Below are 56525 nucleotides of genomic sequence, written 5' to 3'. Positions count from 1 at the left end.
CGAGCGGATACGCATGAAGTTCCTCAGAAGGCTGGTAGGGCGGGGCGCGACCATAACGCCCGGATGGGGCGCCGCAACGGAATAACGATCCTCCGGCTGAAGCGCGGATGAACGGATCAGCCTTTCAGCGTCCGGGCAAAGAGCGCAAGCGTACGCGTCCAGGCCAGCTTCGCCGCTTCCGGGTGGAAGCGCGGCGTGGTGTTGTTGTTGAACCCATGCTCCGTTCCCGCATAGGTGAACGCCTGATATTTGACCTTTGCGGTTTTGAGCGCCGTTTCATAGGGTGGCCAGGTCGCGTTGACGCGCTCGTCATTGGCGGCGAAGTGGATCAGCAGTTCGGCCTTGATGTCCTTGACCAACGCCAAATCGGGGGCGGGGCCGTAGAAGGGCACGGCGGCGCGCAGTTCGGGAACGCGGGTTGCCAGCATGTTGACGATACCCCCGCCGAAGCAGAATCCCACCGCGCCCAGACGTCCGCTTCCGCCAGTAAGACCCAAGGCATAGCGGGAAGCGGCGATGAAATCGTTGCGCACCTTGGGCTGGTCCAGCTTGGCGAACATCTCGCGCGCCTTGTCCTCGTCCCCCGGATAGCCGCCCAATGAGGTAAGCGCATCGGGCGCGACGGCTATGAAATTGTCCACGGCCATCCGGCGCGCGATATCCTCGATATGCGGATTAAGGCCGCGATTTTCATGGGCGACGATGACGACCGGCAGCTTGCCCTTGGCGGCGACAGGGCGGGCAATAAGCGCCTGGATCGTTCCATTGCCTTGGGGTGAGGGGATGTCGACCATCTGCGTCGCGATCCGTGTATCGCGGGGCGAGACCATCTGCGCATTGGCGAAGTCCGGCGTGAGCGCCGCAAGAAAACCGGCGCCGGTCAGCCCGGCCGTCGCATAGGCGGCGCTGCGCTCGACAAAGGCGCGGCGGTCGATGTCGCCATGGACAAACTGATCGAACAACTCGAGCACCTCCCGCGGGAAGTCGGCGGCGCTCTTGTCGGGATAGGTGGCGGTCATGGCAATCTCCGTCGTCGTCCCCCATCCAGGAATGTCGCGTGACGGTGTCGCGAAGTCAACGGCTCTTCGGCGACAGCGCGAAGATCAGGGGCGCATCGCGTCGGCGGCGTTGGAGGCGAGGACATCCGCACGTTCGTTTTCCGGGTGGCCGTTATGGCCGCGCACCCACCGCCACTCGACGGTGTGGCGGGCAGTTGCGGCGACGAGCGCCTGCCAGAGTTCGCCGTTCTTCACCGGCTTCTTGTCGGCGGTGCGCCAGCCGTTCTTCTGCCAGCCGAAGACCCATTTGGTGATGCCGTCCATCACATATTTGCTGTCGGTGAAGAGGGTGACGTCGCAGGGGCGCTTGAGGGCATTCAACGCCTCGATTGCCGCCATCATCTCCATGCGGTTGTTGGTGGTCTGGGGTTCGCCGCCGGAAATTTCCTTTTCGTGCGCGCCGGAACGGATGACCGCGCCCCAGCCGCCGGGGCCGGGATTTCCCTTGCATGCGCCATCGGTGAAGATCTCGACCTTCGTGCGGTCGGTCATGCGCCGAGCAGTTCGGCGGGATGGGCCTGCGCGTAGAAGTCGAGCCGTCGGCGGTAGGCCAGGGGATCCTTGCGCGTCACCATCGCATCGGGTGGCGTGTTGATCCAGTCATAGGCGCGGGTCAGCAGAAAGCGCAGTGCCGCGCCCCGACACAGCGCGGGGAAGGCTGCACGTTCGGCGTCCGAAAGGCCGTGGGTCTGGACATAACCGCCGACAAGCGCCGCACCGCGATCGGCGTAGTAATGGCTGCCATCATGGGCGAAGCACCACGCGCCATGCGTGATCGCCAGGTCATAGGCCCGGATATCGGTGCAGCTGAAATAGAAGTCGATGAGGCCCGTCACCTCGTCGCCATGCATCAGCACATTGTCGGGGAAGAGATCGGCATGGATGACGCTGCGGTCGAGATCGCGCGGCCAATGCACGTCGAGCCAGGCAAGTTCCTGCTCTACCCGGGCGCCCAGGCCCGGCGCAATGCTGTCCAGCCCGTCGCCGCATCGCCCCGCGAGATCGTGCCAGCCGGCAAGGTCCAGCGTGTTGCGACGCTCGGCCGGAAAGCCTTGCGCGGCGATGTGCAGTTCGCCTAGCGCGCGCCCGGCGGCGGCGCTCTGCGCAGGAGTCGGTTCGGTAACGGAAATGCCGCTGAGAAACTCGATCAGGCAGGCGGGGCGACCGCCCAGTTGCTGGAGCTTCACCCCGTCGCGATCGGCGATGAAGCGGGGCACCCTGCACCCGCGCGCGCCCAGATGATCGAGCAGGTCCATGAAGAAGGGGAGGTCCGCCTCATCCACGCGCTTTTCGTAGAGGGTAAGGATGAATCGGTCGGTGCCGGAGGTCAGGCTTTCGGTCTCGACCAGATAGTTGCTGTTTTCCACCCCTTCCGCGATGCCCTTGGCGGAAATGAGCGGACCGGTGGCGTAGCGGGTAAGGAACTGCGCCATGTCTTCGGCGGGTACATGGGTATAAACCGCCATCGTCAGGCGGTCTCCAGCCCGGTGTCGAGTCCTCTGGGCAGCTTGAACGCGATGTTCTCGCGCGCTGATTCCACTTCCTGTTCGGTAACGTTGTAGCGGCTGCGCAGGGCGTCGACCACTTCGCGCACCAGCACTTCCGGCGCGGAGGCTCCGGCCGTTATGCCGAGGGTGCGGGCGCCCGCCAGCCAATCGAAATCGATCTCCGTCGCGCGCTGGATCAGGCGGGCCGGGGTGCCTTCCCGTTCCGCGCATTCCACCAGGCGCAGAGAGTTCGAACTGTTGGGCGCGCCGATGACGAGCACAGCGTCGCAGCTACGGGCAATGGCCTTGACCGCGGCCTGCCGGTTCGACGTCGCGTAGCAGATGTCTTCGCCCTTGGGTCCCACGATCGACGGAAAACGGCGTTGCAGGATCGCGATGATCGCGGCGGTATCGTCCACGGAAAGGGTAGTCTGCGTCAGAAAAGCAAGATTGCCGGGATCGGCGGGAGTAAAGGCTTCCGCATCGGCCTCCGATTCGATCAGGCTGATTGTGCCGTCGGGTATCTGGCCAAAAGTGCCGATGACTTCGGGGTGGCCGCGATGGCCGATGAACACGATGTGCCGCCCGGCCTCCACCTGCCGCTCGGCTTGGCGGTGGACCTTGGACACCAAAGGGCAGGTCGCGTCGAGATAAGAGAGGCCTCGCTCCTCGGCCTTCGCAGGCACCGCCTTGGGCACGCCATGCGCGGAAAAGACGACCGGCACGCCGTCCGGTACATCATCGAGTTCCTCGACGAAAATCGCGCCTTTGGCCTTCAGGCTGTCGACCACGAACTTGTTATGGACGATCTCGTGCCGGACATAGACCGGGGCGCCATATTTCTCGATCGCACGCTCGACGATGATGATAGCGCGGTCGACCCCCGCGCAAAATCCACGGGGCGCTGCGATGAGCAGGTTAAGGGAGGGTAGTCCCTGCGGCGCGGATACGGGTTCAGGCTGGGTCATGTCATCGGCCTTTACGAAGCTTTCGCCATGCTGGCTAGGTGTGACGCACCACACACGTTCTGTTTCGGTTGCGCGGACGGGGAGGGGCGGATAAGAAGCCGGATCACACGATCAAGGGAACATGCGTGACAACTCTCCGATCCTCGTTGCTGAAGCTGTCGGTTGCCGGACTGGCTCTGTGTGCACTCGCCGCCTGCTCGCGGAAGGGCGAAATTGATGAGACAGGCGGCATCCTGGCCGTGCGCTCGGCGTGTCCGACCGCCGCGATTCCGGCGATGACGGGCGACATCACGCTGTTCAACCCGGCCAGCAGCCGCGATGCTGCCGCCATCGACGTGGTCGCCGCGGTCGCCAATCTGCGTTCCACATGTTCGGAAACGGGCGATCAGTTCTACACGGAAGCGACGTTCGACGTGCAGGCACGGCGCAGCGACGCAAGCGGCCCGCGCGAAGTTGTGCTGCCTTATTTTTCGACCGTCGTACGCGGCGGCAACGCCGTCATCGCAAAGCGGGTGGGCGAAGTGCGCCTGACCTTCGCGCCGGGCGAGTATCGCGCGACCGCATCGGCGAAGGCGTCGTCCTATGTGGACCGCGCGTCGGCCACGTTGCCCGCGGAAATCCAGAGCCGCATCACCAACAAGCGCAAGGCGGGCGATGCGGACGCTGCGCTCGACCCGATGGCCGCGCCCGACGTGCGTGCGGCCCTGCAGCGAACAAGCTTCGAACTGCTGGTCGGTTTCAACCTGACGCAGGACCAGTTGCGATACAACGCTACCCGTTGAGGGTGGCCGCGGTTTAATTCTCCCTTATCCCTGGCGCATTGCCCTCGACTGGCTGGCCAGCGGGGCAATGACAGGATGGCAGAGTGACACTTTACCTGCGTTTCGCCGACCATATGGCGGCGCTGCTCGATCAACTGGAACAGGCGGGCGATCTTCCGCAAGGGCTGGACCGCAAGGCGGTGACCGTCGAGCCGCCGCGCGACCCCGCGCATGGCGACCTTGCTACCAATGCGGCGATGGTGCTGGCAAAACCGGCGGGCACCAACCCGCGCGCGCTGGCCGAGAAGATCGCCGCGAGGCTGCAGGCGTTGGACGAGGTGGCGTCGGTCGATATTGCCGGGCCGGGGTTCATCAACATGCGCCTGACGCCCGAGACATGGGCCGGGGAATTGCAGGCAATAGCGCGGCTGGCGGACGATTTCGGACGGTCCGATATTGGCAAGGGTATTCGCGTCAACGTCGAATATGTGTCGGCCAACCCGACCGGGCCGATGCATATGGGGCATTGCCGGGGCGCAGTGGTGGGCGATGCGCTGGCGACGCTATTGGAGTTTGTCGGTCACGCTGTAACGCGCGAATATTATATCAACGATGCGGGCGGGCAGGTGGATGTGCTCGCCCGGTCGGCGCATCTGCGCTACCGCGAAGCGCTGGGCGAGGACGTTGGCGAGATCCCCGAGGGGCTGTATCCCGGCGATTATTTGGTGCCGGTCGGGCAGGCGCTGGCGGCCGAGTTCGGCGACCGCTATGTTGGGGCAGACGAGGGAGAATGGCTTGCGCTGTTTCGCACCCGCGCCGTTGCGGCGATGATGGAGATGATCCGCGCGGATCTGGCGCTGCTGGGCATCCACCACGATATTTTCTCGTCTGAGGCCGAGTTGCAGGCGGCGGGCAAGCCCGATGCGGCCGAGGCAGAACTGCGGGCAAGAGGGCTCATTTATGACGGCGTGCTCGAAGCGCCCAAGGGCGAAACGCCCGAGGACTGGGAGCCGGTGGAGCTCCCCTTGTTCCGCTCGACGCAGTTCGGTGACGATCAGGACCGGCCGATCAAGAAATCCAACGGCAGCTGGACTTACTTCGGCGCTGACATGGCCTATCACTACCAAAAGGCGCAAAGTGCGGACCAGTTGATCGACATCTGGGGCGCGGATCATGCCGGGACGGTCAAGCGCATCCAGGCGGCGGTTGCCGCGTTGACCGTCAACAACCCAGGCGGCAAAACGCGATTCGACGTGAAGCTCGTCCAGATGGTGCGCCTGCTGCGTAATGGCGAACCGGTGAAGATGTCCAAGCGCGCCGGAAACTTCGTTACCCTCGCCGATGTCGTAGGCGAGGTCGGTGCGGATGTGGTGCGTTTCACGATGCTGACGCGCAAAGCCGATGCGCAGATGGACTTCGACTTCGCAAAGGTGGTCGAGGCTTCGAAGGACAACCCGGTTTTCTACGTGCAATATGCCCATGCGCGTATTGCGTCGCTGGGGCGGCGGGCGGAGGAGGCGGGGATTGCCCTTTCGGAACCGGACCTGTCCCGCCTTGGCACAGCAGAACAGGATCTTGTCAAGCTGACGGCGCAGTTTCCGCGCATTGTCGAGGGGGCTGCACAGGCTCGGGAGCCCCATAGAATTGCATTTTATCTCAATGATTTGGCTGCCGCTTTCCATGCATGGTGGAACATGGGGAACGATGATCCGTCCAAGCGGATAATCGTGGTTAACGACCCTGACACCACGTCCGTCAGGCTTTTCTTGAGTCGCCAAATAGGGCAAGTTATCCGGAACGGGTTGACGCTGATGGGCGTGCAAGCTCTTTCGGAGATGCAATGATGAGCGATTATTCCCGCGGCGGCCTGAATTTCGAGGAAGAAGACCGGCTGCCGTGGCTGGAGCCTGCGCAGGACGACGATGTCGAGGAAGGCGTCGCGCCGATGCGGCTGGCCGGGTTTATCCTGGGTGGGCTGCTGTTGCTGGGCCTGATCGTGGGCGGCGTGTATTTCCTGCGCTCGCTCAATTCGAACGACGGATCCGGCGAGTTGATTGCTGCGCCGCGCGAAAACTACAAGATCCCGGCAAGCGAAGCGGACGCGAAGAAATTCCAGGGCGTCGGCGACTCCAGCTTCTCGACCAGCGAAGGCGTGGAGCGGGACGGCAAGATCGATCCCTCGCGCTTGCCCGAAGCGCCGCTCGCGACCGCTCCGGCCGCGACCGGCAAGGGCTCGAACAATGCCGACGCTGTCATGGCGAAGAACGCGGCGGCGCCCAAGCCCGCTGCTAAGGTCAGCGCCCAGGTAGCCGATGGCACCAAGGCCGATAAGAAAGCCGCCGCCCCGGTCGCGAAGGCGAACGGCGGTAGCGCGCAGATCCAGCTCGGCGCGTATGGCAGCGCGGCCATGGCCAAGGATGCATGGGGCAAATTGTCCAAGCGGTTTGATTATCTCGCCGCACTGGGATCGTCCGTTGAACCGGTCGAGGTAGGCAACACGACGCTCTACCGCTTGCGCGCAGGCGTCGGTAGCGCCTCCAACGCGAATGCGCTGTGCGGCAAGCTGAAGGTCGCGGGCGAAAGCTGCATGGTCGTCAACTGACCTGTCGGCCTGTTTCCGCCTCGTGCAGAGCACCGCATAACACGATTATGTTTAAGGCGTAGTCACGCGGGCGTGGCCGTTTTGAGTTTCGATCTACTGCTGCTTTTTTAGACTTAAGCCTAACACAATATCAGCGCCGGATTTGCGCCGCCTTGCCGGGTCTCGGGCGCTGCGGTCCTCAATATTGACGACTTTAGGCTATTTCCTCAAGATAAGTTTCACCGTCATGCATAAAGCAGGCTTTCGTGAATAGGCCGAAGTCGAGAGGATTGGGCAAGCGAATATCCGTCATTCCGGGGATGCTTCTAGGTGTCGTTTCGAAGGCCCGATCAATTTGTGACAGCAGCACAATGATTGAGCTTGTCGTACTCGCAAACATCCTCAACGCCTTTATCTGGACCTCAAGTTCCGGATTATGGCGTCGCTGGTCGAGCAGCTGAAGATAGTCGACGATCGCTACGGCCCGTGAGATCCGATGACCGATCCGGTCGATTATGTGGTCGGCGCAGATGTCGTCGGACGTATCGATGAGCAGCTTTCCCTCGACCGCTTTCCTGTCAGTGCCAAGCATTTGAAGTCGGTCGAACACGACGCCTTCGTGGTCTTCCAGGGTGAAGAAGAAGGCCGGTCGATCTGTCCGGACGGCTTCGATAGCCAGCTCTAGACCCATGAGAGTTTTGCCATGGCCGGGACGCGCGCCTAACAGCACCAGATCACCCGGAGCGAGTTGTGCCAGAATTTCATGTGTCGGCCTACGGTTGGATGCGAATGCTGCGAGATGACTCCAAGCATAAAAGCCCTCATTTCGGGCGGTCTGATCAAGGGCCGCATGCAGCGGAATGTTGGCATCGCGAGCGAGCAACTTCGCTTGGCGCTTAAGTTTGAAGATTGGAGCAGATAGCCGCATTGAGAACCTCCTCTTTCGAGCGATGTTCGCAATCCCACCTTATGCAAATGCTCGAACGGGATGGTTCGACAAACACAACGCCCTGCACATCTAATGCTTCCCCAATGGTGGGGGGAGGCATGGGCCATACCTCATCAGATTTATATAAAATCGATTCGGTAGCGTCAAGCTGCTGATATACTCACTTCCGGTGCTCCTCTCATAGAAACGGAGCAGAGAAATAAGAAATGCGGCGGACAACCGACACCCCGGACACTAAACTCCGCATAATCATGCGCTAGGCGCACTCCGCACCACCGTCACGATATAGTTGATCGCCTCGTTCGCGCTGAGGACAAGACCGAAGCGCGGGTCGAAGCCGATGCCCGTGCGGTCGGTGATCTGCAATCCCGCATCATCCAGCAAGGCTTCAAGCTCGTCGGGGTTCAGAAACTTGTTCCAGTCATGCGTGCCTTTGGGAATACGCCCAAGCCCTTCCGCCAGCGTGATCATCGCGATTTTCGATGCAACCGTGCGGTTGGGGGTGGAGAGGATCATCAGGCCGCCGGGCGCGAGCGCATCCGCCAGGCCCCGGATGAACTGCGCGGGGTCGGTGACATGCTCAATCACCTCCATGGAGGTAACAAGATCGAACGTGCCCGCCAGCTCGCCACTTTCCATCAACGATTCGATACCCGTCGCGCGATAGTCGATCACGAGGCCCTGTCCCTCCGCGTGCGCGGTGGCGACAGCGATATTCTCGTGCGCGGCGTCGATACCGGTCACCGCTGCGCCCAGTCGGGCCAGCGGTTCGCACAGCAGCCCCGCACCGCAGCCCACATCCAGAGCCCGCCGCCCGTCGAGCGGCCGCAGCGCGCGCGTGTCGCCGTGCCAGTGCGCGTCCACCGCGCGGCGGATATAGGCAAGGCGCACGGGGTTCAGCTTGTGCAGCATCGCGCTCGAGCCGGCCGGATTCCACCAGTCGGCGGCAAGCGTGCCGAAGTGCGCGGCTTCCGCCGGATCGATCGTGCCGGTGCTTTGGGGGGCGGCGTTGCTTGCCATGACGGTCCTTGCTTACTATAGGGGCGCGGTTTTCGTGCCGGGCGGCCGTCCGGCATTCCACTCTTATCGACACTTGGGTCTGGCAGCAAATATGGCGCGCATCGTAATGAAGTTCGGCGGAACCTCCATGGCGGGGATGGAGCGCATTCGCAACGTTGCCGCACGCGTCAAACATGTGGTCGATCAGGGGAATGAGGTTGCCGTCGTCGTGTCCGCCATGGCGGGCGAAACGGATCGGCTGGTCGGCTTCTGCAAGGAAGCCAGCCCGCTGTACGATCCGGCGGAATATGATGTCGTCGTCGCATCGGGCGAACAGGTGACGAGCGGGCTGCTCGCCATGACATTGAAGGCGATGGGCGTGAACGCGCGCAGCTGGCTTGGCTGGCAGATGCCGATCCGCACCGTCGAAACGCACGCCAAGGCGCGGGTCGAGAGCATCGATACCGGCGCACTGGTCGCCGCGATGCAGTCCGGTCAGGTTGCCGTCATCCCCGGTTTTCAGGGCATGATGGACGACGGTCGCGTCTCGACGCTGGGCCGGGGCGGCTCCGATACCTCGGCGGTCGCCGTGGCGGCGGCCGTGAAGGCGGATCGCTGTGATATCTACACCGACGTCGACGGCGTCTACACCACCGACCCGCGTATCGTCGCCCGTGCGCGCAAGCTCGACATGGTGACGTATGAGGAGATGCTGGAACTGGCTTCGGTCGGGTCCAAGGTGCTCCAGACCCGCTCGGTCGCGCTGGCCATGAAGGAGAAGGTGCGCGTGCAGGTGCTCTCCTCCTTCGATGACCCGACCCAGGATGAATTGCCCGGCACGTTGATCGTCGGCGAAGAGGAAATAGAGGACAGCAGCATGGAACGTCAGCTCATCACCGGCATCGCCGTCGACAAGAACGAAGCGAAGGTCATCGTCACCCGCGTGCCCGATAAGCCGGGCGCGGTGGCAAGCATCTTCAGTCCGCTCGCCGAAGCCAGCATCAATGTCGACATGATCATCCAGAACGACAGCAAGGACAACGCCGAGACCGATGTGACGTTCACCGTTCCGCGCGCGGACCTGGCGCGCAGCGTCGACATCTTGGAGGGACGCAAGGGCGAGATCGGCTTCAACCGCCTTATCACCGATGCGGAAGTGTCCAAGGTCAGCGTCGTGGGCGTCGGCATGCGCAGCCATGCGGGCGTCGCTGCGATGATGTTCAAGGCGCTGGCCGATCGTGGCATCAATATCGAGGCGATTTCGACCAGCGAGATCAAGGTCTCTGTGCTGATCGACGAAGACGAGACCGAGCTTGCCGTACGCGTCCTCCACACGGCCTATGGCCTCGACGCGGACGTCGCGGCTTGACCGACGCGGGACGGCAGCGCCTCGACGCGCTGATGGCGCGGGGCAGTGCGCTGCTCGGCAGCGAGGTCGCGATCCTGTGCGGCGCGATGAGCTGGGTGAGCGAGCGCAACCTGGTGTCGGCGGTGAGCAATGCGGGCGGCTTTGGCCTCATTGCGTGCGGCGCGATGACGCCGGAACTGCTGGACGCGGAGATTGCGGGCACGAAGGCGCTGACGACTAGGCCGTTCGGCGTCAACCTTATCACCATGCATCCGCAGCTGTTCGACCTGATCGCGGTGTGCGCCAAGCATGCGGTGACGCACATCGTGCTGGCTGGAGGCCTGCCGCCCAAGGGCAGCATCGAGGCGATCAAGGACGCGGGCGCGAAGGTCATCTGCTTTGCACCGGCGCTCAGTCTGGCGAAGAAGCTGCACCGTTCCGGCGTCAATGCGCTGGTGATCGAGGGTATGGAAGCGGGCGGCCATATCGGCCCGGTCGCGACGTCCGTATTGGCTCAGGAGATCCTGCCCGAGCTGGCCAGCGAATTGCCGATTTTCGTGGCGGGCGGCATCGGGAGGGGTGAGACGATTGCGGCCTATCTGGAAATGGGCGCGGCGGGTGTGCAACTCGGCACCCGTTTTGTCTGCGCGACCGAGAGCATTGCCCATCCCGCGTTCAAGAAGGCGTTTCTGCGCGCCAATGCCCGTGATGCCATTGCCAGCGTGCAGATCGATCCGCGCCTGCCGGTCATCCCCGTGCGCGCGCTCAAGAACGCCGGGACCGAGGCGTTTACCGCCAAGCAGCGTGAAGTGGCCCAGATGCTGGACGAGGGCAAGGTCGATATGGGGCAGGCACAGCTCGAGATCGAGCATTACTGGGCGGGCGCCCTGCGCCGCGCGGTGATCGACGGCGATGTGGAGAATGGCTCGCTGATGGCCGGACAGTCCGTGGGCATGGTCACGAGCGAGGAACCGGTCGCCGACATCATCGCGACGCTGGTGCGCGAAGCCGCCGGGGCGCTGGCTAGTCGCCGCGAGCTCGCTTGATTCGGTCAGACGACTCTAGTCCGTTCGCCCTGAGTAGGGACTGAGTTTATCGAAGTCCCGTATCGAAGGGTGCTTCGATACGCCATTCGACTTCGCTCAAGGACTACTCAGCACGAACGGGTGTGGCAAAAAGATCGGCCTTCGATTCACCTTAACTGCTCCTCAACCGCGTTCCGCTATAGCGCCGCTCACATATGGAGAGGCGAAGAGCATGTCGAACGAGGCAATGGTCAAGGAAATCGTGGGCGCGATCGGCGCGCATGGCGCGTGGAAGCTGAAGTTGCGTGTCGCGATCACGCGCGGGGAAAGCGACGTCCTTCCCGAAAAGGTGAAGTGCGACGACCGCTGCCCGTTCGGACGCTGGATCCATGGTCCAACGATCGACGCCGAGACCAAGGCCGGTATGCCCTATCAGGTCGTGCGGCGGCTGCACCGGGAATTCCACGAGACAGCGGCCAGCGTTCTGGATCTGGCGATCCGCTCACGCAAGGAGCAGGCCGATGCCCTGTTCGCCGGAGAATTCACGCAGCGGTCCGAGAAGCTCGTCCGTGCGCTGAGCAAGTGGAAGGGCGAGCTCTCCTGATCTCTGTCATCCCTGCTTAGCCAGGATCCCGAATGCCCGGTGCTGCGCTGGATCCGGACTCCCGCTTTCGCAGGAATGGCAGCCCGCCATAGCTCCGTTGCCGCCTCCACTCCGGATATATCCCGCTTGGATTCGTCCCCCGCTTTCTGTTAGCGAGGGTCATGCCCAGTTCACCCGCCGCCGCCGCCCGTCAGATCCTCATCCGCTTGCACGAGGTGATGGCGGCGCGCACCAGCGCACAGGCGAAGCTGAACAAGGTGGTGGACATCATCGGCCAGGCGCTCTCTAGCGAGGTCTGCTCGATCTACCTGCTGCGCGAAGGCGTGCTGGAGCTGTTCGCGACGCGCGGACTGAAGCAGGAAGCGGTCCACGTCACCAAGCTGGCCGAGGGCGAGGGGCTCGTGGGCACCATCGCCCGCAATGTTGAAACGCTTAATCTCGACGAGGCTGCGGCGCATCCTGACTTCGCCTATCGCCCGGAAACCGGCGAGGAATTGTTTCACAGCTTTGCCGGGGTGCCGATCGTGCGGCGGGAACAGGCGGTGGGCGTGCTGTGCGTCCAGCATGTCGATCCGCGCCGCTACGATGAAGTCGAGATTGAGGCGTTGCAGACCGTGGCCATGGTGCTGTCCGAACTGATCGCGAATGCGGAGCTGGTCGACGAGCGACCGGGTGATGTGCGTGTCACCGGCACAGGCACGCAGATTACGACCGGCCTGCAACTCGTCATGGGAATGGCCAAGGGACACGCAGTGTTCCACCAGCCGCGCATCACCATCGAACATACCGTCGCGGAGGATGTCGAGGCGGAGCGCCAGCGTGTCTATTCCGCATTCGCCAAGATGCGCGAGCAGATCGACCGGATGACCGGCACGGCTGAATTCGGCGTCGACGGCGAGCATCAGGAGGTCATCGAGACCTACAAAATGTTTGCCTATGACGAGGGCTGGTCACGCCGGATCAATGAGGCGATCGACAGCGGCCTGACCGCCGAGGCGGCGATCGAGCGCGTGCAGCAGCGCACGCGCATGCGGATGCGTCAGATCGACGACCCGCTGCTGGCCGACCGGATGCATGATCTGGAGGATCTGGCGAACCGCTTGCTGCGCATTGTGTCCGGCCAATTGGGGACGGCGGCGCAATTGGGGTTACGGCAGGATTCGATCCTGATCGCGCGCAATCTGGGTCCGGCCGAGCTGCTGGAATATGACCGGCGGCGCCTGAAGGGCGTGATCCTGGAGGAAGGATCGTTGACGGCGCACGTCACGATCGTCGCGCGCGCCATGGGCGTCCCGGTGCTGGGGCGCGTGCGCGACATCCGGCATATCGTGAGCGAAGGCGACCTGGTGCTCGTTGATGTGAACGAGAATCGCCTGTTCATCCGGCCGTCGGCCGACATGGAAGAGGCGTTCGACAGCAAGCTGCACCTGACGCAGAAGCGCCGCGCGGAATTCGCCGCGATGCGCGACCTGCCGAGCGAGACAAAGGACGGCGCGCGGGTCGAGCTGATGGTCAATGCGGGTTTGCGCGATGATGTCGCGGCGCTCGATGTGACTGGCGCGGACGGTATTGGCCTGTTTCGTACCGAGTTCCAGTTCCTTGTCTCTGCCACCATGCCGCAGCGCGAGCGGCAGCAGCGCCTCTACAAGGATGTCCTTGATACGGCGGGGGACCGGCCGGTCATTTTCCGCACGGTCGACATCGGCGGCGACAAGGCCTTGCCCTACATGCGGCAGGACGAAGACAATACCGAAGAAAACCCGGCAATGGGCTGGCGCGCCTTGCGCCTGTCGCTGGAGCGCGGCGGCTTGATGAAGGCGCAGGCGCGTGCGCTGCTGGAGGCGGCCGCGGGGCGGACGCTGTATGTCATGTTCCCGCTGATCTCCGAACCCTGGGAGTTTGACGAGGCGCAGGCATTGTTCGAGAAGCAGCGAGAGTGGCTGGCCGACCAGCGCAAGAAGCTGCCCAATGCGATCCGCTATGGAGCGATGCTCGAAGTGCCCGCGCTGGCCGAAGTGCTCGACATCCTGCTACCTAAGCTCGATTTCCTGTCGATCGGCACCAACGATCTGACGCAGTTTCTGTTCGCGGCGGACCGGGCGCACCCCAAGCTCGCCGAACGCTATGACTGGCTCAGCATCGCCATCTTGCGCTTCATTGCGCGCGTGGTTCGGGAGTGCAACGCCCATGACGTGCCCGTTGGCGTGTGCGGCGAAATGGGTGGGCGCACTCTGGAAGCCATGGCGCTGCTTGGGCTAGGATTGCGCCGACTGTCGATCACGCCCGCGTCGGTCGGGCCGGTGAAGGCGATGATCCGCTCCCTGAATGTCGAGGAGTTGCAGGTCTTCATGACCGGGTTGTTGAAGGACGGCACGGTCAATGTGCGCGACGCGATGACCCAATGGGCGAAAGACCACGCCATCGAAGTGAGCTGATCGCCTTCGCCCCGCGTCGCCGGGTAACGAACCGCGCCGAAGCGTTTCCGTGCGACGACAAGCACAGATTGACACGCCCCGCCCGCATGTGGAACATCGCGCAAGGTCGCAACGGCGGCCCCGGGACAGGGGCATAGATTTGGATACTCACCTTTCTGACGATCCGGCTCCTTCGTCGGTCGAGCGCCCCGGCCATGTGCTGCGCACGGCGCGGGAAGGTTTGGGCTTGACGCTGGAGGCGGTTGCTGAGGCTACCCGTGTGCCGACGCGGCAGTTGCAAGCGATCGAACGCAACGAGTTTTCCGCTCTTCCCGGTACCCCCTACGCCGTTGGCTTTGCGCGCGCTTATGCCCGTGCGGTCGGGGTGGACGATGTGGAGATCGCCCGAAGCGTGCGCGAGGAACTGGGATCGGGTTTGCAGGGAGACCGCTATGAGGCGTTCGAACCCGTCGATCCCGCCCGCGTCCCACCGCGTGCGCTGGCGTGGACCGCCGCGATTATCGCTGTGCTGCTGGCGGTGGGTTATGGCGTGTGGCGCGCGCAGTTTTTCGCCGCGCCGACCGATGCCGAGATTTCGGGCCGGACCGAGGCTGCATCTCCTGCCGCAACGCCCCGCCGGAACCCGGCAACGACCCCTGCGCCTGCTGCCGGTCCGGTCGTCCTGACTGCTATCAATGACGTGTGGCTGCGCATTTACGATCAGACGGGCACGCGGCTGCTGGAAAGGCAGATGACGAAGGGCGAAACGTTTACCGTGCCATCCGATGCCAACAATCCGATGATCCTGACGGGTCGTCCCGATGCGCTGGCGGTCACGGTCGGCGGCAGGCCGGTTGCGCCGCTGGGATCGCCACAGAAGACGATTTCCGATGTCCCGATCAGCGCGGCGGCGTTGCTCGCGCGGCCCGCACCTGCTCCCGCCGCCGTGCCGCCGCCGGCCGTTTCACCCGCACCTGCGCGTCCCGTGTCGACACCCATCTCTGCTGCCCCGGCCCCCGCTGCGAATGCGGCTATCGCGCCCAATCCCTGACGGAGAAATCCGGCCGCTCTCTTTACCTTTGCGCCAGCCGGATTATGGTTGACCGACATTTTACAAGGGCAGCAACATGCGTCAGGCGTTCAGAATAAGTGTAGCGGTCATCAGTATGGCGGCGGGGACCGTGCCCGCGATCGCCCAGACGGTGCCGGTCGAAACGCGCGTCGATCGCTTGGAAAAGGAAATGAAGGCGGTCCAGCGCAAGGTGTTTCCCGGTGGTACTCCCGTTGAACCGGCGATCACCGCCGCTCCGCCAGTCACCACAACGACCCCCTCCTCGACACCGGTGTCGGACCTGATCGCACGGGTGGACACGCTGGAAGCGCAACTCGCGACCATGACCGGCCAGATCGAGCAGAATAACTTCAAGATCAAGCAGCTGGAAGACAGTTTTGCCCGCTACAAGGCTGAGGTGGACGGGAAATTCGCCGCTGCAGCACCGGCGCCCGCGGCACCTGTTGCCGTCGCCGCGCCGACCGTGACACCCAAGCCCGCGCCGAAGCCCGCCGCATCGACGCCGCCCGCCGCGAAGCCGACCGTTAAGCCAGCGGCTACCACCCCGGCGATCGAAGCGCGCAAGGAGGCGGTCGGGGCGATCGAGGTGCCGGACACGGGCGTCGGGCCGGAGGATGCGTATGTGTATGGTTATCGGCTGTGGGCCGCCAAGTTCTACCCTGAAGCGCAGGCGCAGCTCAAATATACGCTGGATAAATATGGCACGTCCAATGTCGCGAGCAAGGCGCAGAACCTGCTGGGTCGTGCCTATCTGGACGATGGCAAGCCTGCGCTCGCGTCGGTTGCCTTTTACGAAAATTACCAAAAACGCCCGCGTGGCGAACGCGCCGCCGACAGCCTCGCCTGGCTGGGTGAGGCGCTGATCCAGCTCAAGAAACCGGCCGACGCGTGCAAGGTCTATACGGAGCTGGAACAGGCCTATGGCACCACCCTCTCCGCCAGTTTGCGTGGCATGATGGAGAAGGGCCGCACGCGTGCCAAATGCGGCGCCTGAGCCGCCGGAGCAGCGATTTCAGGATGATCTGCGCCGATTGATCGGGCCGGAGGTCGACACAGCGTGTCTTGGCGTGGCGGTGTCGGGGGGTCCGGACAGCATGGCATTGCTGGCCCTTGCAGTGGCGGCCTGGCCGAAGCGGGTGCGCGCCGCGACGGTGGATCATGGGCTGCGCGCTTCGTCTGCCGATGAAGCGAAGATGGTAGCGCACTGGTGCGCCGACCATGGGATTCCGCACAGCATTTTGCGACCCGAGGCGCCGATTACCGGGAGCGTTCAGGCGGCGGCGCGCGCGGTGCGCTATGCGCTCCTGGAGGCGTGGCGGGGGGAGCAACAGGTCGACTGGCTGATGACCGCCCATCACGCGGATGACCAGTGCGAGACCGTGATGATGCGCCTCAACCGGGGATCCGGCGTGGCGGGGCTGGCGGGGGTGCGGGCGCGCAACGGACAGGTACTGCGACCGTTGCTGGGCTGGCGGCGGAGCGAGCTTGTGGCTGTCGTAGAGGCGCGGCGCATTCCCTATGCGCTGGACCCGAGCAACAGCGACCTGCGGTTCGACCGAGCCGCGATGCGGGCCCATCTGGCACAGGCGGACTGGATCGATCCGGTGAGCGTCGCGCGCAGCGCCGCCGCGCTCGCCGATGCTGAAGCTGCGTTGGATTGGATGGTTGCAACGCTGGCGCAAGACCATGTCCGGGCGGATGTCGAGGGAACGGTGAGCCTGCTTAAAACTGATTTCCCCCATGAAATCCGGCGGCGACTTGTCCTCCATATGCTTGCTCTTATGGGTAATGACGAACCGCCGCGCGGGGATGCGCTGGATAAAGCGATTGTTCAGATTTCCCGTGGTAGACAGGTCAGCATGAGTGACTGGCTGCTGTCGGGTGGCGAGGTGTGGCGTTTGCGCCGCGCTCCGGCACGGAAAAGCCGCTGAATATTGTACTTTTCTCCGTAATGCCTATCTTGGTGCCGGAGCAATCGAGGACAGCATGAACGACGACAAGGAACCGCAGGGCAATCCCTGGATCAAGAGCGCGCTGATCTGGGCTGGGGTGCTTGTTGCCCTGCTTATGGTCGTGACCATGTTCGAAGGCCGTTCGGCAGGTACGGTGGGTACCGGCATTGCCTATTCCGATTTCCGCGCCAAGGTGCAGGACAATCAGGTCAAGGAAGTCGCCGTCGCGCCGGACCGCATCACGGGCGTGCTGGCCAACAACCAGAAATTCTCGACGGTGCCGGTCAATGATCCGGGCCTGACAACGTTGCTCGACGATTATGGCGTCAAGTATAGCGGCCAGGCAGAAGAACAGCCGAGCGTGTGGATGATCCTTATCTACCAGTCGCTGCCGTTCCTGCTGATCCTGGGCATCGCGTTCTTCGTTCTGCGCCAGATGCAGAAGGGTGGCGGTGCAAGCGGCGCCATGGGTTTCGGCAAATCGAAAGCCAAGCTGCTGACCGAGAAGTCGGGCCGCGTGACGTTTGACGACGTTGCCGGTATCGATGAAGCGCGCGAGGAATTGCAGGAAATCGTCGAGTTCCTGAAGGATCCCGGCAAGTTCGCTCGGCTGGGCGGCAAGATCCCCAAGGGCGCACTGCTGGTCGGCTCGCCGGGTACCGGCAAGACACTGCTCGCCCGCGCGATCGCGGGTGAGGCCGGCGTACCGTTCTTCACCATATCGGGTTCCGACTTCGTGGAAATGTTCGTGGGCGTCGGTGCAAGCCGCGTGCGCGACATGTTCGAGCAGGCGAAGAAGAACGCGCCGTGCATCGTCTTCATCGACGAAATCGACGCGGTTGGCCGCCATCGCGGCGCGGGCCTCGGCAACGGCAATGACGAGCGCGAGCAGACGCTAAACCAGCTTCTCGTCGAAATGGACGGGTTCGAGGCGAATGAGGGCATCATCATCATCGCGGCGACGAACCGCCCTGATGTGCTTGATCCCGCACTGCTGCGTCCCGGCCGGTTCGACCGGCAGGTCGTGGTACCGCGTCCCGACATCGACGGACGCGTAAAGATTCTCGAAGTGCACATGAAGAAGGTGCCGCTGGCGCCGGATGTCGACGGGCGCACTATCGCGCGCGGGACGCCGGGCTTCTCGGGCGCGGATCTCGCCAACCTCGTTAACGAGGCGGCGTTGATGGCCGCGCGCCGGGGCAAGCGTCTGGTCGCGATGTCGGAATTTGAAGCCGCCAAGGACAAGGTCATGATGGGTGCGGAACGCCGCTCCATGGTCATGACCGAGGATGAGAAGAAGATGACCGCTTATCATGAAGCCGGTCACGCCATCGTTGCGGTGCACGAGCCCGCGTCCGACCCGATCCACAAGGCGACGATTATTCCGCGCGGTCGCGCTCTGGGCATGGTCATGCGTCTGCCGGAGCGGGACAGCTACAGCTATCACCGGGACAAGATGTACGCGAACCTCGCGGTTTCCATGGGCGGACGCGTCGCGGAAGAACTGATCTTCGGCCATGACAAGGTGTCGTCCGGTGCTTCGAGCGACATCCAGTACGCCACCCGTCTGGCGCGCGACATGGTGACGCAATGGGGCATGTCGGACAAGCTCGGTCCGCTCCAATATGAGGAGCAGCAGGGCGAGACCTTCCTCGGCTATTCCCAGTCGCAGCGCGTGCATATGTCAAACGAGACGGCCAAGGCGATTGATCAGGAAATCCGCAGCATTGTCGAGACGGGCTATGGGCGGGCGACCGATCTTCTGAAGAAGCACGAAACGCAGCTTCATCTTCTGGCCAACGCGCTCCTCGAATACGAGACGTTGAGCGGGGACGAGATCAAGACCCTGCTCGACAAGGGCGAGATCACGCGCGAAGACGGCACCAAGATCAAGCCAAGCTCCATTCCGGCGGTGGGCACGTCCATTCCGCGCTCGGGTCGGCGCAAGGGGCCGTTCGGCGACGCCGCCCCACAGGGGGCGTGAGAGCTTTCACCCGCACGGGTTGAAGTGAAAAAGAGCGGAGCAGGCCGGGCCTCTCCGCTCTTTTTCTGCTTGGTTCAAGCGCAAACGGAAACCGTCACGCCACTTTTTCTGCTACGCTTTAGATATGGATGGGTTGGCCCCGCACCGCCATCGCCGCTTCCTTGACGGCCTCGTTGTGCGTCGGGTGCGCGTGGCAGGTGTAGGCGATGTCTTCCGAGGACGCCCCGAACTCCATCGCTTGGGCCGCCTGCGCGATCATCGTACCGGCGGGCGTGGCAATGATGTGAACCCCCAGCACCCGGTCGCTGTCCGCATCGGCGATAATCTTGACGAAGCCGTCCGTATCGTCGTTCGCCTTGGCGCGGCTGTTCGCCATCATCGGGAACTTGCCGATCTTGATGGCGCCGCGCTCTTTCGCCTGCTCCTCGGTCAGACCGACGCTGGCGATTTCGGGGTGGGTATAGACGACGGCGGGGATGACATCATGATTGACGATGCCGGTCAGGCCCGCGATGTTTTCCGCGACCGCGACGCCTTCATCCTCCGCCTTGTGGGCGAGCATGGGCCCCGGAATCACGTCCCCGATCGCCCATACGCCCGGTACGGTCGTCGCGAACTCGTGATCGGTCTCGATCTGGCCGCGCGCATTGAGGGCAAGGCCTATGGCGTCCAGACCCAGACCTTCGGTGTTGGCACGACGGCCTATGGCGACCAGCACGACATCCGCATCGATCGCTTCGCTGGCACCGCCCGCAGCAGGTTCGACCGTGACGGTCGCACTCTTGCCATTGACGGTAACGCCGGTCACTTTCGTGCCGGTCTTGATGGCAAAGCCCTGCTTCTTGAAAATCTTGGCCGCTTCTTTCCGCACGTCGCCGTCCATGCCGGGCAGGATCTGATCGAGATATTCGACGACCGTGACCTTCGCGCCAAGGCGACGCCAGACAGAACCCAGCTCCAGCCCGATTACGCCGCCGCCGATGACGACCATATGCTCGGGCACCTTGGCAAGCGAGAGTCCGCCGGTCGAATCGACCACCACGCCGCCGTCATTGTCGATGGCCACGCCCGGCAGAGGGGTTACGCTGGATCCAGTGGCGATGACGATATTCTTGGCGGTGACGGCCTTGCCCGCAACGGTCACGGCGTGCGGTCCGGTGAAGGTCGCGCGGCCCTTAAGCCAGTCGACCTTGTTCTTCTTGAACAGGAATTCGATGCCGCCGGTCAGGCCCTTCACGGCCTTGTCCTTTTCACCCAGCATGGCCGGGAGGTCCAGTTCGGCTCCGGAGATCTTCACCCCGAATTTGGCGAGCGAACCGGACGCTGCTTCTTCGAACAGTTCGGACGCGTGAAGCAATGCCTTGGACGGGATGCATCCGACGTTGAGGCACGTTCCGCCCAGCGTCTCCCGGCTTTCCGCGCAAGCGGTCTTCAGACCCAGCTGGGCGGCACGAATGGCCGCGACATATCCGCCAGGACCCGCGCCGATCACCAGCACGTCATAGTCGAACTCAGCCATTGTTCACTCCATTCCCTAGCGCAATTTCGAACTTACAGGTCGATCAGCAGTCGCGTGGGATCTTCGATTGCGTTCTTGATGCCGACAAGGAACGTGACGGCCTCCCGGCCATCGATTAGGCGATGGTCATAGGTGAGGGCAAGGTACATCATCGGCCGGATGACGATTTGCCCATCGCGTACGACCGGGCGGTCCTCAATGCGGTGCAAGCCGAGCACGCCCGACTGCGGCGGATTAACGATCGGCGTCGACATCAGCGATCCGAACACGCCGCCGTTGGAGATGGTGAAGGTGCCGCCCTTCATGTCTTCCATCGTGAGCGTGCCGTCCTTGGCCTTCTTGCCGAAGTCGCCGATGCTCTTTTCGATTTCCGCGACGCTCATCTGCTCCGCGTTACGGATGACCGGCACGACGAGGCCGTTGGGTGCGCTGACGGCGACCGAGACATCGACATAGTCGTGGTAGATGATTTCATCGCCCTCAATCTGCCCGTTGACTGCGGGAACGTCGCGCAGCGCCATGCATGCGGCCTTCACGAAGAAGCCCATGAAGCCGAGGCGCACGCCGTGCTTCTTTTCGAACAGGTCCTTGTACTTCGCGCGGGCTTCGATGACTGCGCTCATGTCCACATCGTTGAACGTGGTGAGCAGCGCGGCATTGTCCTGTGCGCTCTTGAGGCGCTTGGCGACGGTCTGGCGAAGGCGGGTCATCTTGACGCGCTCTTCGCCGCGCGCGGAGGCTGCGGGTGCAGCGGCCGCTTCGGCCTGGGCGACAGGTTGCGGCGCGGCGGCGGCGGTGCCGCTTTCGATTGCCGCCATGACGTCATCGCGGGTCAGGCGACCATCCTTGCCGGTGCCCTTGATCCGGCTGGGATCGAGGCCATGCTCCAGTACCAGGCGGCGAACCGCCGGGGACAGCGTTACCGAACCGCCATCATCCGCCGGGGCGGGCGCCGCAACGGCCGGGGCAGGGGCGGCAGCAGCAGCCGCGGCCGGAGCCGGAGCGGCCGTCGGGGCAGCGGCGGCAGGAGCGCTGGGCGCAGCGCCCGCACCGGCGGCCTCGATTGTCGCGATAACCGCGCCGACATTCACCGTATCGCCTTCGGCCACCAATTGCTGGCCCAGGATCCCCGCCACAGGGGACGGTACGTCGACCGCAACCTTGTCGGTCTCCAGCGACGCGATGGGCTCATCCGCCGCCACGGCCTCACCTGGCTTTTTCAGCCATGCGCCGACCGTTGCTTCGGTAACGGATTCGCCCAGAACGGGTACTTTGACTTCGGTAGCCATGGTTCAAGCCTTCTTCTGGCGTTTGATTTCGGTACGGACACTGTGGCCCAATGCATCGGCGATCAGCGCACCCTGTTCGGCAAGGTGGCGCTTGGCGAGGCCGGTAGCGGGAGACGCCGCCGCCTTGCGCCCGGCATAGCGCGCGCGCATTGGCGCCTTGCCCGCCATTTCCAGAGCTTCCTCGATATAAGGTTCGACGAAGAACCACGCGCCGTTGTTGCGCGGCTCTTCCTGGCACCAGATCACCTCTTTGAGGTTTGTCATCCGCTTCAGGCGAACGGCGAGCGCTTCGGTGGGGAAGGGGTAGAGCTGTTCGATACGGACGATCTGCGTGCCCTTGTCTCCCGCCGAGTCGCGTGCCTCGATCAGGTCATAGGCAACCTTGCCGCTGCACAGCACCAGGCGCGTGGTGTCCGCATCGGGCGCCGGGTTGGTGTCGGACAGGATGCGCATGAAGTGGTTGTCGCCGAGGAAATCCTCGACATTGCTGACGGCCGCCTTGGAGCGCAGCAGGGACTTGGGCGCCATGATGATCAATGGCTTGCGGAAGGGACGCAGCATCTGGCGACGCAGGATGTGGAAATAGTTCGCCGGAGTGGTGCAGTTGGCGACCTGAATATTTCCCTCCGCGCAGAGCTGGAGGAACCGTTCCAGACGCGCCGAGCTATGTTCCGGTCCCTGTCCCTCGTAGCCGTGAGGCAGGAGGAGAACGAGGCCATTGGCGCGCAACCACTTGGACTCCGACGAAGAAATATACTGATCGATCACGATCTGCGCACCGTTGGCGAAATCGCCGAACTGCGCTTCCCAGATGACGAGCGACTTGGGGTCAGCCATGGCATAGCCATATTCGAAACCGAGCACGCCATATTCGGAAAGCGGGCTGTCCAGCACCTCGAACCGGCCATGCGGCACGGTGGAGAGCGGGATATATTTCGCTTCCGTGTCCTGATCGACCCAGACGGAGTGGCGATGGCTGAACGTGCCGCGCCCGGAATCCTGACCCGACAGGCGCACGCCATAGCCTTCGGTCAGCAGGCTGCCGAACGCCAGCGCTTCACCGGTTGCCCAGTCGAAGCCGGCGCCAGTGCGGAACATCTCCGCCTTGGCCTCCAGGATACGGCGCAGCGTCTTGTGGACGTTGTGCCCTTCCGGAACCGTGGTCAGCGTGCGGCCAAGGCTGTCGAGCAGTTTCTTCTCGATCGCGGTGTCGACATTCTTGCGAGCGGTTTCGATGTCGGCGGGCTGGTGCAGGCCGGACCAGCGCCCCGCGAACCAGTCGGCCTTATTCGCCTTGTAGCTGGCCGCCGCCTGGAATTCGCTTTCCAGATGATCGGTGAAAGCGGTCGTCACCTCAGCGGTGAAGCCGTCGTCAATGACGCCCTGCGCCTTCAGCCTTGTGGCGTAGACCTCGCTGACCGGCGGATGCTGGCGGATTTCCTTGTACATCAGCGGCTGGGTAAAGCTCGGCTCGTCACCCTCGTTGTGGCCGAAGCGGCGATAGCACCACATGTCGATCACGATGTCGCGGTGGAAGGTCTGGCGATATTCGATCGCAAGCTTGCACGCGAAGGTCACCGCTTCGGGATCGTCGCCGTTGACGTGCAGAATCGGTGCCATCACGCCCTTGGCCACATCGCTGGGGTAGGGGGAGGAGCGCGCGAACTGCGGCGAGGTGGTAAAGCCCACTTGATTGTTCACGACGAAATGGATGCAGCCGCCGGTATTGTAGCCCCGGATGCCGGAAAAGCCGAAGCATTCCCACACAATGCCCTGACCCGCAAAGGCCGCGTCGCCGTGGATGAGCACGGGCAGAACCTGCTCATGCTTGCCGAGGTCGCCCCGGAACACCTGCTGAGCGCGCACCTTGCCGAGCACGATCGGGTCGACCGTTTCGAGGTGGGAAGGGTTCGGCACGAGCGACATATGGACGTTGACGCCGTCGAATTCGCGGTCGGTCGATGTGCCCAGGTGATATTTGACGTCGCCCGATCCGCCGACATCCTCCGGGTTTGCCGTGCCGCCCGAAAATTCGTGGAAGATGACCTGAAAGCCCTTGGCCATCACGTTGGCCAGCACGTTAAGGCGGCCGCGATGGGCCATGCCATACACGATCTCGCGCACGCCCATGGCGCCGCCATATTTGATGACGGCTTCGAGCGCGGGGATCATCGATTCGCCGCCGTCGAGGCCGAAGCGCTTCGTGCCGACATATTTCTTGCCAAGGAAGCGCTCGTATTGCTCGGCGTGAATTACCTTGGACAGGATCGCCTTCTTGCCCTCGGGCGTGAAGTCGATGACCTTGTCCGCACCTTCCATGCGGTCCTGCAGGAAGCGGCGCTCCTCCACATCGGCAATGTGCATATATTCCAGGCCGACATTGCCGCAGTAATTGGCGCGCAGAATGTCGACGACTTCGCGCACCGTGCCATATTGCAGGCCAAGCGTACCGCCGAGATAGACTTTCCGGTCGAGCGCAGCACCAGTAAAGCCATGATATTCGGGCGTAAGATCAGCAGGCAATTCGCGCTTGGAAAGGCCCAGCGGATCGAGATTGGCGGCGAGGTGCCCGCGCACCCGATAGGTGCGGATGAGCATCATGGCGCGAATGGAGTCGCTCGCGGCTTCCGCCAGTTCGGCTTCGCCCAGCGCACGACCGGCCGACTTGGCAGCTGCCTTCACGGCGACGGCCATTTGGGTCGGATCAAGCGCGGCGGTCAGATCATCGGTGTCAATCGGGGGCCAGTTGGTGCGTGTCCAGCTTGGGCCTTGCTCGACCTCACTCGCGCCTTCGAATTCCTGACCTTCGTAACCCATGATCCGATCCTTGCCTTCCGGGGAGGGAAGTGGGTCCGGCGATGCCTTACCGCCGGACCATGATATGCGGCATCAGCCGTTTAGTACTTCCAGCAGCGTGGTGCCGAGCGCTGAGGGGCTGGCGGCAACCTTGATTCCGGCGGCTTCCATCGCCGCGATTTTGCTTTCCGCGTCGCCCTTGCCACCGGAAACGATCGCACCGGCATGACCCATGCGACGGCCCGGAGGGGCGGTGCGCCCGGCGATGAAACCGGCCATCGGCTTCTTGCGGCCCTTCTTGGCTTCGTCGATCAGGAACTGAGCGGCCTGTTCTTCGGCGTCGCCGCCGATTTCGCCGATCATAATGATGCTCTGCGTTGCCTCGTCGGCGAGGAAGAGTTCCAGCACGTCGATGAAGTTGGTGCCGTTGACCGGATCGCCACCGATGCCGACCGCCGTCGTCTGACCCAGACCCGCGTTCGATGTCTGGAACACCGCTTCATAGGTCAGAGTGCCGGAGCGGGAAACCACGCCAACGCTGCCCTTCTTGAAGATGTTGCCTGGCATGATGCCGATCTTGCATTCGCCCGGTGTCAGGACGCCGGGGCAGTTCGGGCCGATGAGGCGCGACTTGCTGCCCGAAAGGGCGCGCTTGACGCGGACCATGTCGAGCACGGGAATGCCTTCGGTGATGCAGACGATGAGCGGAATTTCCGCGTCGATCGCTTCGAGGATCGAGTCCGCTGCGAATGGCGGCGGAACATAGACGACCGACGCATCCGCGCCGGTGGCTTCCCTGGCCTGAGCCACGGTGTCGAACATCGGCAGGCCGATATGGGTCGACCCGCCCTTGCCCGGCGTGACGCCCGCAACCATCTGCGTTCCATAAGCGAGCGCCTGCTCGGTATGGAAGGTTCCGGTCGCACCCGTCATCCCTTGCGTGATGACCTTTGTATTCTTGTTGACGAGAATGGACATGCTTCCCCCTTTTTACGGGTGGCGTGGCACTTCAGTTAGCCCCCTCCCACGGCAGCGCACATTTCCTGGGGAGGGGCGTGCAGCTCGTGGTCAGGCGAGGGAGGAGTCGATGCCCTTGCAGGCGACCAGCAATTCCTTCACCGCTTCGACAGAGACGCCCAGGTTCGCCTTGGCTTCATCGTCGAGGGCAATCTCGATGACTTCTTCGGCACCACCGGCGCCGATCACAACGGGTACGCCGACATAAAGGCCGTCCAGCCCGTATTTGCCGTCAACATAGACGGCGCAGGGCAGGATGCGCTTCTGGTCGCGCAGATAGGCTTCCGCCATGGCGATGGCCGAGGTGGCGGGTGCGTAATAGGCCGAGCCGGTTTTCAGCAGGGCGACGATCTCGCCGCCGCCCGAACGGGTGCGCTGGACGATGGCGTCGATGCGCTCCTTGGTGGACTTGCCCATCTTGACGAGGTCGTCGACCGGAATGCCGGAAACGGTGGTGTAGCTGGTGACGGGGACCATCGTGTCACCGTGGCCGCCCAGCACGAACGCGTTCACGTCCTTTACCGAAACGCCGAATTCCCAGGCGAGGAAGGTCGCGAAGCGTGCGCTGTCGAGCACGCCCGCCATGCCGACGACCTTGTTATGCGGAAGGCCGGAAAATTCGCGCAGCGCCCAGACCATCGCGTCGAGCGGGTTGGTGATGCAGATGACGAACGCGTCGGGGGCGTTGTTCTTGATGCCTTCGCCCACGGCCTTCATAACCTTGAGGTTGATGCCGAGCAGGTCGTCGCGGCTCATGCCGGGCTTGCGCGCCACGCCGGCGGTGACGATGATGACGTCCGCGCCCGCGATGTCGGCATAATCGTTGGTGCCGGTGACCTTTGCGTCGAACCCTTCGACCGGACCGCATTGCGAGAGATCAAGCGCCTTGCCCTGGGGAACGCCTTCGACCACGTCGAACAGGACAACATCGCCCAGTTCTTTCGACGCGGCCAGATGGGCGAGCGTACCGCCAATGTTGCCTGCGCCGATAAGCGCGATCTTCTTGCGTGCCATTCAGTCAACCTCCTGCGGGGGCCGGTAATGACCGGCACAAATGAGTTCGCAGTTCGCTTAGGCCTATTTAGTTAAGGATTCAACACTGCAAATGCAGTCGTTGTACTTTATCTCTGCAACTGCGAATTAGTTGCAATAAGTTGGGCGCGGTTCACTGTTCTTCACCATGGCCCAGCGCGAGATAGGCGTCGGATTGCATTTCCAGCAGGCGCGACGCTGTGCGCTCGAATTCGAACGCGCCGTCGCCTGTTGGATACAGCGCATCCGGCTCCGCGTCCGCGCTGGCAATCAACTTCACCTTATACTCATACAGTGCATCGATGAGCGTGACGAAGCGGGCGGCTTCATTGCGCTTTTCGGGGCCAAGCACCGGGATGCCGACGATCATCACCGTATGATAATGGCGGGCGATGGCGAGATAGTCGCTCGCGCCGCGGGCTTCCGCACAGAGCCGCTTGAACGAGAACACGGCGACTCCCTTCAGGCTCTTGGGCACATGAAGCGTGCGATTGCCCTGCACTACCAGGTCAATGGCGGGAACCTTCGCCCGGTCCTCGACCGGATAATCGGTCAGGCGGAAAAAGGCCTCGCTCATCGCCGTCGTTGCGGCAGGTCCGTTGGGAACCTGCCACAGCTTCGCATTGCCCAGCCGGTCGCGCCGGTAATCGACGGGTCCGTTCAGGCTCGTCACATCAAGCTTGTCCTTGATGAGGTCGATGAAGGGCAGGAAGAGCTGACGGTTGAGGCCGTTTTTGTAGAGGTCGTCCGGTGGGCGGTTGGATGTCGTGACAATCGTCACGCGCGCGGCAAGCAGACCGGTGAAGAGCCGCGACATGATCGCCGCGTCGGCCATGTTGTTGACGACCATCTCGTCAAAGCACAGCAGGCGCGCTTCTTCCGCGATGGAAGCGACAACCGGTGGGATTGGGTCGCCCGTTTCGGACTTGCGCGCTTCGGCGAGGCGGGCGTGCACATCCAGCATGAATTCGTGAAAATGCGCCCGCCGTTTGCGACGGACCTGCGCATTCTGGAAGAACAGGTCCATCAGCATCGACTTGCCCCGCCCGACGCCGCCCCACATATAAAGGCCGCGTGGCGGCTCAGGCAGCTTGCGCAGCAGTTTCCACAAGGTGCTGCCGCGCGGAGGAACGGATTCCAGTTCGGCCTGCAAGGCGGCAAGCCGGGCGGCGGCGGCGGCCTGGTCCGGATCAGCGCGCAATTCGCCCGCAGCGACCAGCGCCTGATAGTGGGAGAGGGTGTCGCTCATGGCGCGCCGATTACCCCTTGTCCGCCGATGCGCGCGGGACTTTGCGCAGGACACCGCTCGCCGTCAGCACCAGCGCGCCTTCCTGGCGCAAATCGAGACGAACGAACTGCATGCGTCCCGTCTCGCGGAGAAGCTCAGCCTCTCCCGTCAGCGCCAGCCCCACCCGCGCCGGAGCAGGATAATCGAGATGGAGCGACACCGTCACGGTGCCGCAGCCATCGGGCTGTGCTTCTGAAAACAGACCGAGGCAGGTTTCCGCGTAGGATGCCAGAAAGCCACCGTGCAGATAGCCTAATCGGTTGCCTGCATGAGCGGGCGGCAGGAGGGTGCAGACGATCCGCTCCTGCGTGATCGGCCGCCAAGCTACGGCGGGCCATTGTTCGGGCCATTCACCGCTGCCGCCATGATCCCACAGCGTCCAGCCTGTCGTTTCATCCGCAATCATGGCCCCGGTGTCCGCGGGGATGGTCACATCGCCCGTTCGGCCAGCATCTTCTTGGTTTCGGCGATCGCCTTGGCGGGGGACAAGCCCTTGGGGCAGACGTTCGCGCAGTTCATGATGGTGTGGCAGCGATAGAGGCGGAAGGGATCTTCCAGTTCATCGAGCCGCTCGCCGGTATATTCGTCGCGGCTATCGGCGAGCCAGCGATAGGCCTGCAACAGGATTGCGGGGCCGAGGAACTTGTCGCTGTTCCACCAGTAGCTCGGGCAGCTCGAGGAGCAGCAGGCGCACAGGATGCACTCGTAAAGACCATCAAGTTTCGCGCGATCATCCGGCGATTGCAGGCGTTCCTTGCCCGACGGGGTGGTCGACACCGTCTTGAGCCAGGGCTGGATCGAGCTGTACTGCGCGTAGAAATGGGTGAAATCGGGGACCAGATCCTTAATGACATCCATGTGCGGCAGCGGTGTGATGCGGATCTCGCCCTTGCAATCTTCGATCGCGGTGGTGCAGGCGAGGCCGTTCGTGCCGTTGATGTTCATCGAGCACGAGCCGCAAATGCCTTCACGGCAGGAGCGGCGGAAGGTGAGGGAGGGATCCTGTTCGCTCTTCATCTTGATGAGCGCGTCGAGAATCATCGGGCCGCACTCGTCCAGATCGATCTCGAACGTGTCGTAACGCGGGTTCTTTCCCGAGTCCGGGTCGTAGCGATACACCTTGAACGATTTCACGTTCTTCGCGCCATCCGCCTTGTGAACCGTGCCTTTGCCCGTGATCTTGCTGTTCTGCGGAAGCGTGAAAGTCGCCATGATGTAATCCCTGAAAATGATGCCGCGTGTTAGCGCCTCGCATCGGTCATCTCAAGAGCTAAGGCAGGGGAACCCCAAAGGCAATGTCTGCCCCGCGATTTCCGCGGGCCTCAGGCCAGACCGAGATGCGCCCGCTGGTTGAGAAGGTGGCCCAGCGCGAGGGTGGAAACGCCCAACACAGTATAGAAGGCTTCGCTCGCGCCATGAGGAACGTTCAGGGCGCCGGCCATCATGCCGAGGCCCAGCGATCCGATCGCTGTGGGGAGCATCATGCCATGCTTGAGCGCACCGGTGCCCAGTGCAAAGGCGCCCAGCAGCACCGCGAGGGCGAGGCCGATTTCATGAACGGCGGGGGCGGCGAACAGATGGCCGACGGATGACAAAGCACCAACGAACAGGACTGTCGCCACGCAATGTACGGCACACAGCCCCGACAAGCCGATGGCAAGCCGGTCCCAGAGGGGGCGAGTGGCGAAACTGTCGAGCATCGAATCTCCGTGGACGATGCGCACTATATACGCTCCGAATAGTAAGTTACAACATAACATCAGAGATTAATGTTGTGAGGAGGGAGCCGACGCGCGTTTATGTCCGCGCGAGGATCTGCCGTGTGTCATGTCAGCTTGAAAAAGCGCCGGTTTCGGCTCATGGGGAGCGCATGAACAGCGCCGCTTCTTCGCCTCAGCCCGGCGGATCCCCGCTCTCCTCATCCAGCCGTCCGCGCGCGATTGCGCTGTGGTTGCTGAGCGTGGCAGCGCTGATTTTCGTGATGGTCGTGGTGGGAGGCATCACACGACTGACCGAATCCGGCCTGTCGATCACCGAATGGAAGCCGGTGACGGGCGCCTTGCCGCCGCTCAATGACGCGCAATGGCAGGAGGCATTCGCCAAATACCGGCAGATCCCCGAATATCGCGAGATCAACCGGGGGATGAGCCTCAGCGACTTCCAGTTCATTTTCTTCTGGGAATGGTCGCACCGCCTGCTGGGGCGGTTGATCGGGGTGGTGTTCGCCGTCCCCTTGGCGTGGTTTGCGCTTCGCCGGGCGATCCCGTTGGGCTACGGGCCGCGCCTGACCGCCATCCTGGCGCTGGGCGGGCTGCAGGGCGCGATCGGATGGTGGATGGTGGCATCCGGCCTGGTCGACCGTACGGATGTCAGCCATTATCGGTTGGCGGTACATCTGATCACGGCGCTCTTCATCATGGCCGGGTGCATCTGGACGGCGCTCGACCTGCGCGCACTGGACCGGGACGGGCACGCACGCCCGGCGCGGCTGGTCGGTTTTGCGCGGATCGCGGCGTTGGTGCTGCTCGTCCAGCTGATCTGGGGCGCCTATGTCGCCGGTCTGGACGCCGGATATGTCGCCAACACCTGGCCGTTGATGAACGACCATATCTTTCCGGAGGGGGTCGATTGGGGGCGTTCGCTCTGGGGCATTGTCAGCGATGATCCTTATTTCGTGCACTTCTTTCACCGCTGGTGGGCCTGGGTGACCGCGCTGGTGCTGATCCTGCTTGCGCGGCGGGCGAAGAAAGCAGGGCATCGTGTGCCGTCCATCGCTCTCAACGCCTCGGTGGGAACGCAGATCCTGCTGGGTATCGTTACGGTGATGAGCGGGATCGCGTTGCCGCTCGCCGCGCTGCATCAGGCCGTCGGGGCGCTGGTTGTTGCCGCTACCGCGTTGGCCGCGCACAGCATCGGAGTGCAGCGAAAGGCCTGATCGGTGTAGTGTGGTATTATTTTACCCGTCCGCTGATGCGCCGTTTTGCTTGACTCTTTGGCCCTTCGCAGTCATTAGCGCGCATCTTCCGACGAGCGCTTGACGCGGATCGGTGACCATCAACAGGAGTTTTCGGGCCATGAAGGCGCTGATGAAAACGACCAAGTCGGCCAATCCGGCAACGGTTGAAAAGAAGTGGGTATTGATTGACGCGGACGGGCTGGTTGTCGGTCGCGCGGCATCGATCATCGCCAATATCCTGCGCGGCAAGCACAAGCCGAGCTTCACCCCGCACGTCGATTGTGGCGACAATGTCATCATCATCAACGCCGACAAGGTGAAGTTCACCGGCAAGAAGCTGACCGACAAGGTGTATTACAAGCACACCGGCTATGCGGGCGGTATCAAGGCGATCACCCCCGCGAAGGTGCTGGAGGGCCGTTTCCCCGAGCGCGTGCTGGAAAAGGCGATCGAACGCATGATCCCGCGTGGCCCGCTTGGCCGCCAGCAGATGCGCAACCTGCGCATTTTTGCCGGGTCCGAACATCCGCATGAAGCCCAGAACCCGGAAGTGATCGACATCGCTTCGCGCAACCGCAAGAACAAGGTGGGTGCATAATGACCGATAACCGCCAGTCCCTGTCCGACCTCGCCGGTCTGACGTCGGCTTCTCCCGCCCCCGAAGGCGATGTTGCCGTTGCGCCCGCCGCTCCGGTCGTGAATGACACACCGCTGCGTAGCCAGGAAATCGACAGCCTTGGCCGTGCCTATGCGACCGGCCGCCGCAAGGATGCCGTTGCGCGCGTATGGATCAAGCCCGGCTCGGGCAAGGTCACCGTCAACGGCCGCGATCAGGAAATCTACTTCGCCCGTCCGACGCTGCGCCTTGTCATCAACCAGCCGTTCAGCGTTACCGACCGTGAAGGTCAGTATGACGTGATCTGCACCGTCAAGGGCGGTGGCCTGTCCGGTCAGGCCGGCGCGGTCAAGCATGGCATCAGCCAGGCGCTCACCAAGTACGAGCCCGCGCTGCGCACCGCTGTGAAGCGCGAGGGTTTCCTGACGCGCGACAGCCGCACCGTGGAACGCAAGAAGTATGGCAAGGCGAAGGCGCGCAAGAGCTTCCAGTTCTCGAAGCGTTAATTCTTGCTGCAGAAGCAAACAGAAAAGGGGCCGGGAACGGCCCCTTTTTTGTGTTGGCGCCCGTCTGTCTAATCATCCGTTAACCAGCCACTGGCATGTTGAGTTTTCATTAAATCGATTGCAAAAGGGCCGCCATGCACAGTCTTATGAACCTGATCAACGACCATGAAGCGCTCCACAAAATGGCGCATGACATTCTGGCGCTGACCTGTGGGAAACCGGACCCTGCCGCAGGATATGAAATGCTGACGACCTTTGGCAAACGGCTGGAGGCGCATTTCCTGGACGACGCGGATTTCCTTTATGACGATCCGACCTGCACGCGCCCGACCTCTCTGGATGATGCGGTCAGAAAAGTGGAAAGTGCCTTTGCCGAACTCAAGACCCGGTGGCGGACCTACCGGACCCAGTGGAGCGCAGACAATATTGCGCAAGACTGGGAAGGATTCGCGCAGGATTCCGCTGCCATCATGCACCGCATTCTGGACCGCATCGCGCAGGAAAACGCGGTGCTCTATCCGCTCGCGCTCCAGCATTCACGCATCCGCCTTCGTGCCGCCTGAACGAAAACGTTTCAGTCCGCCAGAATGAAGTCCAGCGCGGCCTTGGCGTGGATCGTGGTGGAATCGTAGATGGGCAGAACGTTGGCCCGCACGTCGACGATCATTTCCAGTTCGGTGCAGGCGAGGACCGCCGCCTGCACCTGTTGTTTGGCGATGTCGGTGAGTTCGGACTTCATAAACCGCTCGGACTCGCGGGTGGCCTTGCCCATCATCAGTTCGTCGTAGACGATTGTGTCGATACGCTCGGCCAGTTCCATGTCGGGTGGCAGAAGCGACACGCCGCGTGATACCAGGCGCTGCCGGTAAAATTTCTCCGTCATCACATTGCGCGTACCGACAAGCGCGGCGGTCTTGATGCCATCCTTCTGCATCTTCTCGGCCACCGTGTCGGCGATGTGGATGATGGGAATCGTGACAGCAGCCGCCACGCGGTCGTAAACGGTGTGCATCGAGTTGGCGCAAATGACGAGGCCTTGCGCGCCCGCCGTTTCCAGCCGCCGTGCGGCGTCGACGAGCTGGCTGCTGGTGCAGTCCCAGTCCTGCGCGCTTGTGCAACGGGCGACTTCCGCGAAATCGAGACTTTCGATGAGAAGCGGGGCGCTGTGCAGCCCGCCGACCTGTCGGGCGACGCCCTCGTTGATGATCTGGTAATAGCGCACAGTGGAGGTCCAGCTCAGCCCCCCGATCAACCCGAACTTCTTCATTCTTTCATCCAGTATTGTAAGTGCGACATCACGATGTGGTCTGCTGCTCTATCCCCCTAACCCGGGGTGCCGCAAGCCGCGATGCCGTGAAATTCGTTGCGGGTCAGCGCAGGACCGCCAAAGCCTTGCCCATCCATTCCCAAATTCCGTCGGACGCGGGCGATTTGGGCGCAGGGGGAAGATGGCCGATGCATTCCAGGCAGGAGGCGCGAACCGCAGGCCCGTCGATCATCCCGCGCGCATCGGACACCGCCTGCAACGCCCAGAGTCGCTGCCGCGCGGCTGCGCGGCCCAGCAGATCATGTCCTGATGCGGCGCGGTTTTCGGCATTGTCGTCGCGCATTGCTTCGAGGAAGCGGGTGAAGCGGTCAGGCTCCTGTTCGATATAGGTCGGACGGGCAGATGCGGGGTCGATCTTTGCCCGCCTCGCGGCTTCGGCGATGGCGTCTTCCAGCCCCCCGAAGCGGTCGATCAGACCGATCTTTCGTGCCGTACCGCCATCCCAGACGCGTCCCTGTGCGATGGCATCCACGCGGGCAGGGGAGAGCTTGCGCGCCTGCGACACGATGCCGATGAAGCGGCGGTACATGTCCTCCACGCCCAGCTGCGCAATGGCGTTGAACTCGGGGCTGACCCCGCCGAGCACATTGGGCTCGCCCGAGAGGGGCGTGGTTGTCACGCCATCACTGGTAATACCGATCTTGGCGAGCGTGCCTTCGAAGCTCGGCAATATGCCGAACACGCCGATGGAGCCGGTGATAGTCGAGGGTTCGGCAAACACCGTGTCTGACAGGGTGGTCACCCAGTATCCTCCCGATGCCGCGACATTGCCCATCGATGTCACAACGGGCAGCCCCTGGGCTTTGGCCTGCGCGATCGCGGTGCGGATCTGTTCGGACGCCAGCACCGATCCGCCGGGCGAATCAACGCGGATCACCAGCGCCTTGAGATTGTTCTGGGCGAGGGCCTTGCGCAGGAGCAGCGCGATGCTGTCGCCCGCCGCGGCTCCTGGTCCCGCTTCGCCGTCGACAATGTCGCCCGCAATGGTGAGCACGCCGATCGGGCCATTGTTCGATGGCGTTTTGGCCCGGACATAGTGGGAAAGGTCGATGGCGGCAAAGCCCGGCCCTTCCGGATTGTCGTCCTGCCCGGACAGTGCAGCGACGCGCTGGGCAAAGGCGGTTTCGTCGCCGACTTTGTCCACCAGCCGCGCGTTGAGAGCAGCCTGCGCCATGTTGCCGCCTGTAACACGCGCTGCTGCCAGCATATCGGCGGTATAGGCCGCCAGCTGCGCACGGGGACGGGCTTTGCCAACCTCGTTGCGCCAGTTTTGCCAGAGGATATTGTCGAGCGCCTGATTGGCTTCGCGTGCGGCGGGCGACATGTCGGGCCGCAGAAACGGTTCGACGGCGCTCTTATAGGTGCCGACGCGATAGATATTGGCGGTGATGCCCAGCCGGTCGATCAGTCCCTTGAAATAGAGCTGGGATCCGCCTGGGCCGCTGATGGCGACGCCGCCGATGGGGTTGATCCACACTTCGCTGGCGTGGGCCGCCAATTGATAGCCGTCGTCCTCGTACGCGGTTGCGAAGGCGAGCACGGGTTTGTTCGCGGCACGGACGGCGTCAAGCGCCCGTCCGACGCGGCTGAGCGCGACCTGTCCGCCGCCCATGAACCCGTCGAGATTGAGAACCACCGCCTTCACGTTGGCGTCCGTCCGCGCTGCTTCGAGCGACGTCACAAGATCGCGCAACCTGTACTCGCGCAGCGGCGCGCGGTTGCCCGAAAGGATGGCGATGGGATCTTCGGCGCTGGGTTGTTCGACGATCGTCCCGTTAAGATCGAGCAGAAGCGCGCCCGCCGTGACCCGCGCCTGACGCTCACCGGTGGAAAACGACAACGCCGCGTAGAGGAAACCGAAGAACAGCAGGAGGAAGAGGAGGACAAGCATGTCCTTCACCCCCCGGATGAACCGCCATACCGCCTTCAAGAAGTTCATGATCGCCGCCTGCCTGTGTGTCGCCCGTCCGCTTTATCCTACCCGCGATCGACGGCAAGAAAAACCCGCCGGTATGAGGGCGAAACACCTTCATGCCGACGGGTTGCAGGCCGTTGTTGGCCAGCCGTTAGAAACGGTAGCCGATGGGGTGAAGCAAATTCAGAGAAAAAATCCTCTCGCCTCTTGATCACTCCCCCGCTCGCCCCATATAGCGGCGGCTGGCACTCTCGGTCCGAGAGTGCTAACGCACAATTATTGGGGGAGAGATCGTCCGGGGAGCCAAGGTCTCAATGAGGCCGGTTGCTGCCTGTGGCATGGATTTCTTCCGTTTGAAAGGGAAAGGCACACATTATGGGATTCCGTCCTTTGCATGACCGCGTCCTCGTTCGCCGCGTGGAAGCGGAAGAGAAGACAGCCGGTGGCATCATCATCCCCGACACCGCCAAGGAAAAGCCGCAAGAAGGCGAAGTCGTTTCCGTTGGTACGGGCGCGAAGGCTGAAGACGGCAAGGTCACGCCGCTCGACGTCAAGGCGGGCGACCGCATTCTGTTCGGCAAGTGGTCGGGCACCGAAGTCAAGGTCGATGGCGAAGACCTGCTCATCATGAAGGAAAGCGATATCCTCGGTATCGTTGGCTAATCAGCGACTGCGGATTTCCTTCCACACTCAAACATTTTCAGAAAGCAGAGGTTATACCCATGGCTGCAAAAGACGTAAAATTCTCCCGCGACGCGCGTGAGCGCATTCTGCGCGGGGTCGACATCCTCGCCGACGCGGTGAAGGTGACGCTCGGTCCCAAGGGCCGCAACGTCGTTATCGACAAGAGCTTCGGCGCTCCCCGCATCACCAAGGACGGCGTCACCGTCGCCAAGGAAATCGAACTGAAGGACAAGTTCGAGAACATGGGTGCGCAGATGATCCGCGAAGTCGCCAGCAAGGCGAACGACGCGGCCGGTGACGGCACCACCACGGCTACCGTTCTCGCTCAGGCAATCGTGCGCGAAGGCATGAAGTCGGTTGCCGCTGGCATGAACCCGATGGACCTGAAGCGCGGCATCGATCTCGCGGTCACCAAGGTTGTCGAAGACCTGAAGCGCCGTTCGACCCCGGTTGCGGGCACCAGCGAAATCGCGCAGGTCGGCATCATCTCCGCCAATGGCGACAAGGAAGTCGGCGAGAAGATCGCCGAAGCCATGGAGAAGGTCGGCAAGGAAGGCGTGATCACCGTCGAGGAAGCCAAGGGTCTCGATTTCGAGCTCGATGTCGTCGAAGGCATGCAGTTCGATCGTGGCTACCTGTCGCCCTACTTCATCACCAACCCGGAAAAGATGCAGGTCGAACTCGCTGACCCCTACATCCTGATCCACGAGAAGAAGCTGTCGAACCTCCAGTCGATCCTGCCGATCCTCGAAGCGGTCGTGCAGTCGGGTCGTCCGCTGCTCATCATCGCGGAAGACATCGAGGGCGAAGCGCTCGCAACACTGGTCGTCAACAAGCTGCGTGGCGGCCTGAAGGTTGCTGCGGTCAAGGCTCCCGGCTTCGGCGATCGTCGCAAGGCGATGCTGGAAGACATCGCGATCCTGACCAAGGGCGAGATGATTTCCGAAGACCTCGGCATCAAGCTTGAGAACGTCACCATCGGCATGCTCGGCACCGCCAAGCGCGTCACGATCGACAAGGACAACACCACCATCGTTGATGGCGCTGGTGATGGCGATGCGATCAAGGGCCGCGTGGAAGCGATCCGTGCGCAGATCGAGAACACCACGTCCGACTACGACAAGGAAAAGCTGCAGGAACGTCTGGCCAAGCTGGCTGGCGGCGTTGCGGTCATCAAGGTTGGTGGTTCGACCGAAGTGGAAGTCAAGGAGCGCAAGGACCGCGTCGACGACGCTCTCCACGCGACCCGAGCGGCTGTCGAAGAAGGCATCGTCCCCGGTGGCGGTACGGCGCTGCTTTACGCGACCAAGGCCCTCGAAGGCATGAAGGGTGCGAACGACGACCAGACCCGTGGCATCGACATCATCCGCAAGGCGATCGCAACGCCGCTGCGTCAGATCGCGGCGAACGCCGGTTTTGACGGTGCGGTCGTTTCGGGCAACCTTCTGCGCGAAAATGATGAAGAGCAGGGCTTCAACGCATCGACCGATGTGTATGAGAACCTGAAGGCCGCTGGCGTGATCGACCCGACCAAGGTCGTTCGTACCGCGCTGCAGGATGCTGCTTCGGTGGCCGGTCTGCTGATCACCACGGAAGCTGCCATCTCGGAAGCGCCCGAGGACAAGTCTGCCGGTGCCATGGGCGGCATGCCCGGCGGCATGGGTGGCATGGGCGGTATGGGCGGCATGGACTTCTAAGTCCCCGACCTATCGACAACGTTACGAGCCGGGAGCGATATTCGCTCCCGGCTTTTTCGTGTTTGGGATTGGGTTTGTGCGATAAATCCGCTAACCGCGAGCCAAGAATCTCACAGGCAAGAAGGCAGCTGCGCGATATGGACCAGACGGTTGACGTAGGAAGTGACCTGAAACGCGCGTTGCGGGGGCTGGCTGCCTCCGTCGTCATTGTCGCCACGGCGGATGAGAGCGGCAAGCGTTATGCGATGGCTGCTACCGCCGTCACTCCGGTGAGCATGGACCCGCCGTCGATGCTGATGTGCGTCAACCGCAATGCCTCATCGCACCCCGTCCTGTTCACCGGCACCGACTTCAGTCTGAACGTCCTGGCTGCGGACCAGATGGACGTGGCGAAGCTGTGCGGGGGCGCAGCGAAAGGTGACGAACGTTTTGCCGCCGGGGGCTGGACGCTGGCGGACAATGGCATTCCCTATCTTGCCGACGCGCAAGCGGTGATCCACTGCACGCAGCGTGAGCGTTTTTCCTACGGCTCCCACGACATCTTCATCGGTGACGTGCATCGGGTGATCCTGGCGCGCGACATCGATCCAATGCTGTACGTCGATGGGCAGTTTCGGCGAATCGGAGCCATCCTCTGATTCGCAATCGGCGAGTTGCAATCGTTTTAATGATAAACGCTTCATTTTGGATGGAAATTGCCGATTAACTCATAATTGACCATGTAAACCTACACTCCACCGCTGCCAAAGTGGGGAATTTACATGTCGATCAAACAACAGGTGCGCACCGGGGCCATAGGGCTCACGGGCGTAGTCATCATAGCTGTGGCCGTCGCCACGCTGGCCGTTTCCGAAATCCGCTATGGTGGTCCTATTCATCGTCAGAACCTTCAAAAGGATGTCTTGGTCGCGGACATCCTGCCGCCGCCGCTCTACGTCGTTGAGCCCTTTCTCAGCGTGACGCTATCGGTCGAAAATCCTGCAACGATCAGCGAGAATCTGGCTGCGCTTGCGAAGGAACAGCAGGACTATCAGGCCCGGAGGCAGTTCTGGCTCGATGCCGATGTCCCGGCCGAGCTGCGCCCGGCGTTGCAGGATAGCCTGCGGACCGCTGACGCGTTCTGGGATCATGTGGACAAGGACTTCATTCCCGCACTCCAGCGCGGCGATATGGTTGCCGCGCAGAATACCCATGATTCGCAGCTCACGCCGCTATATCAGCAGCAGAGGAAGCAGATTTCCCACCTCGTGGCGTTAACAGATGCTTACGGGGAGACGCTGTCCGCTCGCAGCAACACGATCATCGTGTCGGCGCTGCTGGTCCTTGGCGTGGTTGCTGCAGGGCTGATTGCGGCGCTCCTTTATGCCGCCGGGCAGTTGCGCCGACGGGTCGTCGATCCCCTAGTGGCGACAGCCGACGAAATGCGCACCATGGCAGCGGGAAATTATGATGTCACCGTCGAGGGTCTGAGCCGCGACGACGAGATCGGCACCATGGCGCAGGCGATGGAGATTTTCCGCAAGGCCGGTATCGAGAACCGCGAGGCGGCGCGTAAGCAGGAGCGCGTTGTAAAGGATCTGGGCGTCGCGCTGACCGAGTTGTCGGAAGGCAATTTGACGCACCGCATTCAACATCCGTTCGCGACGGAATATGAGGTTCTGCGCACCCGCTTCAATCATACGATGGATCGACTGGACGAAATCCTGTCACGCGTTGCGGGGACATCGTCCAATGTGCGCAACGGGTCGGTGGAGATCCGCTCCGCCACCGACGACCTGTCGCAGCGTACCGAGCAACAGGCCGCCAGTCTGGAAGAAACCGCCGCCGCCATGAACCAGGTGACGTCTGTGGTGAAGACCACGGCCGAGAGCGCCGCGGAAATGAGCGGCTCGATTGCCGAGGCCCATCGGGAAGCGAACGAAAGCGGCCAGGTGGTTCAGCACGCCGTGGAGGCGATGGGTGCGATCGAGAAATCGGCGCAGGAGATTTCGCAGATCATCAATGTGATCGATGGCATTGCGTTCCAGACCAATCTGCTCGCCCTCAATGCAGGCGTCGAGGCTGCGCGGGCGGGCGACGCAGGCAAGGGCTTTGCCGTTGTCGCCAACGAAGTGCGTGCCCTTGCCCAGCGGTCGGCGGAAGCGGCCAAGGATATCAAGGCACTGATCCTCACCAGCACCGAGCAGGTCAAGCACGGGGTTGGTCTTGTCGGCGAAACGGGCGCGATCCTGTCCCGCATCGTCGAACGGGTTGCATCGATCAGCGTTCTGGTGACCGACATGTCGGCCTCCACCGAAGAACAGGCCGCCAGCCTGCAGCAGGTCAACGGCGCCGTATCCGCCATGGACCGCATGACCCAGCAGAACGCGGCCATGGTCGAGGAATGCACCGCAGCTGCGCGCAGCCTTTCGCAGGAAGCGGATGATCTTTCCCAGCTGGTCGCGCGGTTCCGGCTCAGCGCCGATCCGCCGATGCAATGGGAAAAGGCCGCCTAATGGCACGGGGGCGGACCGACGGTTTGCTCCCCTTTTCACTCTGCATGACGTCATCTGCGCTCGTGCATCACACACCCCGCCCCCTCAACCTCCAGTTAACCAATTTACGTTACCCCCGGAGAAGTGAGGGATTCTGAAGAGTGGGCCCTAACCTGCATGGGGAACGCAGGAGTAGGCCCAGGCTGAATAAGGAACGTCGCAATGTTAGAATGGTTCGCAAAAAAGGCACCGATAAAGGCCAAGTTCAAGGCTCTGACCTTCGTCTATATTTCTTGCGGCCTGGCCGGGCTTGCTGCCACACTCCTCGCCAGCCAGGGCTTTGCCGTTGTCGGTCTCGTCATAGCAGGGGCGGCGTTTGCGATCGCCGCCGCTACTGCGTTCATCAGCGCACCCCTCGTCACCGATCCCTATGTAACGACCGTCGTGCGACTGGAAGCGCTCGCCGCCGGTGATGTGACCAGCCCGATCGCCTTTACCGATCATGAAGACTGTGTCGGTCGTATGACCCGGGCGATGGACGTTTTTCGCGCCAACGCTGAATCGCTGAATCACAACCGCGAAGACGCCGATGCGGTGGTGCAGATGGTGAGCGCCGGTCTGACCAAACTGGTCGAGGGTGATCTCGGCTATCGCATCGACCGGGCATTTCCGGCTGAATATGAAAAGCTTCGTCTCGATTTCAACCGCACGATGGACGGCCTTGCGAGCGCCATGGGCGCTGTCACCGTAGCCGCCAACGGCATTCATACAGGCTCCACGGAAATCCGGTCGGCGACAAATGATCTCTCGCAGCGCACGGAACAGCAGGCCGCAAGCCTCGAAGAAACCGCAGCGGCCATGAACCAGGTCACCGCGATGGTGCAGGAAACCGCACGGAGCGCGGCGCAGGTCAACACCTCGATCGGCGAAGCCAAGCGCGAAGCGACCGAGGGCGGCCAGGTTGTAGAGAAGGCCGTGAACGCCATGGGCGCCATCGAGAAATCGGCGCAGGAAATCACGCAGATCATCAACGTGATCGACGGCATCGCGTTCCAGACCAACCTGCTCGCCCTGAACGCGGGTGTCGAAGCCGCACGGGCGGGCGACGCTGGCAAGGGCTTTGCGGTCGTCGCCAACGAAGTGCGTGCGCTGGCCCAGCGTTCGGCCGAAGCCGCGAAGGACATCAAGGCGCTCATCATGACCAGCGCCGAGCAGGTGCAGGACGGTGTGAGCCTGGTCGGGGAAACCGGATCGATGCTCAGCCGCATCGTTTCGCGCGTCGCCGATATCAGCCATCTCATCACCAGCATATCGGAATCGACGGAAATTCAAGCGACCAGCCTCCAGCAGGTCAACGGGGCCGTCGGCGACATGGACAAGATGACGCAGCAGAACGCCGCCATGGTTGAGGAGAGCACGGCCGCTGCGCGCAGCCTGGCGACCGAAGCCGACGAGTTGGCTGAATTGGTGTCGCGCTTCCGCCTTCCGGCGGGATCGACAAAGACCAAGGCCGGTCGCCAGTCCGCCAAGCCGACCGTGCGGGCCGCCGCTCCCTCGGCAGCGCCTCATACGACGCCGCGAGCGCAAGGCAATCTGGCTCTCAAGGACGATCCAGACGACTGGGCCGAATTTTAAGCGCGCTGCGGGAGAAGCACTGACATGGACATGATTATCCTTCCACCCGTCATCGACCGGACAACCGCAAGTGCGCTGCTGTCCCAGCTCGATCAGGCCATTAGCGGAAAAAACGATGTTGTGGTGGAAGGGCGTGACGTCACACGTATCGGTCAGGCGGGCTTGCAGTTGCTGCTGAGTGCGCAACTGACCGCCGCCAGCCGGGGCGTGGCCATGACTGTCCATGCGTCCCACGCCATGCAGGCCGCCGCCGACCTTACAGGTCTGACGCAAACATTCAGCTGGGTAGGCGACAGCCATGACCAATGATGAAATCCAGAACATTTTTTTCCTCGAATGCGAGGAAGCGCTGGGCAATGCCGAAGAAGGGCTGATGGCGTGCCGGTCCGGCACCGCCGATAACGACACCGTCAACAGCATTTTTCGCGCGGTTCATTCCATCAAGGGAGGGGCCGGGGCGTTCAGCTTCACGGCGCTGCAGGCCTTCACGCACAAGTTTGAGACGGTCTTGTCCTATGTGCGTGACGGCGAACTGCCGCTCAGCGAAGGCCTGAACACCCTGATGCTGCGAGCCTTTGACGTGCTGGCCGATCATGTCGGCGCGGTGCGTGGTCTGGGCAATGCGCCGGACGACGCGGCGATCAGCGCGGAACTGGAAACCGTAGCCGACGCTGCGGCGAGTGGCGGGCCTGTGGAATTCGCCGATGCAAAGGCGGACGAAGTTCCTCCAGCCGATGTATCCGAACCGGTGGATGACCTGGGCCTGGATTTCGACATCGATGGTCTGCTGGGGGATCTGGAGATCCCGGAAGAAGCGGAAGCTCCGGCTGCAGTGGAGCTCGACACCACGCCCGTCGAAGCCGCCAATACCGGCTGGCTGGTAACGGTCACGCCCTGCGATGGCGCGCTCGCCAATGGCAGCGAACCGCTGCTGATGTTGCGCGAATTGCATGAGTTGGGCGGACGCTGCATCAGCGTCGATGCCCGAAAACTCCCGCAGATCGATGCGCTCGACGCCGAAAAAGCCTATTTGAGCTGGCAGTATGTGCTGCCCGCTGAAGTCGAGAAATCCGCCATCGAGGACGTCTTCGATTTCGTCGGACCCGATATCACGCTTACCATCGACCCGCTGACCAGCGAGGCCAATTGTCGCCTCCTCGACGTGGAATTGCCGGATTATCCGGTTGTGGAGGCTGCGCCTGTGGCGGAGCCGGTTACGGAAGAGTTTACCCCAGCGGCGTCTCCCGCGGCTGTCGTGACCGCCATTGCCAAGCCTGCCGCTGCCCCGGTCGTTCCCGAGGCGGCATCCGCCTTCAACGCCGCTCCTCCGCCCCGCGCCGTAGTGCCGGGGCAGACGGTGCGCGTCGACCTCGCCAAGCTCGACAAGCTGATCGACACGGTGGGCGAACTGGTCATCGCACAGGCCATGATGGCACAGCGCCTCGCCAATCACGGACTCACCGCGATCGACGAGATGGGCATGCTCGATCTGCTGACCCGCGACATTCAGGAAAGCACGATGTCGATCCGCGCGCAGCCGATCGGATCGGTGTTCTCGCGCGTTCCGCGGATTGTGCGCGAGCTGGAAGCCGACACAGGCAAGCGCGTCATCCTGACGATGAGCGGCGAGTCGACCGAGCTCGACAAGACCGTGGTGGAGCGCCTTGGCGAACCGTTGACGCATCTTATCCGCAACGCGGTCGACCATGGCATTGAAAAGCCCGAGGTACGCGTCGCCAACGGCAAACCTGCCGAGGGCAAGTTGCACCTCTCGGCCGAACAGCGCAGCGGACGCATCATTATCTCCATCTCGGACGACGGAGCGGGCATCAACCGCGAGGTCGTGCTGAAAAAGGCGATCGAGCGTGGTCTTGTCGCACCTGGCGCGCAACTGTCCAACGAGGATATCGACAACCTCATCTTCGCGGCGGGCTTCTCCACGGCGGAAAAGGTCTCGAACATTTCCGGGCGGGGCGTCGGCATGGACGTCGTTCGCCAGAACGTGAAGGATCTGGGCGGTCGCATCTCGATCGAATCGCGGCCGGGCGAAGGGTGCACCTTCACTCTCGCGCTGCCGCTGACGCTCGCGATCGCCGACGGCATGATCGTGACGGTGGGCGACCAGACGGTTGTCATTCCGCTTACATATGTGCTGGAAAGCCTGCGCCCCGCGGAGGCCGAAGTGCAGTTCATCGGCAACAATCTGATGGTGCTCAACAACCGTGGCAAGTTCCTGCCCATCGTGCGGCTTGACCATGCGGTCGGCGCGCTGGGCGCGGCGGAGAGCGCACAGGATGCCGTGCTGATCGTCGTCGAAACCGAAAGTCACGGTCAGGCTGTGCTGATGGTCGACAGTATCGTTGATCAGCGCCAGTTCGTGATCAAGAGCCTCGAAGCCCATTACCAGCCGGTCGTCGGTGTTGCTGGCGCGACCATCCTGGGCGATGGCATGGTGGCTCTGATCCTCGATGTCGACGCGCTCGTCGCGAGCGACTTCGACCAGACAGCCGCCGCGAGGGTCGCTGCGTGATGCAGGCCGTCGCCGAAAAGTTTGAACCTTTTCCCGGTATCAGCGCGCAGGTGTATTCTCGTGCGGATTTCGAGGCCGTGCGTTCCATCGTCTATGATGTGGCGGGTATCGTGCTGCCGCCGGGCAAGGCCACTCTGGTCTATTCGCGGCTCGCTCCGCTGGTCCGCAACAGCGGGAAGCAGACATTCGCGAACTATATCGACACCATCAAGGCGGACGAGGGCGAGCGCCGCAAGGCGATCAACGCGCTCACAACGAACCACACCTTCTTCTATCGCGAGCGGCACCATTTCGACCATCTGGCGAACGAGGTGCGGCCCGCGCTTCTGGCCAAAGCGAAGGCCGGGCATCCCGTGCGTATCTGGTCGGCGGGCTGTTCGACGGGTGAGGAACTTTACTCGCTGGCGCTGACGTTGCTCGGCCCGGACAAAGGGGAGGCGGCGCCGTTCCTGCGGGGCGATGTCATCATTCTGGCGACGGATCTGGCGGATCATGCGGTGGCAGGCGCCACAGCGGCCAAATATGAAATGGACGCCCTGAAGGACGTTCCGGCAGAGCTGGTTCGCCCATGGGTCAAACAGGTCGGCACCGAAGCGCACATCGCGCCGGAAGTGTGTGGCATGATCCGCGTCAAGCGGCTGAATTTTCTGGGCCCCTGGCCGATGCAGCGGCCCTTCGACATCATCTTCTGCCGCAACGTGATGATCTACTTCGATCAGCCGACCAAAGACACGCTCGTCACGCGCTTTATCGACCAGCTGATACCCGGCGGGCATCTCTATATCGGGCACAGCGAGCGCGTGTGCGGCCCTAAACAAGACAAGATGTCGCTCGTAGGCGGCACGATTTACCGGAAGGACGAAGCATGACCACCCGTGTCCTGATTGTGGATGACTCCGCTACGATGCGCGCGTTGCTCAGCCGATTGCTGGGCAGTGAGCCGGACATCGAGGTAATCGGAACGGCGGCGGACGCGATGGAAGCGCGCGGTATGATCCGTGAGCTCAATCCGGATGTGGTGACGCTCGACATCGAGATGCCGGGGATGAACGGACTGGAATTCCTCGACAAGATCATGCGCCTGCGGCCCATGCCGGTGGTGATCGTTTCCGGCGTTACCAAGCGCAATTGCGAAACGACGATCCGCGCGCTCGAACTGGGTGCGGTAGACTGCTACGCCAAGCCGGATGGCTCGGTGAACGCGCTGTTGGAAAATGACGGCGGCGATCTGGCGCGCATGGTCAGGTCGGCCGGGCGCATCGGGCGCTGGCGGGCGCCGGAAGCGCTTCAGCAGCAGGACCGTGTGCAGCGTCAGACCATTGCCGTTTCCACCGTGAATGGTGTTGGAACCCGCTTGATCGCCATCGGTGCATCGACCGGTGGGGTGGAAGCGCTTCATCACCTGCTTCCCGCCTTTCCCGAAAATTGCCCGCCAACATTGATCGTGCAGCACATCAGCGCAGCCTTCGCCCCGGCAATGGCCGATCGGCTCAACCAGCGATGCGCAGCGACGGTGCAGCTCGCCGAGCCGGGCATTCCGCTTCAGGAAGGCCACATCTACATCGCGGGTGGAAATGAAAGACACATGGTCGTGTCCGGTACGGAAAAGCTGGTCACGCGCGCGGTTCCGGGCGATTTGGTGTCAGGGCATCGGCCGAGCATCGACGCGTTGTTCGAGTCCGTCGCCAAGGCGCTTGGCCCGGCGGCGGTGGGCATATTGCTCACCGGCATGGGGCAGGACGGCGCGCGCGGGCTGCTGGCCATGCGCAAGGCCGGCGGACGCACCATCGCACAGGATGAGGCAACCAGTACGGTTTACGGTATGCCGCGCGCGGCCGCGGACATCGGCGCCGCCGAGAAGATCCTGCCGCTGCCCCGTATCGCCGAGCGTGCTCTCGCGGGAGCGCGTGCGTGAAGTACCAGCCCGTTCCCTCAGAAATCGGTCCCGAACGCATCACGGTCATGCAGGGGCAAGCGCATGTCGGTTCCGGCCGGTCGGAAATCCTGACCACGGTGCTGGGCAGCTGCATCGCCTGTTGCCTGTACGATCCCGTCGCGCAGGTCGGTGGCATGAACCATTTCCTGCTTGCCGAACCTCAGGGCGGACGTGGGACAGTGTCTGACGAAACCTATGGTCTGTACCTGATGGAAGTCCTCATCAACGAAATGATGAAAAAGGGTGCCAGCAAGTCACGGATGAAGGCGCATATCTACGGGGGCGCCAACATGCATGCGGGCATGACGCGCATTGGTGATGCGAATGCGGCCTTTGCTTCTAAGTTTCTTAACGATGAATCGATAGCACTCGTCCATCGTGATGTGGGCGGCGAGTCCGCGCGGCGTGTCGACTTTGATCCGGTCATGGGCCGGTCGCGATGTCGAACCGTCGAGCGGGTGGCGGCGCCGACGCAAACGCCGACACTCAGGCCGCAGAAGGTGCGCGGCGATGTCGAACTGTTTTAAGGGGTGAAGGAAGTTATTATGTCTCAGAATATTAATGTCCTCACCGTCGACGACAGCGCGAGTATGCGCGCGTTGCTGAAGGCGGCGTTGACCTCGCGGGGATATGAGGTCGTGCAGGCCGTGGATGGCGTCGACGCGCTGGAGTGGCTGGACCGCAATCCCGGCGTCGATGTGATCGTCACCGACATCAACATGCCACGCATGGACGGGTTCGGCCTGATCGAAGCGCTGCGGGGACAGTCGCGCTTTCGCGATTGCCCCATTCTTGTGCTCTCGACCGAAAGCTCGGACGAGAAGAAAGCCCGCGCTCGCTCGGCGGGAGCAACCGGCTGGATCGTGAAGCCGTTCGATGCCGACAAACTGGATTCTGCGCTCCGGCGCGTAACGCACTGATCTTGTGGTCTAGGGGGACTGGAGAACACTCATGGCACGTCAACTCATCACTTTTCATCTCGGCACCCAGAGCTTTGGGTTGGACATCATGGCGATCCGCGAAATCCGCGCATGGTCGCCCACCACGCGTCTTCCCCATGTTCCACACTATGTCGCGGGCGTGGTCAATCTGCGCGGCACAGTGCTGCCGGTCATCGATCTGGGTGCGCGCCTGGGTTGGGAACCGACATCGCCGACTGACCGTCACGTCATTATCGTGGCGCAGATCGAGGGACAATTGCGGGGCCTGATCGTCGATTCGGTCAGTGACATCGTGACGGCGCAGGATGAGGATATCCAGCCGCCGCCGAGCACGGGCAATGACTCCGTTGTTCCTTATCTGGAGGGCTTGGTCGCACTCGAAGACCGGATGGTGATGGTGCTGGATCTGCCTGGATTGACGGCGGGTACGGAGCTGGCCGAGGCGGCGTGATCTCTTTTCGCACTCGCAACCAAATCTCAAAGATTAGCACATATAAAAAGAGATCGTAGAAGGACTTAATCATGGCAGCAATCAAGGTTCTGGTGGTCGACGATTCGATCACAATGCGGGCGCTGTTTACGAGCGCGCTGGAACGTTCTTCTGACCTGACGGTCATCGGTGCTGCTGCCAACGCCAGCGAAGCCCGCGAGATGATCGCGAGTATGCGCCCGGACGTGGTGACTCTGGACATCGAAATGCCGGGAATGAACGGGATTGATTTCCTTGAGGAAATCATGACGACCAAGCCGATGCCGGTGGTGATGCTGTCGACGCTGACGCAGAAAGGTGCGGAAGTGACGCTGCGCGCGCTGGAGCTGGGCGCGGTGGACTGCTTCCCCAAACCCACGAAGGCGACGCCGGACGAGTTCGAGAAAATTTCCGGCAAACTGTGCAAGCTGGTGGCGACGGCGGCCAAGAGCAAGGTCAAGAAATACGATCCGGCGGCAGCCGCTGCGAAGGCGGCCGAAGCAGCCGCTGCTGCTGCAGCGCCTGCACAAGCGAACGCGCCTGCCTATAAATGGAACGGCTCGATCGTAGCGATTTCGGCTTCGACCGGCGGCGGCGTGGCGGTTACCGAGCTGCTGTCCGCATGGCCGGCGAACTGCCCGCCCACGATCGTATTGCAACAGCTCGAAGACGGCCTCGCCGTTCCTTTCGCATCACGCCTCAACGCGGCCATTGCGCCGGAGGTAAAGATGGCGGCCGATGGCATGGCCCTGGAACAGGGTTGCGTTTATGTGCTTTCACACCCCGACAAGCATGGTCTGATCGACCGCTGGCCGGGTGGTTCGATCCGCCTGCTCGCGCGCGATCCCGTAAATGGTGCGCGTCCGTCTGCCGACCTTCTGCTCACGACGGTGGCAAAGGCGGGTCGCGACAAGGCCGTTGGTGTCATCCTTTCGGGCATGGGCACGGACGGTGTGGCCGGCATGATGGCGATCCGGCAGGCGGGCGGCCTTACTCTGTGCCAGGACCGGGACAGCGCCATGGTTTTCGAAACGTCCGAGGCGGCACTCGCCAAGGGAGCAGTGGAGGCGGAGTTGGGCATCAGTGCGCTGGCGCAGGCAATCCTCAACCGTTGCGAGGTGAAGACTCTTGCGGCCTGAGCGTGTGCCTTTTGAGGCCTCCGGGGCGATCGTCGTGCCGATCGACCTGCGGACGAAAATCGCTGCCGAGCTAGACCAGATGCGTGAGCATCTGGAAGAGCTGGGCGTGTCGCTGTGCATGGATGAGGACGTCATGATGCGCTGCCTCGACCAGTTGCAGCAGCTTGACGAGATGGGGCAGCGCAGCACCTGGCTGGCCGAGCTGGTGCGCTCCGACGATCCGGAAAGCCGCATCGACGACATTACGCTCCAGGCGCTGGCCGATCGGCTCCGCGCCTGAGCGATACGGCTCCGGCACGAAGCCGCGTGTTTAATAATAGGGTGGGCGGTGAAGTCCTGCGGGGCTTTCCGTAAAGATCTCGCAGCCGGTTTCGGTGATGCCGATGCTGTGTTCGAACTGCGCCGAAAGCGAGCGGTCGCGCGTCACCGCCGTCCAGCCATCCTCCATCATCCGCACACCGGGCTTGCCGATATTGATCATCGGTTCGATGGTGAAGAACATGCCGGGCCGTAATTCTGGACCGGTTCCGGGGATGCCGAGGTGAACGACTTCCGGCGCATCGTGAAAGACTTGGCCGAGGCCGTGACCGCAGAAGTCCCGTACCACGCCATAGCGATGCTTTTCGGCATATTTCTGGATCGCGTGGCCGATATCCCCCAGGTGGTTGCCGGGTTTCGCCTGTTCGATGCCGAGCATGAGGCATTCATATGTCACATCCACCAGGCGCCGCGCCTTGATGGGTACGTCGCCCACGAGATACATGCGGCTGCTGTCGCCATGCCAGCCGTCCACCAGCGGGGTGACATCGATATTGACGATATCCCCTTCCTTCAGTTCGCGGTCTCCGGGTATGCCGTGGCAGATGACGTTGTTGATCGACGTGCAGCAGCTGTGCGTGTAGCCGCGATATCCAAGCGTCGCAGGCGCACCGCCGCCCTCTATCGTCATGCGACGGACAATGTCGTCGATTTCCTCGGTGGTGACACCGGGAACGACATGCGCGGCCAACGCGTCGAGAATTTCGGCAGCGAGGCGTCCGGCACGGCGCATTCCGGCGAATCCGGACTCGTCGTAGAGCTTGATCGCGGTGGATCGGGTCGGTGGCGTATCGGCCGTCATGGTCATATATTCGGTCATGCACTCAATATAGGGGCGTTTTTCCGATCTGGCGAGAGGGGCCTTGGAGCGGATGGACCGACGCCACGCCGTGGCTGGTCATGCCCAGCACGGCGCGCTATGGGCATGGCATGAGCACCGTCACCTCCGACCGCATCTGGACTGCCGCACTGATCGTCATCGGTGATGAGATCCTGTCCGGGCGCACGCAGGACAAAAATGTGGCGCAGATCGCCAGCTGGCTGAACGTGCAGGGTATCCGGTTACGGGAAGTTCGGGTCGTTGCCGACGACGCGGCTGCGATCGGCGAGGCGGTCAATATCCTTAGGGCGCGCAGCGATTATCTGTTTACCACGGGCGGGATCGGGCCGACGCATGACGACATCACCGTTGATGCGATCGCGGCCGCGCTGGGCGTTGACGTGATTGTCCATCCCGAAGCGGAGGCCGTGCTGGAGCGCTATTACCGCGAACGGGGCGGACTGACCGAAGCGCGTCTGCGCATGGCGCGGGTGCCGCGCGGCAGCAGCCTCATCCCCAACCGCATGTCCGGCGCGCCGGGCATCCGGTTCGAGAATATCTTCATCATGGCAGGGGTACCGCACATCACCGCCGGGATGCTCGATGCACTGACCGGGACATTGGAAGGCGGGGCGCCGCTGCTGTCCGGGCAGGTCGGTAGCTGGGTGGCGGAAAGCGAGATTGCCGATTTCCTCGCCAGCACTGAACGCGCGCACGCCGGATCGCAGATCGGCAGCTATCCCTTTTTCCGGGAAGGCCGTGTGGGCGCGAATTTCGTCGTCCGCGCTACGCAGCAGAATGTGCTCGACAGTTGTATGGACGCGCTGGTCGCCGGGCTGGAAGAGCGGGGCTGGCCGGTCACGCGCGGGGGCATCTGACCGACGGGCACATGATTTAAGGGGGACGGAAACAATATGGGCGACGCAGACGCACGCTATATCCTGCTGTTTACGGCATGCGATCGGGTGGGCATCGTTTCGGCGGTCAGCAGCTTTCTGGCCGATCATGACGGGTTCATTCTCGACAGCCAGCAATATGCCGATCTGGAATCCGGCAATTTCTTCATGCGGGTGGAGTTCAAGGGGGTAGGGGAGCGGTTTCCCGCCAGCCGCGACGCCTTGAGCGTGGCGTTCGCCCCCGTGGCAGAACGGTTCGCCATGGAGTGGTTGCTGGTCGATGCAGCCGAGCGGCTCAAGATCATGATCGCCGTGTCCAAGGGCAGCCATTGCCTGAACGACCTCCTCCATCGCTGGTCCACCGGGGGCTTGGCGGTGGAGATCGCGGGCGTCGTGTCCAACCACGAGAATTGTCGTGCGCTGACCGAATGGCACGGCGTGCCCTTTCACTACCTCCCTGTCAGCGGCGAGACCCGCGCGGCGCAGGAGCAGGATATCCTAGCCCTCATGAAGCAGACGGGTGCCGAGCAGCTGGTGCTGGCCCGCTATATGCAGGTGCTGAGCGGAGAGATGGTCGATGCGCTCGACGGCCGCTGCATCAACATCCACCACAGCTTCCTGCCCAGCTTCAAGGGCGCCGGTCCCTATCATCGTGCCCATGCGCGCGGGGTGAAGCTGATCGGTGCGACCGCGCACTTCGTCACCGGCGACCTCGACGAAGGGCCGATCATCGAGCAGGCGGTCGAGCGGATCGACCATCGCGCCAGCGCCGAGGACATGATCCGTATCGGCCGCGATATCGAGGCGCAGGTCCTGTCGCGCGCGGTGCGCTGGGTGGCCGAACGCCGGGTGCTGCGCAACGGTTTGCGGACCGTCGTATTTAGCTGAAAGCTCCCATTTCGGATCACGTCTCGGCCGTCGGATTAACGGAATGTTAGGACGACCATGGCACCCCTGTTGCCAAATCCGGCGACCATAGGGGAATATTGTGCGCGTACTGGCATTGGCATCGCAAAAAGGCGGGTCCGGCAAGACCACCCTGTCCGGCCATCTCGCCGTGCAGGCCGAGCGCGCGGGTGCCGGTCCGGTCGTCCTGATTGATATCGATCCGCAGGGATCGCTCGCCGACTGGTGGAACGAGCGCGAGGATGGCGCACCCGCCTTCGCCGAAACCACGGTTTCCCGCCTCGCCCATGATCTTGAAACCTTGCGGCAACAGGGGTTCAAGCTTGCCGTGATAGATACGCCGCCCGCCATCACCATGGCGATCCAGAGCGTTATTTCCGTGGCCGAACTGATCGTCGTCCCCACGCGCCCAAGCCCGCATGATCTGCGCGCGGTCGGCGCGACAGTCGATCTGTGCGAGCGCGCGGGCAAGCCGCTGATCTTCGTGGTCAACGCCGGAACGCCCAAGGCCAAGATCACGTCCGAAGCGGCGATCGCCCTGTCGCAGCATGGCACGGTCGCGCCGGTGGTCGTCCATCATCGAACGGATTTCGCCGCATCGATGATCGACGGGCGCACCGTGATGGAAGTGAACCCCGCTAGCCGGTCCGCGCAGGAAATCGAGACATTGTGGGAGTATATTTCCGACCGTCTCGAAAAGAATTTCCGTCGCACGGTCTTTGCCGTGCCCAATGGCCGCCCCGCCGTTCCCGGTGCCACGCCTCGTGCCCCCGGCGGCTTTGGCCGCCGTGTGGCGGGCCAGTGAGGGCTATAGCGATGACCGAACCCAAGCCGCTCGCCTCGCTCAGCGCCAACCTGCTCGCCCGAAAGGGTGCGGCTCGTCCGGCCATGCGCCGCGCCTACATCCCGACCGGCAACGGTCCGGCGTTACCCTCCTCTCTGCAATATGACGGCCATGACGATCTCGGCTGGAATGACATGGGCGCCGATGACGGACAGCCGGATGTTCCGCCGCTGACGATGGTCGGCCTGACGAGCGCGCATCCCGCGCCTTCGACAGCGACGCCTGCCGCGACGACCGATATTCCGGCGGTGGTGGAGCAGCGCCAGGAACTGGAAGCCAAGCTCACGACGCCTGCCGTAAAGACGATCACACCGGCCGCGCTGGCGCATGCCCGCAAGGCGAAAGCGGCGTTTACGCTGCGGCTCGATCCGGCGCGGCATTTGCGGTTGCGGCTTGCCTGCGCGGTCAACAACCGCAGCGCGCAACAGATTGTAACACAGGCGCTCGACGCCTTTCTCGACAGCCAGCCGGACCTGGAAAAGCTGGCCAGACAAGTGCCCGACGGCGGCACATCCAACGCAGATTGAACGGGGACAGAGACATGAAACGCAAGGCCTTTTCCAATATCGCGGCGTCTTCGATGATCGTCGCCGTGACCATGGTCGGTTGCAGCGGTGCGGCCGTGAACACGCGTGCGGGTGCTAGCGCGGCCGCTTTACAGCGGGACGCGGCGGACAGCGCGGCAAAGGTGGAAAAGGCGCTGGCCGAACGGGATGGCGCGAAGGCTGTACTGCTGGCCGAGGCGGCTGTCGCCGGAGCGCGCGACAATGCGGCCTATCGGACTTTGCTCGGGCGCGCCTATCTCGCCAGCGGTCGTTTCGCCTCCGCGCAGACGGCGTTCCAGGATGCGCTGGCGCTGGGCAGCAAGGATACCCGCACGATCGTCAGCCTTGCGCTGGTGCAGACCGCGCAGGGGCAAGCCAGCGCCGCGCGCGATCTGCTCACCAGCCACATGGATGTGCTCCCCGCCGCCGACTATGGCTTGGCGATGGCCTTGGCGGGCGACTCGAACGAGGCGATCCGCGTGTTGGGTCAGGCCATTCATGATCCCGCCGCGGGCGCCAAGGAACGGCAGAACCTCGCCTATTCTTACGCTCTGGCAGGACGCTGGAATGAAGCGCGCTTGATGGCCTCGCAGGATCTTGCTCCGCTCGATGCGGCGCAGCGGGTCGCGAACTGGGCGCAGTTGGCCCAGCCGGGTGCGGAAAGCGCGCGCGTGCTGGCGATGATCGGCGTGCAGCCGGTGGCGGTGGACGGCGGTATTCCCGCGCAGCTGGCGCTCGTGGCTCCGGTCTCGGCGCAGCCCGTGGAGGTTGCGGCGGCGGAACCCGCTCCGGCACCTGTGGCGGAAGCGGCACCTGCGCCAGCGCCTCTCCCGGCCATTGCTATGGTCCAGCCCATTCCCGATGCGGCTCCGATGATCCGCGCGCCGCAAGCGCCTATGCGTCAGCCCGTAGCGCAGCGGTCGGCAGAGACACTTTCGCGTGCGTTCGCCCGCCCCGCAGCCTATTTTGGCCCGGTCAACGCTTCGCAGGGGTCGACCTGGGTCGTGCAGCTGGGTGCGTTCGACACCCCGGCGGTGGCGCAGGACAGCTGGCAGCGGATGGCGCGCCATAGCCGGACTGTGGCGCAGTTCCCAGTCGTAACCAGCTCCATCACGGTCCGTGGCCGGGTGTTCCATCGCCTCGCGGTGGCGGGGTTCGCCAACCGTCAGGGCGCGAAACAGCTGTGCTCGACGGTACGGGCGCAGGGCTATAGCTGCTTCGTGCGCATGGGTGGCGCGGAGGCGGTTCCCGCGAAATGGGCCTACGCAAAGGGTGCCAAGCCGCAACAGATCGCGATGCGTTAAAGGAAAACGCCGCCCTTCATGACACGGCGCACGCGGCCCTGCACGGGCATGCGATCAAATGGGGTATTTCCGGCGGCCGCAGCCATGCGGGCCGAATCCACGCGCCACGGCGTGTCGGGATCGATGAAGATGACGTCGGCGGCGTGCCCCGTTGCGAAGCTGCCCGCCTTTACCCCCAGAATCTCCGCCGGATTGGCGGCGAGCAGGCGCATCAGCGCGTTCATGCCGATATGCCCGTCGCGTACCAGATTGAGCGAGAGGGCAAGCAGCGTTTCCGCGCCGGCCATCCCCGGCGCGGCGTCCGCGAAGGGGAGGCGCTTGTCCTCCGGTCCGCGTGGATCATGGCTGGATGTGATGACATCGACCGTCCCATCGGCCACCGCGCGCAGGGCGGCCTGCCGGTCATCCTCGCTCCGCAGGGGCGGGGAAAGGCGGGCGAAGGTGCGGAAGTCGGTCATCGCCAGATCGGACAGAAAGAGATAGGCGGGCGAAATGCCGCAGGTGACGGCCAGCCCTTCGGCTTTGGCCGCGCGCACCTGCGCAAAGCCTGCAGCTGTGGTGACCAGCCGGAAGTGTATCTTCGCGCCCGTTTCGCGCGCCAGCATGATATCGCGCGCAATCGCCATCGCCTCGGCACAGGCGGGCGCGTTGGAAAGGCCAAGCCGGGTTGCGGTCTCGCCGCTGGTTGCCACAGCCTTTCCGGCAAGGCCACCATCCTCGGCATGGGATATGACGGTGAGGCCCAGCGCGGAGGCGTAAGAGAGCACGCGCCACATCACCCCCGAATCGGCGATCCATTGGCGGCCGGTCCCGACGGCCTTGGCGCCTGCGGCCTGCATCATGCCGATTTCCGCCAGTTCGCGCCCTTCGAGGTCGCGGGTCGCAGCAGCGATGGGGTGAACCCAGAAATCGGGCTTGCCCGCGCGCGTTGCCTCACGGATCAGGCCGACGTCATCAAGCGGGGATGACTGATCGGGCATCAGGCCTGCGCGCGTGATGCCGCCAAAGTGGAAGGCGGGCTTGTCCGTGCGGAACACGCCGAGGTCGACGAGGCCCGGCGCAACCACCAGCCCTCCCGCGTCGATGGTTTCCGCGTCGGACGGCACGTTGATCGACCCGGTCGCGACGATGCTGTCGCCCTCAATCAGCACTGTGCCGGGCGTCACGGCGCTCAGCGCCGGATCGGCGAGCAGACCGTTTGTGATCGCCAACCGGCCGGTCATGCCCAGCCCTCGATATTACGGGCAGAACGCGTCAATACGTCGAGGCAGGCCATGCGCACGGCAACGCCCATTTCGACCTGTTCGGTAATGGCGGAGCGATCCGGATCGTCGGCAACACCGCTGGTGATTTCCACCCCCCGGTTCATCGGGCCGGGGTGCATGACGAGCGCGTCGGGCTTCGCCTTGGCCAGCCGTTCGGGCGTGAGGCCGTAGAGCATATGATATTCGCGGGGCGAGGGGATGAACGCGCCATCCATCCGCTCGTTCTGCAGGCGGAGCATCATGACCACGTCCGCGCCGTCGAGCGCAGCATCGAAGTCCGTCGTCGCGACCGCGCCCATGCAGTCGACTGCGGCCGGGGTGAGGGTGGCGGGCGCGGCAACGCGGACCTGCGCGCCCAAAGCGGCAAGGCACAGCATGTTCGAGCGCGCCACGCGGCTGTGCAAAACATCGCCACAGATGGTGACGATCAGGCCTTCGAACCCGCCCTTGCGCCGGCGGATGGTGAGTGCGTCGAGCAGCGCCTGCGTAGGGTGCTCGTGCCATCCGTCCCCGGCGTTGAGCACCGGGCAATCGACCTTGTCGGCGATGAGCTGCACCGCGCCCGAGCTGCCATGGCGAATGACGATGACGTCGGCGCGCATGGCGTTCAACGTCACGGCCGTGTCGATCAGGGTCTCGCCCTTCTTCACGCTCGACGT

General features: G+C 63.1%; 56 protein-coding genes (2 of these 56 only partly in view). 35 read left to right on the top strand and 21 right to left on the bottom strand.

Going from position 1 to position 56525, the window contains the following annotated elements; genetic code table 11:
• The 5 genes from FHS92_RS06375 to ispH form a co-directional block, all read right to left on the bottom strand.
• Positions 1 to 15: the 5' portion of a M16 family metallopeptidase gene (locus tag FHS92_RS06375; RefSeq protein ID WP_184078507.1), read on the bottom strand. The gene continues 2880 nt to the left of window position 1, outside the view; 15 of the gene's 2895 nt are visible here — the first part of the coding sequence; its start codon is at positions 13 to 15; its stop codon lies off the left edge, out of view.
• 101 nt (positions 16 to 116) lie between these two features.
• Complete coding sequence (locus tag FHS92_RS06370) at positions 117 to 1019, bottom strand: dienelactone hydrolase family protein (RefSeq protein ID WP_184078505.1); 903 nt, start codon at positions 1017 to 1019, stop codon at positions 117 to 119.
• A gap of 84 nt (positions 1020 to 1103) precedes the next feature.
• A complete protein-coding gene (gene rnhA / locus FHS92_RS06365) occupies positions 1104 to 1550 on the bottom strand; it encodes a ribonuclease HI (protein WP_184078503.1) in 447 nt (148 codons plus the stop codon).
• Positions 1547 to 2524, bottom strand: a complete 978-nt coding sequence (thrB, locus tag FHS92_RS06360; RefSeq protein WP_184078501.1) for a homoserine kinase — start codon at positions 2522 to 2524, stop codon at positions 1547 to 1549. Before thrB ends, rnhA begins: the two co-directional genes overlap by 4 nt.
• Before the next feature lie 2 nt (positions 2525 to 2526).
• Positions 2527 to 3513: a 4-hydroxy-3-methylbut-2-enyl diphosphate reductase gene (gene ispH / locus FHS92_RS06355; protein WP_184078499.1), complete on the bottom strand. Its 987-nt coding sequence runs from the start codon at positions 3511 to 3513 to the stop codon at positions 2527 to 2529.
• Between the two features lie 170 nt (positions 3514 to 3683).
• Between ispH and FHS92_RS06350 the strand changes: the two genes are divergently transcribed.
• The 3 genes from FHS92_RS06350 to FHS92_RS06340 all read left to right on the top strand — a co-directional run bounded on the left by FHS92_RS06350 (position 3684) and on the right by FHS92_RS06340 (position 6876).
• A complete protein-coding gene (locus FHS92_RS06350; protein ID WP_184078892.1) occupies positions 3684 to 4295 on the top strand; it encodes a hypothetical protein in 612 nt (203 codons plus the stop codon).
• A gap of 83 nt (positions 4296 to 4378) precedes the next feature.
• Positions 4379 to 6118 (top strand): arginine--tRNA ligase, encoded by a 1740-nt coding sequence (gene argS / locus FHS92_RS06345; protein WP_184078497.1) that lies wholly within the window; start codon positions 4379 to 4381, stop codon positions 6116 to 6118.
• A complete protein-coding gene (locus FHS92_RS06340) occupies positions 6118 to 6876 on the top strand; it encodes an SPOR domain-containing protein (protein WP_184078495.1) in 759 nt (252 codons plus the stop codon). The genes argS and FHS92_RS06340 overlap by 1 nt, the downstream gene beginning before the upstream one ends.
• A gap of 193 nt (positions 6877 to 7069) precedes the next feature.
• Here FHS92_RS06340 and FHS92_RS06335 read toward each other — a convergent pair whose 3' ends face one another.
• Both FHS92_RS06335 and ubiG read right to left on the bottom strand, forming a co-directional pair.
• Positions 7070 to 7783: a DNA helicase gene (locus FHS92_RS06335; RefSeq protein ID WP_184078493.1), complete on the bottom strand. Its 714-nt coding sequence runs from the start codon at positions 7781 to 7783 to the stop codon at positions 7070 to 7072.
• A 270-nt stretch (positions 7784 to 8053) separates the two neighbouring features.
• The gene (ubiG, locus tag FHS92_RS06330) at positions 8054 to 8824 is read right to left on the bottom strand and encodes a bifunctional 2-polyprenyl-6-hydroxyphenol methylase/3-demethylubiquinol 3-O-methyltransferase UbiG (protein ID WP_184078490.1); all 771 of its coding nucleotides are present in this window, start codon (positions 8822 to 8824) and stop codon (positions 8054 to 8056) included.
• Between the two features lie 91 nt (positions 8825 to 8915).
• Between ubiG and FHS92_RS06325 the strand changes: the two genes are divergently transcribed.
• The 8 genes from FHS92_RS06325 (at position 8916) to ftsH (ending at position 19202) form a co-directional block, all read left to right on the top strand.
• Entirely contained in the window at positions 8916 to 10172 is a 1257-nt protein-coding gene (locus FHS92_RS06325; RefSeq protein ID WP_184078488.1) for an aspartate kinase, read from the top strand.
• Between the two features lie 32 nt (positions 10173 to 10204).
• Positions 10205 to 11197: an NAD(P)H-dependent flavin oxidoreductase gene (locus FHS92_RS06320; protein ID WP_184078891.1), complete on the top strand. Its 993-nt coding sequence runs from the start codon at positions 10205 to 10207 to the stop codon at positions 11195 to 11197.
• 211 nt (positions 11198 to 11408) lie between these two features.
• A complete protein-coding gene (locus FHS92_RS06315; RefSeq protein ID WP_184078486.1) occupies positions 11409 to 11780 on the top strand; it encodes a CZB domain-containing protein in 372 nt (123 codons plus the stop codon).
• Positions 11781 to 11941: 161 nt separating this feature from the next.
• Positions 11942 to 14215 (top strand): phosphoenolpyruvate--protein phosphotransferase, encoded by a 2274-nt coding sequence (gene ptsP / locus FHS92_RS06310; RefSeq protein WP_184078484.1) that lies wholly within the window; start codon positions 11942 to 11944, stop codon positions 14213 to 14215.
• A 139-nt stretch (positions 14216 to 14354) separates the two neighbouring features.
• On the top strand, positions 14355 to 15245 hold the full coding sequence (locus FHS92_RS06305; RefSeq protein WP_184078482.1) for a helix-turn-helix domain-containing protein: 891 nt from the start codon (positions 14355 to 14357) through the stop codon (positions 15243 to 15245).
• Positions 15246 to 15321: 76 nt separating this feature from the next.
• Positions 15322 to 16260, top strand: coding sequence for a tetratricopeptide repeat protein (locus FHS92_RS06300; protein ID WP_184078480.1), 939 nt, complete (start codon positions 15322 to 15324; stop codon positions 16258 to 16260).
• Entirely contained in the window at positions 16241 to 17197 is a 957-nt protein-coding gene (gene tilS / locus FHS92_RS06295; protein ID WP_343056668.1) for a tRNA lysidine(34) synthetase TilS, read from the top strand. The genes FHS92_RS06300 and tilS overlap by 20 nt, the downstream gene beginning before the upstream one ends.
• A gap of 55 nt (positions 17198 to 17252) precedes the next feature.
• Complete coding sequence (gene ftsH, locus FHS92_RS06290) at positions 17253 to 19202, top strand: ATP-dependent zinc metalloprotease FtsH (protein WP_184078478.1); 1950 nt, start codon at positions 17253 to 17255, stop codon at positions 19200 to 19202.
• A gap of 118 nt (positions 19203 to 19320) precedes the next feature.
• Here ftsH and lpdA read toward each other — a convergent pair whose 3' ends face one another.
• The 9 genes from lpdA to FHS92_RS06245 all read right to left on the bottom strand — a co-directional run bounded on the left by lpdA (position 19321) and on the right by FHS92_RS06245 (position 29843).
• On the bottom strand, positions 19321 to 20721 hold the full coding sequence (lpdA, locus tag FHS92_RS06285) for a dihydrolipoyl dehydrogenase (protein ID WP_184078476.1): 1401 nt from the start codon (positions 20719 to 20721) through the stop codon (positions 19321 to 19323).
• A 32-nt stretch (positions 20722 to 20753) separates the two neighbouring features.
• A complete protein-coding gene (odhB, locus tag FHS92_RS06280) occupies positions 20754 to 22010 on the bottom strand; it encodes a 2-oxoglutarate dehydrogenase complex dihydrolipoyllysine-residue succinyltransferase (protein WP_184078474.1) in 1257 nt (418 codons plus the stop codon).
• 3 nt (positions 22011 to 22013) lie between these two features.
• A complete protein-coding gene (locus tag FHS92_RS06275; protein WP_184078472.1) occupies positions 22014 to 24827 on the bottom strand; it encodes a 2-oxoglutarate dehydrogenase E1 component in 2814 nt (937 codons plus the stop codon).
• 72 nt (positions 24828 to 24899) lie between these two features.
• Complete coding sequence (sucD, locus tag FHS92_RS06270; protein WP_184078470.1) at positions 24900 to 25784, bottom strand: succinate--CoA ligase subunit alpha; 885 nt, start codon at positions 25782 to 25784, stop codon at positions 24900 to 24902.
• A 90-nt stretch (positions 25785 to 25874) separates the two neighbouring features.
• Positions 25875 to 26837 carry a malate dehydrogenase gene (mdh, locus tag FHS92_RS06265; protein WP_184078468.1) on the bottom strand — a complete coding sequence of 321 codons (963 nt, stop codon included), beginning with the start codon at positions 26835 to 26837 and terminating at the stop codon, positions 25875 to 25877.
• A gap of 151 nt (positions 26838 to 26988) precedes the next feature.
• On the bottom strand, positions 26989 to 28104 hold the full coding sequence (gene zapE, locus FHS92_RS06260) for a cell division protein ZapE (protein WP_184078466.1): 1116 nt from the start codon (positions 28102 to 28104) through the stop codon (positions 26989 to 26991).
• 10 nt (positions 28105 to 28114) lie between these two features.
• Positions 28115 to 28576, bottom strand: a complete 462-nt coding sequence (locus FHS92_RS06255) for a hotdog domain-containing protein (RefSeq protein WP_184078464.1) — start codon at positions 28574 to 28576, stop codon at positions 28115 to 28117.
• Entirely contained in the window at positions 28573 to 29355 is a 783-nt protein-coding gene (locus tag FHS92_RS06250; RefSeq protein WP_184078462.1) for a succinate dehydrogenase iron-sulfur subunit, read from the bottom strand. The genes FHS92_RS06255 and FHS92_RS06250 overlap by 4 nt, the downstream gene beginning before the upstream one ends.
• Positions 29356 to 29465: 110 nt before the next feature.
• A complete protein-coding gene (locus tag FHS92_RS06245) occupies positions 29466 to 29843 on the bottom strand; it encodes a MerC domain-containing protein (RefSeq protein ID WP_184078460.1) in 378 nt (125 codons plus the stop codon).
• Between the two features lie 170 nt (positions 29844 to 30013).
• Here FHS92_RS06245 and FHS92_RS06240 point away from each other — a divergent pair, with 170 nt between their 5' ends.
• From FHS92_RS06240 to FHS92_RS06225, 4 genes are all read left to right on the top strand, one after another.
• Positions 30014 to 31078: a COX15/CtaA family protein gene (locus tag FHS92_RS06240; RefSeq protein ID WP_184078458.1), complete on the top strand. Its 1065-nt coding sequence runs from the start codon at positions 30014 to 30016 to the stop codon at positions 31076 to 31078.
• Between the two features lie 139 nt (positions 31079 to 31217).
• The gene (gene rplM / locus FHS92_RS06235) at positions 31218 to 31697 is read left to right on the top strand and encodes a 50S ribosomal protein L13 (RefSeq protein ID WP_184078456.1); all 480 of its coding nucleotides are present in this window, start codon (positions 31218 to 31220) and stop codon (positions 31695 to 31697) included.
• The gene (gene rpsI / locus FHS92_RS06230) at positions 31697 to 32221 is read left to right on the top strand and encodes a 30S ribosomal protein S9 (protein WP_184078454.1); all 525 of its coding nucleotides are present in this window, start codon (positions 31697 to 31699) and stop codon (positions 32219 to 32221) included. Before rplM ends, rpsI begins: the two co-directional genes overlap by 1 nt.
• 134 nt (positions 32222 to 32355) lie before the next feature.
• Positions 32356 to 32784 carry a hypothetical protein gene (locus FHS92_RS06225; protein ID WP_184078452.1) on the top strand — a complete coding sequence of 143 codons (429 nt, stop codon included), beginning with the start codon at positions 32356 to 32358 and terminating at the stop codon, positions 32782 to 32784.
• Between the two features lie 11 nt (positions 32785 to 32795).
• Here the strand turns inward: FHS92_RS06225 and FHS92_RS06220 are convergent, their stop codons facing one another.
• Both FHS92_RS06220 and sppA read right to left on the bottom strand, forming a co-directional pair.
• Positions 32796 to 33488 (bottom strand): aspartate/glutamate racemase family protein, encoded by a 693-nt coding sequence (locus tag FHS92_RS06220; protein ID WP_184078450.1) that lies wholly within the window; start codon positions 33486 to 33488, stop codon positions 32796 to 32798.
• A gap of 103 nt (positions 33489 to 33591) precedes the next feature.
• Positions 33592 to 35487 (bottom strand): signal peptide peptidase SppA, encoded by a 1896-nt coding sequence (gene sppA / locus FHS92_RS06215; protein ID WP_184078448.1) that lies wholly within the window; start codon positions 35485 to 35487, stop codon positions 33592 to 33594.
• Between sppA and FHS92_RS06210 the strand changes: the two genes are divergently transcribed.
• The 15 genes from FHS92_RS06210 (at position 35438) to FHS92_RS06140 (ending at position 49248) form a co-directional block, all read left to right on the top strand.
• On the top strand, positions 35438 to 35674 hold the full coding sequence (locus tag FHS92_RS06210) for a hypothetical protein (RefSeq protein WP_184078919.1): 237 nt from the start codon (positions 35438 to 35440) through the stop codon (positions 35672 to 35674). The two genes, sppA and FHS92_RS06210, sit on opposite strands and share 50 nt — an antisense overlap.
• Before the next feature lie 164 nt (positions 35675 to 35838).
• Entirely contained in the window at positions 35839 to 36126 is a 288-nt protein-coding gene (gene groES / locus FHS92_RS06205; RefSeq protein WP_184078447.1) for a co-chaperone GroES, read from the top strand.
• A 59-nt stretch (positions 36127 to 36185) separates the two neighbouring features.
• Entirely contained in the window at positions 36186 to 37844 is a 1659-nt protein-coding gene (gene groL, locus FHS92_RS06200) for a chaperonin GroEL (protein ID WP_184078445.1), read from the top strand.
• Positions 37845 to 37981: 137 nt separating this feature from the next.
• Entirely contained in the window at positions 37982 to 38482 is a 501-nt protein-coding gene (locus FHS92_RS06195) for a flavin reductase family protein (protein WP_184078443.1), read from the top strand.
• A gap of 123 nt (positions 38483 to 38605) precedes the next feature.
• The gene (locus FHS92_RS18270; protein WP_246351777.1) at positions 38606 to 40339 is read left to right on the top strand and encodes a methyl-accepting chemotaxis protein; all 1734 of its coding nucleotides are present in this window, start codon (positions 38606 to 38608) and stop codon (positions 40337 to 40339) included.
• Positions 40340 to 40540: 201 nt separating this feature from the next.
• Positions 40541 to 41953 (top strand): methyl-accepting chemotaxis protein, encoded by a 1413-nt coding sequence (locus FHS92_RS06185; protein ID WP_184078441.1) that lies wholly within the window; start codon positions 40541 to 40543, stop codon positions 41951 to 41953.
• Between the two features lie 24 nt (positions 41954 to 41977).
• Positions 41978 to 42262 carry an STAS domain-containing protein gene (locus tag FHS92_RS06180; RefSeq protein ID WP_184078439.1) on the top strand — a complete coding sequence of 95 codons (285 nt, stop codon included), beginning with the start codon at positions 41978 to 41980 and terminating at the stop codon, positions 42260 to 42262.
• Positions 42252 to 44483 carry a chemotaxis protein CheA gene (locus FHS92_RS06175; protein ID WP_184078437.1) on the top strand — a complete coding sequence of 744 codons (2232 nt, stop codon included), beginning with the start codon at positions 42252 to 42254 and terminating at the stop codon, positions 44481 to 44483. Before FHS92_RS06180 ends, FHS92_RS06175 begins: the two co-directional genes overlap by 11 nt.
• Entirely contained in the window at positions 44483 to 45352 is an 870-nt protein-coding gene (locus FHS92_RS06170; protein ID WP_184078884.1) for a CheR family methyltransferase, read from the top strand. The genes FHS92_RS06175 and FHS92_RS06170 overlap by 1 nt, the downstream gene beginning before the upstream one ends.
• A complete protein-coding gene (locus tag FHS92_RS06165) occupies positions 45349 to 46398 on the top strand; it encodes a protein-glutamate methylesterase/protein-glutamine glutaminase (RefSeq protein WP_184078435.1) in 1050 nt (349 codons plus the stop codon). The genes FHS92_RS06170 and FHS92_RS06165 overlap by 4 nt, the downstream gene beginning before the upstream one ends.
• A gap of 47 nt (positions 46399 to 46445) precedes the next feature.
• Positions 46446 to 46946, top strand: coding sequence for a chemotaxis protein CheD (locus FHS92_RS06160; protein ID WP_184078882.1), 501 nt, complete (start codon positions 46446 to 46448; stop codon positions 46944 to 46946).
• Between the two features lie 18 nt (positions 46947 to 46964).
• Complete coding sequence (locus tag FHS92_RS06155; protein WP_184078433.1) at positions 46965 to 47339, top strand: response regulator; 375 nt, start codon at positions 46965 to 46967, stop codon at positions 47337 to 47339.
• Positions 47340 to 47370: 31 nt separating this feature from the next.
• Positions 47371 to 47811 carry a chemotaxis protein CheW gene (locus tag FHS92_RS06150; RefSeq protein ID WP_184078431.1) on the top strand — a complete coding sequence of 147 codons (441 nt, stop codon included), beginning with the start codon at positions 47371 to 47373 and terminating at the stop codon, positions 47809 to 47811.
• A 71-nt stretch (positions 47812 to 47882) separates the two neighbouring features.
• Entirely contained in the window at positions 47883 to 48968 is a 1086-nt protein-coding gene (gene cheB, locus FHS92_RS06145; RefSeq protein ID WP_184078429.1) for a chemotaxis-specific protein-glutamate methyltransferase CheB, read from the top strand.
• Positions 48969 to 48972: 4 nt separating this feature from the next.
• Positions 48973 to 49248, top strand: a complete 276-nt coding sequence (locus FHS92_RS06140; RefSeq protein ID WP_184078427.1) for a hypothetical protein — start codon at positions 48973 to 48975, stop codon at positions 49246 to 49248.
• A gap of 30 nt (positions 49249 to 49278) precedes the next feature.
• Here the strand turns inward: FHS92_RS06140 and map are convergent, their stop codons facing one another.
• Positions 49279 to 50106, bottom strand: a complete 828-nt coding sequence (map, locus tag FHS92_RS06135; RefSeq protein WP_184078425.1) for a type I methionyl aminopeptidase — start codon at positions 50104 to 50106, stop codon at positions 49279 to 49281.
• Between the two features lie 110 nt (positions 50107 to 50216).
• Between map and FHS92_RS06130 the strand changes: the two genes are divergently transcribed.
• The 5 genes from FHS92_RS06130 to FHS92_RS06110 all read left to right on the top strand — a co-directional run bounded on the left by FHS92_RS06130 (position 50217) and on the right by FHS92_RS06110 (position 54601).
• Positions 50217 to 50984: a competence/damage-inducible protein A gene (locus tag FHS92_RS06130; protein ID WP_184078423.1), complete on the top strand. Its 768-nt coding sequence runs from the start codon at positions 50217 to 50219 to the stop codon at positions 50982 to 50984.
• Positions 50985 to 51020: 36 nt separating this feature from the next.
• Positions 51021 to 51890, top strand: coding sequence for a formyltetrahydrofolate deformylase (purU, locus tag FHS92_RS06125; RefSeq protein ID WP_184078421.1), 870 nt, complete (start codon positions 51021 to 51023; stop codon positions 51888 to 51890).
• Positions 51891 to 51990: 100 nt separating this feature from the next.
• Positions 51991 to 52713 carry an AAA family ATPase gene (locus FHS92_RS06120; protein WP_184078419.1) on the top strand — a complete coding sequence of 241 codons (723 nt, stop codon included), beginning with the start codon at positions 51991 to 51993 and terminating at the stop codon, positions 52711 to 52713.
• Between the two features lie 11 nt (positions 52714 to 52724).
• Positions 52725 to 53279, top strand: coding sequence for a hypothetical protein (locus tag FHS92_RS06115; RefSeq protein ID WP_184078417.1), 555 nt, complete (start codon positions 52725 to 52727; stop codon positions 53277 to 53279).
• Positions 53280 to 53293: 14 nt separating this feature from the next.
• On the top strand, positions 53294 to 54601 hold the full coding sequence (locus tag FHS92_RS06110; protein ID WP_184078415.1) for an SPOR domain-containing protein: 1308 nt from the start codon (positions 53294 to 53296) through the stop codon (positions 54599 to 54601).
• Here the strand turns inward: FHS92_RS06110 and FHS92_RS06105 are convergent.
• Together FHS92_RS06105 and FHS92_RS06100 are read right to left on the bottom strand one after the other, a co-directional pair.
• Positions 54598 to 55824, bottom strand: coding sequence for a dihydroorotase (locus FHS92_RS06105; protein ID WP_184078413.1), 1227 nt, complete (start codon positions 55822 to 55824; stop codon positions 54598 to 54600). The two genes, FHS92_RS06110 and FHS92_RS06105, sit on opposite strands and share 4 nt — an antisense overlap.
• On the bottom strand, positions 55821 to 56525 hold the 3' portion of the coding sequence (locus FHS92_RS06100) for an aspartate carbamoyltransferase catalytic subunit (RefSeq protein ID WP_184078411.1). The gene runs 303 nt beyond the window's last position; 705 of the gene's 1008 nt are visible here — the last part of the coding sequence; its start codon lies beyond the right edge, outside the window — the gene reads right to left on this strand; its stop codon occupies positions 55821 to 55823. The genes FHS92_RS06105 and FHS92_RS06100 overlap by 4 nt, the downstream gene beginning before the upstream one ends.

This window comes from Sphingobium subterraneum (assembly GCF_014199435.1).
GTDB classification, from domain to species: Bacteria; Pseudomonadota; Alphaproteobacteria; order Sphingomonadales; family Sphingomonadaceae; genus Sphingobium; species Sphingobium subterraneum.
This window is presented reverse-complemented; position numbering and strand designations above follow the sequence as displayed.

What these genes read in the sequence shown, in the direction of transcription:
- FHS92_RS06370 (WP_184078505.1), bottom strand. Translation starts at nt 1,019, where the DNA reads ATGACCGCCACCTATCCCGACAAGAGCGCCGCCGACTTCCCGCGGGAG.
- rnhA (WP_184078503.1), bottom strand. Translation starts at nt 1,550, where the DNA reads ATGACCGACCGCACGAAGGTCGAGATCTTCACCGATGGCGCATGCAAG.
- thrB (WP_184078501.1), bottom strand. Translation starts at nt 2,524, where the DNA reads ATGGCGGTTTATACCCATGTACCCGCCGAAGACATGGCGCAGTTCCTT.
- ispH (WP_184078499.1), bottom strand. Translation starts at nt 3,513, where the DNA reads ATGACCCAGCCTGAACCCGTATCCGCGCCGCAGGGACTACCCTCCCTT.
- FHS92_RS06340 (WP_184078495.1), top strand. Translation starts at nt 6,118, where the DNA reads ATGAGCGATTATTCCCGCGGCGGCCTGAATTTCGAGGAAGAAGACCGG.
- FHS92_RS06335 (WP_184078493.1), bottom strand. Translation starts at nt 7,783, where the DNA reads ATGCGGCTATCTGCTCCAATCTTCAAACTTAAGCGCCAAGCGAAGTTG.
- ubiG (WP_184078490.1), bottom strand. Translation starts at nt 8,824, where the DNA reads ATGGCAAGCAACGCCGCCCCCCAAAGCACCGGCACGATCGATCCGGCG.
- FHS92_RS06325 (WP_184078488.1), top strand. Translation starts at nt 8,916, where the DNA reads ATGGCGCGCATCGTAATGAAGTTCGGCGGAACCTCCATGGCGGGGATG.
- FHS92_RS06320 (WP_184078891.1), top strand. Translation starts at nt 10,205, where the DNA reads ATGGCGCGGGGCAGTGCGCTGCTCGGCAGCGAGGTCGCGATCCTGTGC.
- FHS92_RS06315 (WP_184078486.1), top strand. Translation starts at nt 11,409, where the DNA reads ATGTCGAACGAGGCAATGGTCAAGGAAATCGTGGGCGCGATCGGCGCG.
- ptsP (WP_184078484.1), top strand. Translation starts at nt 11,942, where the DNA reads ATGCCCAGTTCACCCGCCGCCGCCGCCCGTCAGATCCTCATCCGCTTG.
- FHS92_RS06300 (WP_184078480.1), top strand. Translation starts at nt 15,322, where the DNA reads ATGCGTCAGGCGTTCAGAATAAGTGTAGCGGTCATCAGTATGGCGGCG.
- ftsH (WP_184078478.1), top strand. Translation starts at nt 17,253, where the DNA reads ATGAACGACGACAAGGAACCGCAGGGCAATCCCTGGATCAAGAGCGCG.
- lpdA (WP_184078476.1), bottom strand. Translation starts at nt 20,721, where the DNA reads ATGGCTGAGTTCGACTATGACGTGCTGGTGATCGGCGCGGGTCCTGGC.
- odhB (WP_184078474.1), bottom strand. Translation starts at nt 22,010, where the DNA reads ATGGCTACCGAAGTCAAAGTACCCGTTCTGGGCGAATCCGTTACCGAA.
- FHS92_RS06275 (WP_184078472.1), bottom strand. Translation starts at nt 24,827, where the DNA reads ATGGGTTACGAAGGTCAGGAATTCGAAGGCGCGAGTGAGGTCGAGCAA.
- sucD (WP_184078470.1), bottom strand. Translation starts at nt 25,784, where the DNA reads ATGTCCATTCTCGTCAACAAGAATACAAAGGTCATCACGCAAGGGATG.
- mdh (WP_184078468.1), bottom strand. Translation starts at nt 26,837, where the DNA reads ATGGCACGCAAGAAGATCGCGCTTATCGGCGCAGGCAACATTGGCGGT.
- zapE (WP_184078466.1), bottom strand. Translation starts at nt 28,104, where the DNA reads ATGAGCGACACCCTCTCCCACTATCAGGCGCTGGTCGCTGCGGGCGAA.
- FHS92_RS06250 (WP_184078462.1), bottom strand. Translation starts at nt 29,355, where the DNA reads ATGGCGACTTTCACGCTTCCGCAGAACAGCAAGATCACGGGCAAAGGC.
- FHS92_RS06245 (WP_184078460.1), bottom strand. Translation starts at nt 29,843, where the DNA reads ATGCTCGACAGTTTCGCCACTCGCCCCCTCTGGGACCGGCTTGCCATC.
- FHS92_RS06240 (WP_184078458.1), top strand. Translation starts at nt 30,014, where the DNA reads ATGAACAGCGCCGCTTCTTCGCCTCAGCCCGGCGGATCCCCGCTCTCC.
- rplM (WP_184078456.1), top strand. Translation starts at nt 31,218, where the DNA reads ATGAAGGCGCTGATGAAAACGACCAAGTCGGCCAATCCGGCAACGGTT.
- rpsI (WP_184078454.1), top strand. Translation starts at nt 31,697, where the DNA reads ATGACCGATAACCGCCAGTCCCTGTCCGACCTCGCCGGTCTGACGTCG.
- FHS92_RS06225 (WP_184078452.1), top strand. Translation starts at nt 32,356, where the DNA reads ATGCACAGTCTTATGAACCTGATCAACGACCATGAAGCGCTCCACAAA.
- FHS92_RS06220 (WP_184078450.1), bottom strand. Translation starts at nt 33,488, where the DNA reads ATGAAGAAGTTCGGGTTGATCGGGGGGCTGAGCTGGACCTCCACTGTG.
- FHS92_RS06210 (WP_184078919.1), top strand. Translation starts at nt 35,438, where the DNA reads ATGTCCTTCACCCCCCGGATGAACCGCCATACCGCCTTCAAGAAGTTC.
- sppA (WP_184078448.1), bottom strand. Translation starts at nt 35,487, where the DNA reads ATGAACTTCTTGAAGGCGGTATGGCGGTTCATCCGGGGGGTGAAGGAC.
- groES (WP_184078447.1), top strand. Translation starts at nt 35,839, where the DNA reads ATGGGATTCCGTCCTTTGCATGACCGCGTCCTCGTTCGCCGCGTGGAA.
- groL (WP_184078445.1), top strand. Translation starts at nt 36,186, where the DNA reads ATGGCTGCAAAAGACGTAAAATTCTCCCGCGACGCGCGTGAGCGCATT.
- FHS92_RS06195 (WP_184078443.1), top strand. Translation starts at nt 37,982, where the DNA reads ATGGACCAGACGGTTGACGTAGGAAGTGACCTGAAACGCGCGTTGCGG.
- FHS92_RS18270 (WP_246351777.1), top strand. Translation starts at nt 38,606, where the DNA reads ATGTCGATCAAACAACAGGTGCGCACCGGGGCCATAGGGCTCACGGGC.
- FHS92_RS06185 (WP_184078441.1), top strand. Translation starts at nt 40,541, where the DNA reads ATGTTAGAATGGTTCGCAAAAAAGGCACCGATAAAGGCCAAGTTCAAG.
- FHS92_RS06180 (WP_184078439.1), top strand. Translation starts at nt 41,978, where the DNA reads ATGGACATGATTATCCTTCCACCCGTCATCGACCGGACAACCGCAAGT.
- FHS92_RS06175 (WP_184078437.1), top strand. Translation starts at nt 42,252, where the DNA reads ATGACCAATGATGAAATCCAGAACATTTTTTTCCTCGAATGCGAGGAA.
- FHS92_RS06170 (WP_184078884.1), top strand. Translation starts at nt 44,483, where the DNA reads ATGCAGGCCGTCGCCGAAAAGTTTGAACCTTTTCCCGGTATCAGCGCG.
- FHS92_RS06165 (WP_184078435.1), top strand. Translation starts at nt 45,349, where the DNA reads ATGACCACCCGTGTCCTGATTGTGGATGACTCCGCTACGATGCGCGCG.
- FHS92_RS06160 (WP_184078882.1), top strand. Translation starts at nt 46,446, where the DNA reads ATGCAGGGGCAAGCGCATGTCGGTTCCGGCCGGTCGGAAATCCTGACC.
- FHS92_RS06155 (WP_184078433.1), top strand. Translation starts at nt 46,965, where the DNA reads ATGTCTCAGAATATTAATGTCCTCACCGTCGACGACAGCGCGAGTATG.
- FHS92_RS06150 (WP_184078431.1), top strand. Translation starts at nt 47,371, where the DNA reads ATGGCACGTCAACTCATCACTTTTCATCTCGGCACCCAGAGCTTTGGG.
- cheB (WP_184078429.1), top strand. Translation starts at nt 47,883, where the DNA reads ATGGCAGCAATCAAGGTTCTGGTGGTCGACGATTCGATCACAATGCGG.
- map (WP_184078425.1), bottom strand. Translation starts at nt 50,106, where the DNA reads ATGACCGAATATATGACCATGACGGCCGATACGCCACCGACCCGATCC.
- FHS92_RS06130 (WP_184078423.1), top strand. Translation starts at nt 50,217, where the DNA reads ATGAGCACCGTCACCTCCGACCGCATCTGGACTGCCGCACTGATCGTC.
- purU (WP_184078421.1), top strand. Translation starts at nt 51,021, where the DNA reads ATGGGCGACGCAGACGCACGCTATATCCTGCTGTTTACGGCATGCGAT.
- FHS92_RS06115 (WP_184078417.1), top strand. Translation starts at nt 52,725, where the DNA reads ATGACCGAACCCAAGCCGCTCGCCTCGCTCAGCGCCAACCTGCTCGCC.
- FHS92_RS06110 (WP_184078415.1), top strand. Translation starts at nt 53,294, where the DNA reads ATGAAACGCAAGGCCTTTTCCAATATCGCGGCGTCTTCGATGATCGTC.
- FHS92_RS06105 (WP_184078413.1), bottom strand. Translation starts at nt 55,824, where the DNA reads ATGACCGGCCGGTTGGCGATCACAAACGGTCTGCTCGCCGATCCGGCG.